The sequence below is a fragment of the Janthinobacterium sp. UMAB-56 genome (genome assembly GCF_900095265.1).
Classification (GTDB): Bacteria; Pseudomonadota; Gammaproteobacteria; order Burkholderiales; family Burkholderiaceae_D; genus Janthinobacterium.
The window spans coordinates 133,664-189,470 of sequence record NZ_LT607656.1; the positions used below are offsets into that span (position 1 = coordinate 133,664).

The window sequence follows — 55,807 nt, forward strand, 5'->3', positions numbered from 1 at the left end:
TGAACGCGCCAGCTTGGCGTGAGTAGCCAGATCGGACATCCCAACCCCCCATAAATGTACAACGGTCAGCAGTGCCCCAGGCCATTGCCTGGGCAACCGCTACAGAGAGAAAGAATCCGCAAAGACCTGAATTCAAATTTTGTTGAAACGGTATTTCGGACAGAACCGGCGATTATAGCGCGTATCGGCCTCGGCATTGCCAAACCCTCCGGCAAATAGCTTACTTTAATGAGAAACATTGTCATTTGCCGTTTCATTTCCGACCGATGGGAGCGATTGCGCTAAAATCCACTGCCAAACTGGCAAGGTCTTCCCCTTTGTACACAGCGATTGCGCTTTAGTTTTCACTTAATAGTGAGGTTTGTTCTAAAATAACGCTTCTATGCTGGCCGGGAGTCCCCGGCGTCTCCCTACATACCCCTCGTGCCACGAAGAGATCTGAGTCTATGTCGAAGAAATTAACTGCCGCTGCCGCAGCGCCGGCCTCGTTTGAAGAGGCAATGGCGGAACTGGCGCAGCTGGTAACGCAAATGGAAGCGGGCCAGTTGCCGCTGGAAGCATCGGTCGCGGCGTATCAGCGCGGCTCGGAACTGGTCAAATATTGCGCAAGCCAGCTCGACAGCGTCGAAGCGCAGGTGAAAGTACTCGAAGGCGACATGTTGAAACCGTTCGTGGATGCCGGCGAGGCTGTGCAATGATGGTCAGTGCGCAACAGGACGGCGTGACCTTCGGCGACTGGATGCAAGCCACCCAGTCCGGCGTGGAAGGCCGGCTCGACCAGTTTTTACCTGCGGCAGATACGGTGCCGCACAAGCTGCACGCGGCCATGCGCTATGCGCTGCTGGGCGGCGGCAAGCGCGTGCGCCCGCTGCTGGCGATGGCGGCCGGTGAACTGTTTGATGCCGATCAAGATACCCTGGCGCGCGCCGCTTGCGCGCTGGAAATGATTCACGTGTATTCGCTGGTGCATGACGACATGCCTTGCATGGATGACGATGCCTTGCGCCGTGGCAAGCCTACCGTGCACATCGCCTACGATGAAGCGACGGCGCTGCTGGTGGGCGACGCGTTGCAATCGCAGGCGTTCATGCTGCTGGCCGATGGCGCGGCGATTCCGCCGGCGCGGCAGATGACCATGCTCAGGTTGCTGGCGCACGCGTCTGGCTCGGCAGGCATGTGCGGCGGCCAGGCGATCGACCTCGACAGTGTGGGCCTGGCCTTGAGCCTGCCGCAGCTGGAACAGATGCATCAGTTGAAAACGGGGGCCTTGCTGCGCGCGGCCGTGATCCTTGGCGCGCTGGCGGGCAAGGATTTGACGCCGGACGAGATGACGGCGCTGAACGCGTATGCGCGCGCCGTCGGGCTGGCGTTCCAGGTGGTCGACGACGTGCTCGACGCGACGGCCGATTCGGCTACCCTGGGCAAGACGGCAGGCAAGGATGCGGCGGCCAACAAGCCCACTTACGTATCGATACTGGGGCTGGAGCCATCGAGAGCCCTGGCAGAACAATTGCGGTGCGACGCCCATGCGGCGCTGGCGCCATTCGGGGACAAGGCACGCCGTTTGCGCGAGCTGGCGGACCTGGTCGTGCAGCGGAAGGCATAAATGAAACTGTTAGAAACTATCAATGAACCCGCGCAAGTGCGCAAGCTGGCACGCTCGCAACTGGTGCCGCTGGCCCAGGAATTGCGCAGCTTCCTGCTCGATTCCGTTTCCAAGACGGGCGGCCATCTGTCGTCCAACCTGGGCACGGTCGAGCTGACCGTTGCGCTGCATTACGTGTTCAATACGCCGCACGACCGCATCGTCTGGGACGTGGGCCACCAGACCTATACACACAAGATACTCACAGGCCGCCGCGAGCGCATGCATACCCTGCGCCAGAAGGATGGCATTTCCGGCTTCCCCAAGCGCGACGAAAGCGAATACGACACCTTCGGCACGGCGCATTCGTCGACGTCTATTTCCGCAGCGCTGGGCATGGCGCAGGCCGCCAAGATCAAGGGCGACCCGCTGCACGCGATCGCCGTGATCGGCGACGGTTCGATGACGGCCGGCATGGCTTTCGAGGCGATGAATAATGCGGGCGTGCAGGAAGACGTCAACCTGTTGGTGATCTTGAACGACAACGACATGTCGATCTCGCCGCCCGTGGGCGCGTTGAACCGCCACCTGGCGCGCTTGATGTCGGGCCAGTTCTATGCGGCGGCAAAAAATGTCGGCAAGTCCGTCTTGCCCGGCCCCGTGCTGGAATTGGCGAAACGCTTTGAAGAGCACGCCAAGGGCATGGTCGTGCCCGCCACCATGTTCGAGGAATTCGGTTTCAATTACATTGGCCCGATCGACGGTCACGACCTCGATTCGCTGATCCCGACCCTGCAAAATATCAAGCAGTTGAAGGGCCCGCAATTCCTGCACGTGGTCACCAAGAAGGGACAAGGCTACAAGCTGGCCGAAGCGGAACCGATTTTGTACCACGGCACGGGCAAGTTCAATCCGGCCGAGGGCATCAAGCCGGCCACGGCGCCGGCCAAGATGACGTACACGGAAGTGTTCGGCACCTGGCTGTGCGACATGGCGGCGCAGGACAAGCGCCTGGTGGGCATCACGCCGGCCATGCGCGAAGGCTCGGGCATGGTCAAGTTCGAACAGCAATTCCCCAACCGCTACTTTGACGTCGGCATTGCCGAGCAGCATTCGGTCACCTTCGCCGCTGGCCTGGCTTGCGAAGGCTTGAAACCCGTCGTGGCCATCTATTCCACCTTTTTGCAACGCGCCTACGACCAGTTGATCCACGACGTAGCCCTGCAAAACCTGGATGTGACGTTCGCGCTGGACCGCGCCGGTCTGGTGGGCGCCGACGGCGCCACGCATGCGGGCAACTACGACATGGCGTTCTTGCGCTGCATTCCTAACATGGTCATCATGGCCGCGTCCGACGAAAACGAATGCCGGCAAATGCTGACGACCGGTTACCACTATCCGGGGCCGGCGGCCATCCGCTATCCGCGCGGCGCCGGCGCCGGTGTGGCCATCGTGCCGGAACTGACCAGCATTGAAATTGGCAAGGGCGAGCTCAAGCGCCAAGGCAAGCGCATCGCCATTATGGCCTTCGGTTCCATGGTGGCGCCGAGTGTCGCGGCAGGCGAGAAGCTCGATGCGACGGTGGCGAACATGCGTTTCGTCAAGCCACTCGACGTGGCGCTGGTGAAACAGCTTGCCGCTGAGCATGATTACCTGGTGGCGGTGGAAGAGGGCTGCATCATGGGCGGCGCCGGTTCGGCCGTGGCCGAAGCCCTGGCGGCTGAGGGCATCGTCAAGCCGATTTTGATGCTGGGCTTGCCAGACGTCTTCATCGACCATGGCGACCCCGTGCAATTGCTGAAAAGCGTGGGCCTGGACGCCACCGGCATCGCCGCCTCGATCGAGCAGCGCTTCCCGGCGGCCGGTCCGCGCCTGGCGATGGTCAGCTAAGGCGCTCAAGCAAGATAAAAGCGGCACTGCGGTGCCGCTTCGCCTGTACTCCTCTTACGCTGCACTGCAACATTTTTTCACTGGGGAATGCTACGATGACGCTTTGATACCCTCTCAAAGTCCATCTTGCATTTCAGGAAACTTCACCGCCGTACACGTGCACTGGCCGGTCGCTGGCTGACGGGCATGCACGCCTATACCGACACCCTGTCGCAGCGCCGTCCCCTGTGGATGGTCAGCCTGGCCATCGACGAGACGAATCTGTCCGAGGGCCTGCGAGCCGCCTGCGCCTCGAGCGCCATGCTGCTCTTGGGATTGCTGTTCGACCACCCCGATTTTTCCTGGGCCGCCATCGGTGCCTTCTGGACTTGCCTGGCCGATGCGGCCGGCACGCGGCGCATGCGCTTCGTCTCGATGCTGGGCTTCGGCTTGCTGTCCACCGTGGCCGGTGGCCTGACGGCGCTGGCGGCCGGGCATGGGGTGGTGGCGGCCGCCATCGCCGTGCTGCTCTTTTCCTGGGCCGGCGCGCTGGCGCGCATCTGGGGCGCGGCCACGGCGCAAGTGGCCATCCTGGCGGCCACGGCCTGCGTGGTGATGGTCACGCATCCGCTGGCATCGATGACGCAGACGGCGCCTTTCCTGGGCCTGTACATGTTTGGCTGCCTGTTTGCTACCGTGCTCAGTTTTACTGTCTGGCGCATCCACCCGTTCGGCCCCAGCAGGCGCGCCATCCGCGCCGCGTATTCGCGCCTGGCCGGCATCGCGCGCGACAATGCGCGCTTCCTGGCGCAGGACCCGATGCTGCCGGAGGCGGCCGCGCATGGCGCCAGCTACCGTTCGCAGGCGCGCGCCGCACTGGAGGCGGCGCGCGTGGCGCTGGCCGCCGTGCCGCCCGCGCGTGCGGGTCGCAGCGCCCTGTACGACAACCTGCTGCTGGCGCTCAGCGACGCCGAGCGCATCTTCGCCTATCTGATCGCCGTCACGCATAGCTGCGAGCGCGAGCAGCAGCGTTTGCGCCAGGACCCGCGCGCACGGCGCAGCCTGGAAGTGATGGCCGTGCTGCTGCGCCGCCTGGGGCAAGCCGTGCAGCGCCGGCCGGAAACGCCGCCCCTGGAATTGCAGCGCCGCCTGGCTGCCTGCGGACGGCGCCTGGAAGCGGCGCTGGGCGCCCTGCTGCCGCTGCGCCTGAACGTGGACTTCATGGAACTGGGCTTGCCGCGCGCGGCGCAGCTGCCGTGGCGCGAGGCGGCTTTCCTGGCGCTGGGGCAGGCGTGGCAAACGGCAAAAGTCAACGCCACGCCGCAGTCGCTGAGCTGGCGCCATGCGGCGCGCGTGTCGCTGGCGACGACGGCCGGCTTCCTGCTGGTCGAGGCCTTGCATATTCCATTCGGCTACTGGGCCACCATGGCCACCTTGTTGATACTGCAGCCATCCGTGTCGACCACCTGGCCACGCGGCATCGAACGGGTCGCGGGCAGCGTGCTGGGTGCCATGCTGGCCGTGCTGATCGGCCTGGCCGTGCACACCCCCCTGGCGATCTCGCTGGTAGTGTTTCCGCTGATTGTCGCCACCATGGCCTTGCGCCGTGTCAGCTACAGCCTGCACGTGCTGTTCATGACGCCGGCCTTCGTGCTGGTGGCCGATTATGCGGCGCCGGCCAGCGAGATGGTGTATGCGATGAGCCGCCTGGGCAACAATGTGCTCGGTTGCGTGCTGGCCTTGCTGGCCACGTTTTTCCTGTGGCCCGACCGCGAGGCGGACGACCTGGACCAGCGCCTGGCCAGGGCCGTGTCGGCCAACCTGAAATACCTGCTGGCCGTGCTGGCGGCAGGCGGGAAGTGGGATAGCGCCATCGCGCGCCTGCGCCGCGAGGCGGGTTTGGCCAGCAATAACGCGGAACAGGTGCTGCAACGCTTGCGCATCGAGCGCCGCCTGGACCGCAGTAGCGGCGTGGGCCTGGCGGCGCTGCGTACCTTGCCGCTGCTGCGCCGCGTGGCGGGCAGCACGGCGCGCATCAGTTTAAGTCCCCAGGCCGAGCCGGCGGCGCCCGAATTGCAACGCTGGATTGCCGCCGTCAGCGGGGAAATCGATGCCTTGCTGCGCGGAGAGGCCGATGTCTGCGCGCCTGGTCCCTGCGTTGCCGACCGCCTGACGCCGCTGCAAGCCGATGCCGTGGCCCAGGTGCAACTGCTGCGCGGCTTGCTGCGCGAGCATGTGCTGGCGATGCAGAGCGGCACGCGCTAACTTCCTCGCGCTGTCGCGTTTTTTTTCGGTGTGTCAGCCATTCGCTCTGCTTGCGGCGCCAATATTGTATAGACGTTTGGCGTCTCCCAATCTCTCCAAAGTCCACATTTAAAGGGCTTTCCCACGATATTTTCCATACTGGAAAATTATTGAAAGGAAATGTTGACTCTAAAATAAGTGCGGTCTATATTGGGTTTTGTAGCAAGCAATGACGAACCCTATATGGATTTTTTTACGACTGATCTGACGCGATTGCCTGGCTTGCCGGGGGCAATAGCTGACATGGAGAGTCGTGAATGAAAAAGATTGCACTTTTCCTGTTCGCCGTCGGTGTCAGCGCGCCTATTCTGCAGGAGCTGCTGGAAAGCGCAAGCTACGTCGGCCGACTTCGATCCTCCACGCCTCTGATACTACCTATGATGCAGAAAAAAATGAAGACTATCGCCATGTATGGCTTGATCCTGGTCGCTGGACTGGGCAGCGGTTATGGCCTGTCCTTGCTGCCTGGTTTATTCAAATCGACTTACACGGAAGGAAATTACGCCGCGTATTTCCCGAATGCCCAGGCGAAGGTGGTGTTGTACGGCACGGACTGGTGCGGTTATTGCGCCAAGACGCGCGCGTACTTCAAGGAAAACAAGATCGAATTCGTCGATCTCGATATCGAGAAATCCCCGGCAGCAAAAAAAGCCCATGAGGAACTCGGCGGTGGCGGCGTGCCCGTGGTGCTGATCGGCAACCGCAAGATCCAGGGGTTCAATACGGGCGCGCTGGAAGCGGCGCTGAAGAAAATCTGATTACCGGATGGCGCGTAAGAGACGGCGCGCCATGGATGTTGCCCATCGTCTGTCAATTCAACAGGAGTGCTTATGTTTAAAAAACTGGGTTTCTTTTTGTTTGCCATGGGTGTCAGCGCCTCGTATGCGATCGCTGGCGGCGGGTCGGAATGCTATTCGCAATGCGATGACAATCTGGAACAGTGCATGATTAAACACCCGACCGCGCCAGGCGCCTGCACCAAGATTCATCAGATGTGCTACGACCGCTGCGCTCAAGACTAGCATTCAATAAAGTTTGCCGGCTGGCCAGGACTCCGGCCAGGCCGGCATAGGCGGCTTATCCCCGCGTGCGGTCATGCCGCCACAGCACGTCGCTGCCGCCGGCAAAGCGGTTGAGCACGCGCGACAGCACGAACAGCAGGTCCGACAGGCGGTTCACGTATTGGCGCGGATGCTCGTGCAGGGTTTCCGCATTGGCCAGCGTGACGATGCTGCGCTCGGCGCGGCGGCACACGGTGCGGCACACATGCGCCAGCGAGGCGGCGCGCGAGCCGGCCGGCAGGATGAATTCAGAGAGGGCGGGCAAGTCCGCATTGTATTTCGCCAGCAGCGCATCGAGGCGCAGCACGTGCTCTTCCTTGATCAGCTGGTAGCCGGGAATGCAGATTTCTCCTCCCAGGTCGAACAGGTCGTGCTGGATGGTCACCAGTTCCTCGCGCAAGGCGTCGGGCATGGCTTCGCACAGCAGCAAGCCGAGATTGGAATTGAGTTCGTCCACGTCGCCCATGGCGTGGATGCGCGCGCTGTCCTTGCTGGTGCGGCTGCCGTCGCCCAGGCCGGTGCTGCCATTGTCGCCCGTGCGCGTGGCGATTTTCGAAAGTCGGTTACCCATGATGCTGATCCTGTCAAAGAAGAATGGGGGCAGCATACGACACTGCGCGCTGCCTGGCCGCAGATTTGCCTGTAAAACGGACAAAAAATGCGGCGTGCGCCACTTTTGTGCTTACAATCGTTGCACGCCCATGCACTTTTGTCTCCCATCTTATGCTCAATGCTGCCCCTGAACCTGGCTTGACCGCCGCGCGCCAGCAAGCCGTCGTCGCGGCCCTGCTGGCCGTGCTGCCGCCCCGCTGCGTGTTGTCCGACGCGGAAGATACGCGCCCGTATGAATGCGATGGCCTGGCCGCCTACCGCCAGCTGCCGATGGTGGTGACGCTGCCGGACACCGAAGAACAGGTCATCGCCATCCTCGGCGTTTGCCGCGAACTGGGCGTGCCTATCGTGCCGCGCGGCGCCGGCACGGGCCTGTCGGGCGGCGCCTTGCCGATCGCCGATGGCGTGGTGCTGTCGACGGCGCGCCTGAACCGCATCGTGCGCCTCGATGCGTATGCGCGCACGGCCGTGGTGCAGCCGGGCGTGCGCAACCTGGCCATTTCCGAAGCGGCGGCGCCCTACGCGTTGTATTACGCGCCCGACCCCTCGTCGCAGATCGCCTGCAGCATCGGCGGCAACGTGGCGGAAAACTCGGGCGGCGTGCATTGCCTGAAATACGGACTGACCGTGCACAATGTGCTGCGCGTGCGTGTCGTTACGATTGACGGCGAGGTGCTGGAACTGGGCGGCGAATGCCTGGACTCTCCGGGCCTCGACCTGCTGGCCGTCTTCATCGGTTCCGAAGGCATGCTGGGCATCGTCACCGAAGTGACGGTCAAGCTGATACCGAAACCTGCCACGGCGCGTGTCATCATGGCGTCGTTCGGCGACGTCGTCACGGGCGGCAATGCCGTGGCCAACGTGATCGCCGCCGGCATCATCCCGGCCGGGCTGGAAATGATGGACCAGACGTCTTCGCGCATGGTCGAACCGTTCGTCAAGGCTGGCTACGACATCGACGCGGCCGCCATTTTGCTGTGCGAGGCGGACGGCACGCACGAGGAAGTGGAAGAGGAAATCGCCCGCATGACGGCCGTGCTGGAAGGGGCGGGCGCCAGCGCCATCGCCGTCTCGCAGTCGGAAGCGGAGCGCATGAAATTCTGGTCCGGCCGCAAGAATGCCTTTCCTGCCGCCGGGCGCATCTCGCCCGATTACTACTGCATGGACGGCACCATCCCGAGAAAAAAACTGGCGCAAGTGCTGACAGGTATCGCTGGCATGGAAACGACGCATGGCTTGCGCTGCGCCAACGTGTTCCACGCGGGCGATGGCAATCTGCATCCCCTGATCCTGTTTGACGCCAACAAGCCCGGCGAATTCGAGCGCGCCGAAGCGTTTGGCGCGGACATCCTGGCCCTGTGCGTGGCCGTGGGCGGCACCATCACGGGCGAGCATGGCGTGGGCATGGAAAAGATCAATTCCATGTGCGTGCAATTTACGCGCGCCGAACTCGATGCCTTCTTTGCCGTCAAGCGCGCCTTCGACCCGCACGCCTTGCTCAATCCGGACAAGGCGATACCCACCTTGAACCGCTGCGCCGAATTCGGCAAGATGCATGTAACGGCGGGGCGCCTGCCGTTCGCCAACCTGCCCCGTTTTTAACCGCCGGAGACTCCTTTGCAAGCGATAGTGGAACAATTCAAGCAGCAGATATTGGCGGCCAGCGCGGCGGGCAAGCCCTTGCGCCTGCGCGGTGGCGGCACGAAAGACTGGTATGGCCAGCAGTTTGATGGCGAGGTGCTCGATACGCGCGCGTATGCCGGCATCATCGACTATGAACCGACGGAGCTGGTGATCACGGCGCGCTGCGGCACGCCGCTGGCGCAGATCGAGGCGGCGCTGGCCGCGCGCAATCAGATGCTGGCCTTTGAGCCGCCGCACTTCGGCGCTGGCGCCACGCTGGGCGGTGTCGTCGCCAGCGCCCTGTCCGGCCCGCGCCGGGCCAGCGCGGGTGCGCTGCGTGATTTCGTGCTGGGCGCCGTGCTGCTGGATGGTCACGGCGAACGCCTGGCCTTCGGCGGGCAAGTGATGAAAAACGTGGCAGGCTACGATGTCTCGCGCTTGCTGGCTGGCTCGCTCGGTACTTTGGGCCTGATCCTGGAAGTGTCGCTGAAGGTGTTGCCCTTGCCGCTGCGCGAAGCGACGTTTCGCCTGGCGTGCGCGGAAGTCGCCGCCTTGCGCATGCTCAATGAGTGGGCCGGAAAACCGCTGCCGATATCGGCCAGCTGCTGGCACGATGGCGTGTTGACGGTGCGCCTGTCCGGCGCCGAAGCGGCCGTGTCTGCGGCGCTGCACACGCTGGGCGGCGAGCTGCTGGCCGCCGACGATGCGGCCGCCTTCTGGCTGTCCGTGCGCGAGCAGACGCACGCTTTCTTTGCCGGTGCGGGCGGCCTGTGGCGCTTGTCGCTGCCGCCGCATGCCAGCGCCGTGATTTTAAAGGGGCGTCAGTTGATCGAGTGGGGCGGCGCGCAGCGCTGGCTGAAGCTCGACGCCGATGCCGACGCCGATAGCGCCCGGCACATCCGCCAGGCCGTGGCCGCGCTTGGGGGCCACGCCACCCTGTTCCGTGGCGGCGACAAGGCGGTGGGCGTGTTCCACCCGCTGGCGCCGGCCGTGGCCACCATCCACCAGCGCCTGCGGCAGGCTTTCGACCCTGCCGGCATCTTCAACCCGCACAGAATGTATTGAGCGCGCATGCAAACCAATCTCGCCGATTTCATCAAGAATACGCCGGCAGGCGACGAAGCCGAAGCCATCCTGCGCGCCTGCGTGCATTGCGGCTTTTGCACGGCCACCTGTCCCACCTACCAGCTGCTGGGCGATGAACTCGATGGCCCGCGCGGACGCATTTATCTGATCAAGCAAGTGCTCGAAGGCGCGCCCGTCACCGCCAAGACGCAGGCGCACCTGGACCGCTGCCTGACCTGTCGCAACTGCGAGTCGACCTGTCCCTCGGGCGTGCAGTACGGGCGCCTGGTCGATATCGGCCGCCATGTTGTCGAGCAGCGCGTGCAGCGCCCCTTGCGCGAACGCGCCTTGCGCTTCGCCCTGAAGGAAGCCTTGCCGCGCCGCTGGCTGTTTACGCCCGTGTACAAGGCGGGGCAGGCGCTGCGCCCCTTGCTCTCAAAAAGTTTGCAGGACAAGCTGCGCCCGGGCGCCGCCGCCGGCGCATGGCCGACGCGCCAGCACGCGCGCACCATGCTGCTGCTGGACGGCTGCGTGCAGCCCGCCATGTCGCCGAACATCAACGCGGCCACGGCGCGCGTGCTCGATGCCCTGGGCGTGCAATTGATCGTCGCGCCCAAGGCGGGCTGCTGCGGCGCGCTGCGCCATCACCTGAACGACCAGGAAGCGGCGCTGGACGACATGCGCCGCAATATCGACGCCTGGTGGCCTTATGTAGACAGCGTCGACAGCGCCGAAGCCATCGTCATGACGGCGTCAGGTTGCGGCGTCACGGTGAAGGAATATGGCCAGTTACTGGCACACGATGCACGGTATGCGGAGAAGGCGCGGCGCATCGCCGCACTGACGCGCGATCTGTCCGAGATCATGCCGGCCTTCGAGGCGGAACTGGTGGCGCAGTTGAAGGGGCGCATCGGCAAAAAAGTCGCGTACCACCCGCCGTGCACCCTGCAGCATGGTCAGCAGGTGCGCGGCAAGGTCGAGCAGGTGTTGCGCGCCGTCGGCGTCGACGTGCGCCTGTGCGCCGACAGCCATCTGTGTTGCGGTTCGGCGGGCACGTATTCGATCCTGCAGCCGGCCCTGTCGCAGCAACTGCGCGACAACAAGGTGGCGAACCTGGAAGCGTGCCAGCCGGAGATGATCGTGTCGGCCAATATCGGCTGCCTGAGTCACCTGCAGTCGGGCACGCAGACGCCCGTGCGGCACTGGGTCGAGCTGATCGACTCGGCCCTGTCCCCAGTCAAATAGGCGCTTCGCTGTACTGCGCTGTGCGCCATTGCGGCGCGGGGATGAAATTATTCGCCCACTCCAGCACGGCGTCGGCCGGCATGGGGCGGGCGATGCCGTAGCCTTGCGCCAGGTCGCAGCCCAGCTGGATCAGGCGCGCGCCATGCTCGACGCTTTCCACGCCTTCGGCGATCACCGTCAGGCTGAAGGAACGGGCCAGGCCGATGACGGCGCGCACCAGGTGCAGGTCGTCGCGGTCGTTGAGCATATTGCGCACGAAGCTCTGGTCGATCTTGACGATGTTCGCCGGCAGGCGTTTCAGGTATGACATCGACGAGTAGCCGGTGCCGAAATCGTCGAGCGCGAAGGTGATGCCCAGCGCCTGGCAGGCGCGGATGATGCGGCGCACGTCTTCGATGTCGTGCAGCGCCGACGATTCGAGGATTTCCAGTTCCAGCATGCTGGCGCGTACGCCGGGAAACTCGCCGAGGATGGTTTCCAGGCGCGAGACGAAGTCCGGTTGCTGGAAGTGGCGCGCCGCGATATTCACGCTGACCACCCAGTGCTTGCCGCAAGCGACCCAGCGCTGCATCTGCCACAGGGCCTGGCGCAGCACCCATTCGCCGATGTCGATGATCAGGTCCGTCTGTTCCACCAGCGGCAGGAATTGCGCGGGCGCCAGCACGCCGCGGCGCGCATGCTGCCAGCGCAGCAGCGCTTCCATGCCCACCACCGTGCCGGCGCGCATGTTCACCTTGGGCTGGTAATACAGCCGCAGTTCGCCATTGATCAGGGCCTGGCGCACTTCCGTGCGCTGGTTGTGGTGCGTGCGCACTTCTTCATCGAGGTTGGTGTCGAAGAAGTGATACTGGTTGCGCCCCGTCAGTTTTGCCTGGTAGACGGCATGGTCGGCATGGCGCAGCAGGCTTTCCGTATTCAAGTCTTTGCCCGCATACACGGCGATGCCGGCGCTGGCCGTCATGTGCAGTGCCTGCTGGTCGCACTGATAGGGGCGGCTCAGTTCCTGCATCAATTGCGTGATGTTCTGTTCGATGCAGGCGATGCTGGCCTGGCCGCACAGCAGCATGACGAATTCATCGCCGCCCAGGCGCGCCGCGTAGTGCACCTGGCCCGTAAAGCTGTGCAGGCGGACCGCCACCTGCTTGAGTATTTCATCGCCCGCCTCGGCGCCGTAGCGGTCGTTGATGGCCTGGAAATGGTCGAGGTCGAACAGGCAGACGGCCAGCAGGCGCTGGCGTTCGCGCGCGAGAAACAGTTCCTGTTCGAAACGGGCGGCCAGCGCGGCCCGGTTGGGCAAGCCCGTCAACACATCATTGTAGTTTTGCCACGACAGTTTTTGCAGCGCCTGCTGCATGTGCACGGTCTCGTTCAACTGTTCGCCCAGCTGGCGCTGGCTGGTCTTGAGCGAGGAAAACAGCTCTTCGACATCGCCGGCCATGCCATTGAACGACTGCGACACGGCTTGCGCCTCGGGCGTGGCGCCGGCCGCCAGGCGCACGGCGAAGTTGCCTTCGCGAAAACGGTCGGTCGCTTGCACGAGCCGCGCCAGCAGCCTGCGGTGCGACGCAAGGATCAAGCCCAGCAAGACAAACACCAGCACGATATTGATGGTGCTGAGGACGGCCTGCTCGCGCACCCTGTGCCAGACCTGCGCCAGGGGCAGGCCGGGCGTGTAATGCAGGTCGAGGGTGCCGTCGCCGCCGTCAGGCAGCGCCACCAGCAGGCGGCTGCGGATGGCCGTGATGCCGGCCAGGTGCGCGAACCAGGCTGGCACGCCGTCGGCCAGTGTGTCGGCAAGCTTGCTGTCGGCCAGCACCTCGACATGCCCGCCAGCCGTGTCCCAGCGCGCCGAGGCGAGGCTGCGGTTCAGCGGCAGGGCGCTGCGCAGCACCTGGCGTACGTTGTCGTGCATCGCCTGACTATCCGCGTGCACGGCCAGCGGCAGCACGCTATTGGCCAGGAACAGGTCGAGTTGCCGGGCATCGCTTTGATAGCGCGTATTCGCCAGCGCAGTTTCCGTACTGAGCAGGGCGTGATAGCGGACGGTGGAAACAGCGAGTATGAGGAAAAAAATAGGAATGAAGAGGCGGGAATATATGCCCAACCGCATCCATGTAGATAATATTTTCCCCAAGACTGGCATCGTTTTTTTGATCGATATCTGCGAATAATTATGTCAACATTATCACCGAAATTTGCTATTGGAAACACAATATTAATATCAAGCATGAAATAAATATGGAGCAATTGATTTCAATGTAGGTTGTCTTAAATCAAAGCGTCGCGTGCTATTCCTGCAGCAATTGTCGAATGTCGGCCGCCAGGCTGGCCGGCTTGCTGGCCGTCGCGTAGCGGCGAAACACGCTGCCATCCTTGCGCACCAAAAACTTGGTGAAATTCCATTTGATCGATTGCGTGCCCAATATGCCGGGCGCCGCCTGTTTTAACTGCGCAAACAGGGGATGCGTATGCGGGCCATTCACATCGACCTTGGCAAACAGGGGAAAAGTGACGCCAAAGTTTTTTTCGCAAAAGGTGCCGATTTCCGCATTCGAGCCCGGTTCCTGCTGGCGAAATTGATTGCAGGGAAAGCCCAGCACGACCAGGCCCTGGGCGTGAAATTCGCGGTACAGCGTTTCGAGCCCCTGGTATTGTGGCGTGAAGCCGCAGGCGCTGGCCGTGTTGACGATCAGCAGTACCTTGCCCTTGTAGCGCGCCAGGTCGAGCGGCGTGCCGTCCAGTGCCTCGGCCTGGAAATCGTGAATGCTGCTCATGTCAGAGGAGTCCCAGTGTGGTGGCGCCCGTTTGCGGGGCCGCTTCCTGCGCCGTTGCGCCCTTGAGTTTGATCATCAGCCGCAGGTCGTTGACGGAGTCCGCATTGCGCAGCGCGTCTTCGTAGCTGATGGCACCCGCTTGGTGCAGGTCGAACAGGGACTGGTCGAAGGTCTGCATGCCATGCTCGCGCGATTTTTTCATCAATTCCTTGATCTCGTGCACCTGGCCCTTGAAGATCAGCTCGCTCATCAGCGGTGAGTTGAGCAGGATTTCCAGCGCCGCCTTGCGCCCGGCGCCTTCCTTGTTGGGGATCAAACGCTGTGAAATCATGCCCTTCAAATTGAGCGACAGATCCATCAACAACTGCTGGCGCCGTTCTTCGGGGAAGAAATTGATGATGCGGTCCAGTGCCTGGTTGGCGTTGTTCGCGTGCAGGGTCGCCAGGCACAGATGGCCCGTCTCGGCAAACGCGATGGCGTGGTCCATGGTGTCGCGGTCGCGGATCTCGCCGATCTGGATCACGTCGGGTGCCTGGCGCAGGGTGTTTTTCAGGGCCGTGGCCCAGTCGTCCGTGTCGACGCCCACTTCGCGCTGGGTGACGATGCAGTTGCCGTGCGGATGGATGAATTCCACGGGGTCTTCGATGGTGATGATGTGGCCATGGCTGTGCGCGTTGCGGTGGCCCACCATGGCCGCCAGCGTGGTCGACTTGCCGCAGCCCGTGGCGCCCACCATGATGACGAGGCCGCGCTTGCTCATCACCACGTCTTGCAGGATGGCGGGCAAGCCCAGCCCATCCAGGGTGGGGATGGCGGTATTGATCAATCGCAAGACCATGCCCGCCTGGCCCATCTGCACGAAGGCGGACACGCGGAAACGCCCGAGTCCTTCCGGGCTGATGGCGAAATTGGCTTCGCGGCTGGACTCGAACTCGGCCGCCTGGCGCGCATTCATGACGGCGCGCACGTAGCCGGCCGCCTGCTGCGCGGCGAGTGCACCGCCCGCCAGCGGCGTCAGCTTGCCGTCGAGCTTGATGGCCGCGGGAAAGCCGGCCGTGATGAACAGGTCGGAGCCGCCCCGTGCGCGCAACTGCGCCAGCAGCGCGTGCATGGCGCCATAGTGTTCGTGCGTCGTCTGCATGGTTTATCCGGGGAAGTTTTCAGGGGCCTTGGCGGCCGAGCGGGCCGTCTCCGCCGAGATCGTGCCGCGCCGCACCAGGTCGGAGAGGCACTGGTCCAGCGTCTGCATGCCCACATTGCTGCCCGTCTGGATGGCCGAATACATTTGCGCCACTTTCGCTTCGCGGATCAGGTTGCGCACGGCCGGCGTGGCCAGCATGATTTCATGCGCTGCCACGCGGCCCGCGCCATCCTTGGTTTTCAGCAAGTTCTGCGAAATCACGGCTTGCAGCGATTCGGACAGCATGGCGCGCACCATTTCCTTTTCCTCGGCGGGGAAGACGTCGATGATGCGGTCGATCGATTTCGCCGCCGACGAGGTGTGCAGGGTGCCGAACACCAGGTGGCCCGTCTCGGCCGCCGTCAGCGCCAGGCGGATGGTTTCCAGGTCGCGCAATTCGCCCACTAGAATCACGTCCGGGTCTTCGCGCAGGGCCGAGCGCAGCGCATTGCTGAACGAATGCGTGTGCGAACCCACCTCGCGCTGGTTGATCAGGCATTTCTTCGGCTCGTGCACGAATTCGATCGGGTCTTCGATGGTGAGAATATGGTGGTTCAGGCGCTCGTTGACGTGGTTCACCATGGCCGCCAGCGTGGTCGACTTGCCGGAACCCGTCGGCCCTGTCACCAGCACGAGGCCGCGTGGGCGCATGGCCAGTTCACCGAAGATGCGCGGCGCATTGAGTTCTTCCAGGGTCAGCACCTTCGAGGGAATCGTGCGCAACACGGCCGAAGCGCCCCGTTCCTGGTTGTAGGCATTCACGCGGAAGCGGGCCAGGCCGGGAATCTCGAACGAGAAATCGCATTCCAGCGTTTCTTCATAGGCCTTGCGCTGGCTGTCGTTCATGATGTCGTAGATCATGCTGTGCACTTCCTTGTGCTCGAGCGGGGCCACGTTCAGGCGGCGCACGTCGCCATGGACGCGTATCATCGGCGGCAGGCCGGAAGACAGATGCAAGTCGGAAGCCTTGTTGCTGACGGAGAAAGCGAGTAGTTCGGAGATGTCCATTTATAATCCCTGTGCCTGCATTGATGGGCTGGCGCACGGTGCCGCCGCCCCTATACACTAGAAAATGATTATGTCCACAATCGAACAGAACTTGCAAGCCGTGCGCGAGAGTATTGCGCATGCCGCCCTGGAGGCGCAGCGCGCGCCGGCCGACGTGACCCTGCTGGCCGTCTCGAAGACCTTCGGCGCAGACGCCGTGCTGGCAGCCATGCGCGCGGGCCAGACGGCGTTTGGCGAAAATTATCTGCAGGAAGCGCTCGACAAGATTGCCGCCATCAAGCTTGCGCTGCCGCAAGGCGCACCCGTCTGGCACTTCATCGGCCCCATCCAGAGCAACAAGACGCGCCCCATCGCCGAGCATTTCGACTGGGTGCATACGGTGGAACGGGAAAAGATCGCCGCGCGCCTGTCCGAGCAGCGCCCGGCCGGCTTGCCGGACCTGAATATCTGCCTGCAAGTCAATATCAGCGGCGAGGCCAGCAAGAGCGGCGTGACACCTGCCGAGCTGCCGGCGCTGGCGCGCGCCGTGGCACAGCTGCCCCGCTTGCGCTTGCGCGGCCTGATGGCGATTCCCGAGCCGGAAACGGAGATCAAGCTTCAGCGTCGTGCCTTTGCGCAACTGCGCGCGCTGTACGAGCAATTGAAGGCTGAGGGCCTGGCGCTCGACACCCTGTCGATGGGCATGTCGGCCGACTTGCGCGCCGCCGTGCTGGAAGGCGCCAGCATCGTGCGCGTGGGCAGTGCCATCTTCGGTTCCCGCATTTATTCCTAACTGATTGATAGAAAGCATCACCATGACGACAGAATTGAATATCGCCTTTATCGGCGGCGGCAATATGGCGGCGGCCCTGATCGCCGGCCTGGCGGGCAAGCTGACCCTGGGCGGCAATATCCACGTGATCGACCCGCACGCGCCCGCGCTGGAAAAACTGCAGGCGCAATTCGGCGTCACGACGGCGCTGCTTGCGGACGACGCGCTGCGCGGCGTGGACGTGATCGTGTTGGCCGTGAAGCCGCAAAGCATGCGCGAAGTGGCGGCGCAGCTGCTGCCCTTCCTGGGCGGGGAACGGGCGCCATTGATCCTGTCGATCGCCGCCGGCATCCGCGCGCAAGACCTGTCGCGCTGGCTAGGCGATTACCGCGCCATCGTGCGCTGCATGCCGAACACGCCGGCCCTGATCGGCATGGGTATCACGGGCATGGTGGCCAGCAGCGGCGTCAGCGACGAGCAAAAGAAAACGGCGGACGCTATCCTGCGCGCCGTCGGCCAGACGGTCTGGCTCGCTGACGAAGCCAAGATCGACCCTGTGACGGCCGTCTCCGGCAGCGGTCCCGCCTACGTGTTTTACTTTATCGAAGCGATGCAGCAGGCGGCCACCGAGCTGGGCTTGACGCCGGAACAGGGTACGCAGCTGGCGATTGCCACCTTCACGGGCGCGGCGCAGCTGGCGGCGAACTCCAGCGAAGCCGTGTCGCTGCTGCGCGAGCGCGTCACGTCGAAAGGCGGCACCACGTATGCGGCGCTCACCAGCATGGAAGAGAGTGGCGTCAAGGCGGCCATCGTCAAGGGCATCAAGGCGGCCGCGCAGCGCGGGCGCGAGATGGGCGACGAGCTTGCCAAGTAACTAAATGACTTTGACGGCGCGGCCGATGTAAAGCACGGGTCCTGTCGGCCTGCCCGTAGGCGAGCCCGTGGCCGGCTCCAGGGTGATTTCAAACAGCTGCTCCGGCTGTAGCGGCGGCAGCTTGTCCAAGGTCAACTTGAGGCTCTGGCCCGGCTTGACCAGGCCCAGCGAGACTGGCGCGCCCCAGTCCTTGCCCTTGGTCCAGAATTGCAGGGCTTTTTGCTGCGGCACATTTGTTGGCCCAAGCGGGATCAGGTTCAGGTCGCGGTTCTTGCCGCCGCGTCCACCCGCCTGCACGATCCAGCCCGGCGATTTATCCTGTGGTGCCACCAGGACGACAAGGTAGCCGGGTCCGCCAGGTGCTTGCAATTGCACACTGACGAGCACGGCCAGCGCGGCCGTGGCAGCCAAGCCGCCGCCGGCCAGCACTCTCCAGAAGGCCAGGCTGTTCCACCACGCCTGCCAGCCGCCCGCTTGCCGCACGGTTTTCGGCGTGAACAGGCTGGCGCTGATGCGCGGCCACAGTTGCGCGGAGGGCGTTTCCGGCGCTGCCAGGGTGGTCAAAGGCTGCAAACGCCGTTCCCAGGCATCGACAGCCTCGCGCAAGGCTGGCTCACGCGGCAAGCGTTGTTCCACTGCCGCGCGTTCGTCCAGTTCCAGGGTGCCCAGCACATATTCGCTGGCCAGCCTTTGCAATTGTTCGTCGTTGCTGATCATCCCATGCACTCCCGCAAGGCGGCCAGGCCCCGCTTGACCCAGGCTTTGACGCTACCCAGCGGCGCTTGCAGGCGCTGCGCGATTTCGCTATGGGAACAGCCATCGACGTAGGCGTACAGGATGCTATTGCGCTTGGCTTCGTCCAGGTGGCCGAGGCAATCGTGCAACTTGCCCATGTTCGCCTGAAGGGCGTAGGCATCAGTGGCGTCGTCGCCGTGGCGTTGCTGCAGCAGGGTTTCCACGGTATCCTCGTCGGCCGATACTTCATGGGCGCGGGCGCGCGCCACGTTCAGCGCCTGGTGCCGCACCACGACATAGATCCAGCCCTTGCCGCTGCCGCGCGTGGCATCGAAGCTGCCGGCGCGGCGCCAGATATTCAGGAAGGCGTCGTGCAGCACGTCTTCGGCCAAGGCCCGCTGGCGCACGATGCGCAGGGCCACGCCCAGCAGATAGCGGCTTTCCTGCTGGTACAGGCCATGCAAAGCCTGCTGCTCGCCCCTGGCGCAGGCGCGCAGGGCGGCATCGTAATCGTAAGGGGCGGCTAGCGTTGGCAAGGTTGGCGCAATCGTCAGGGGTAAGGGTTGGCAAGTTTTCAAGGCCGAGTATAGGCCAGAAACCGGCTTGCCAACCGTCACGCTGCCGTATTTATGCTGCTTTCCAGAAGATGTAGTCGGCCTGGTAGGGCACCCATTGCTTGACGCCAACGGTGTCCATGCCGCACGGCGCTGCCGGCGCCACGCCGCCGCTGGTGGCCACGCGCTGGATGTAGCTGACGCCCTGCATGGCGCCACTGCCCGTGGCTGGGTTGGCTTTCACCAGCTGATACGGGATATTGCCGGCACCGGCCGGCGCCACGGCCACTTGCGTGGCTGTCACTTTCGAACCGTCGAGGTTGGCCCAGGTGGCAGGCGGACCGACATAGGTGCCCACTTGCATGCCGCTGCGGTCGTTCAGGGCCGCGTCCGGGCCCACGAAGACCCATTCATGGCCCATCATGTCTTTTTTCGTCTTGCATTCGTAGGCGATCTTGCCCACGCCCACCGTCTGCATGGCCACCTGGTGGCCATCGGGCACTTTGACGGCATTCGGCAATTGTTCTTGCGAATAGCGCGCGCTCATGGGAGCGCAGGCGGCCAACAGCAGGGCGGCGCACAAGACGGTGAGCGAAGGGGCGGAATGGCGTGGGGCGGTGGTGGCAAGCATGGCGAACTCCTGGTAGTTGGCTCAACCGGTTGGTTGATACCATTACTACGCATGGGCCTGCCATTTGGATGCAGCTAGGTAAAAATATTTTAAGGCGGCGTTTCTTTCTTGCTGAAACGCTGTGCCAGTGCCAGCACGACAGGTATGGCGGTCGTCGCATGCTTGAGCAGCGCGCCGCTGGCCCGCAGCAGGGGCAGGAAGCGGCGTGGGCGTACGAGTAGCAGGCCCAGCACGGCGCCGCCCAGCATCAGCGGAACTTTAAAACGCGTGGCCAGGGTGTGGCGCAGATTGCCGCCCGTCAACGGTTCCAGCAACTGGCGCGTTTGCACGCCCAGGGCCAGGCGCTGCAGCGCGCATTCGGCCAGCAGTGCGTCGCGCCGCTGCGCCAGGCTGGCGGCATTGTGCACATGCGACAGTTTGGTGGGATGCGTGGTCATGGCCGCTCCGATTCCCGGCGCGCCAGCAGTTGCAGCTCGTCCAGGTCTTTGTTCAGTTCGGAAAGCGTGAAGGACAGCAGTTTCGGCTTGCTGCGGAAACTGGCGCGCACGCCAAGTAAGGTGCCCAGCGCGGCGACGATGAAGACGGCGGCCGTGATGGCGATGGCGGCGATGCGGTGCGTGTCCCAAAATAAGACGATGACGAGGAACACCAGCAGCACCAGGCCGACAAATAGGCACAGCAGTGCCAGCATGGCCAGCGCCAGATAGGACAGGAAGCGCAGCGACTCTTCTTCCACTTCCACGGCCGCCAGGGCCAGACGGGTCTGGACGATGGCGCCGAGGGTCGCTGCGACTTGGGCGACATGGTGCATGATAGCCATATGTTGCCTTTCGCGTCAGGAGACGGCCTGAGCCGTCGGTACCAGCTAGCGGCGTGACGAGGAGAGCAGCAGGCCGAACAGCACGCCCACGACGGCGCCCGCACCCACGGCTTTCCAGGGATTGTCCTGCACGTATTCGTCGGTGGCCTTGGCCGCCTTCTTGGTACGTTCGAGCAAGTCTTCTTCCAGCTTGATCAAGTCTTTCTTGGCCGTTTCCAGGGTGGCGATGAACTTGTCCTTGACGGCTTTGACATTCTCGCCCGTCTGATCCTTGGCGCCATCGAGCCAGCCTTCCGCTTCATTGATGACGGTTTTCAAGTCGCCGACCAGTTTATCGCGGGCCTTGTCGGCGTCGGCGAGGATGCTGTCGTTGCTGGATTTTCCGGTATGTATCGAGCTCATGTATTACCTCATGGAAGTGAAACTGCACAGTGAAATACCAGTGTAGGCAGCTGCGGCCAGGCTAGTCTTGCGCGGCCTCAATGGTTGCTGCGGCGCAAGGACCATTGATTAACGGAAAGCAAAGTCCAGCACCACTCCCGCAAACACCGCCGCTCCTAGCCAGTTATTATGCCGGAATGCCGCAAAACACGGCATACGCTCGCGTGCGCGGATCAGAAAGTAGTGGTAAACGGCGCAGCCGGCCGCCACCAGCAAGCCCGCCACATACCAGTAGCGCAAGCCCAGGTGCCAGCCGCAGGCTAGCCACAGCAGCAGGAATGCGGCGTAGCAGAACATGATGATGAGCACGTCGTAGCGGCCGAAGGTGATGGCCGACGTCTTGATGCCGATCTTTAAATCGTCGTCGCGGTCGACCATCGCGTATTCCGTGTCGTAGGCTACGGCCCAGAAGACATTGCCCAGCAGCAGCAGCCAGGCGACGACAGGCACGGCATCGGTGATGGCGGCAAAGCCCATGGGAATGCCGAAGCCGAAGGCGATGCCCAGGTATGCTTGCGGGATGGCAAAGAAGCGCTTGAAATAGGGATAGGTGCCGGCGATGATGACGGCGGCCACCGACAGTTGCTTGGTCAGCGCATTCAAGGGCAGGATCAGGCAAAAGGCCAGCAGCGTCAGCACGCCGGCCACGGCCAGTGCTTCCTTGCCGCTGATGCGTCCGCTGGTGATGGGGCGGTCGACCGTGCGTTTGACGAATTTGTCGATATCCTGGTCCGCGTAGTCGTTGATGGCGCAGCCGGCAGAGCGCATCAGGAAAGTGCCAAGCGTAAAAATAAGCAGCAGCCGCCAGTCCGGTACGCCCTGCTGTGCCAGCCATAGCGCACACAGGGTAGGCCACAGCAGCAATACGGTACCGATAGGCTTGTCCAGCCGTATCAGGCGGAAATACAGCGCCAGCTTGTTCATGGAAGACTCGATCTTGTTGAAGAGAAAGGTCGATTATCGCAAATAGTATGGTGATGTACTATTTTGACGCCTGGCCGCTAGGCTGCGTCTTCGCACAAGGGGGTGATGCCGGGCAGGTCGCAGCTGGCGATGGCCGCGCACAGGGCATCGATGGCGGCCTTGCGCGTAAAACTCTTGCGCCAAAGCATCACCACTCTACGCGATGGCACGGGTTCGGCAAATGGCCGGTATTCGAGCATGCCCTCGGTGGCATGCATATTGGCGACCGAGGCGCGCGGCAAGACCGTCAGGCCGATGCCGCTGGCCACCATGTGGCGGATGGTTTCCAGTGAAGAACCCTCAAACGTGCGCTGCATGCCGTTGCCGGGCGAGGAAAAACGCGCCATTTCGGGGCACACTTCCAGTACCTGGTCGCGGAAGCAGTGGCCATTGCCCAGCAGCAGCATGGTTTCCGATTTCAGGTCCTGTGCGGCGATTTTTTCGCGCACCGTCCACGGATGCTGGCGCGGCATGGCGACGACGAACGGTTCGTCATACAGTTCCTGCATGGCCATGCCGTGTTCGGGCAGGGGCAGGGCCATGATGGCCACGTCGAGTTCGCCCTGGCGCAGCAATTCGAGCAGGCGAACCGTGAAGTTTTCCTGCAAGATCAAAGGCATCTGCGGTACCTGGTCTATCATGGCTTTGACCAGGGGCGGCAGCAGGTAGGGGCCGATCGTGTAGATCACGCCCAGGCGCAGGGGGCCGGCCAGCGGGTCCTTGTTTTGCTTGGCGAGTTCCTTGATGGCGGCCGTCTGTTCCAGCACGCGCTCGGCTTGCGCAATGATTTGTGCGCCCAGGGGCGTGACGGAGATTTCCGCGCCGCCCCGTTCGAACAGGACCACGCCCAATTCGTCTTCGAGTTTCTTGATGGCCACTGACAGGGTGGGCTGGGCAACGAAGCAAGCTTCGGCGGCATGCCCGAAGTGCTTCGCTCGCGCGACTGCAACGATATATTTCAGTTCAGTCAGTGTCATAGTTTGATTGAAACACAGGAAGTGCGTACTTGCAATGAATGAAAGGTGGCGTAAACGTAAAACTGTGGCGCCAATGGCGTATTGTAGCGGATCGCCCCCTATAATGCGGGACCGGGCAGAGAAGGGAGAAGGCGATGAATTGCACTGTCGCCGCCCGTCAGCCGCCTGGACCTGATCAATGCCTGGCGCCACGCTGGCGGCGGCATCCAAGACGATAGTCACGCCGGACCGTGCGCGTATTTAACCCAACAAGAGATATCCATGCCTGATTTTGAAAACAAACTGTGCGGCCGCGAAGAACTGCGCGCGCGCGCGCAAGCCTTGCCGAAACCTGTGGTGGTGACGAACGGCGTGTTCGACATTTTGCACCGCGGCCACGTGACATATCTGGCGCAGGCGCGCGCGCTGGGCGCTTCGCTGATCGTTGCCGTGAATACTGATGCTTCAGTGAAACGCCTGGGCAAGGGCGACGACCGTCCCCTGAACAACTGTGAGGACCGCATGGCCGTGCTGGCCGCGCTGGAAGCGGTGAGCCTGGTGGTGCCGTTCTCGGAAGACAGTGCCCTGGAAGTGGTGCAGGATATCGCGCCGGAAATCTATGCCAAGGGCGGCGACTACGACATGGCGGCCATCCCCGAAGGGCGCGCCGTGCTGGCATATGGCGGCCAGGCCGTGGCCATCGATTTCGAGCATGACCGCTCGACCACCAAGCTGCTGACGAAAGTGCGGACGCAGCAAGGCTGAGGAAGCTCGTCAATGTTTCCATACAGATAAAAAGACGTTACTATGAGAACTGCCAGGGCTGCGACTTCGTTTCGTCAGCCCCAGCACGTGTTACACCGTCTGAATGCATTGCTAGTCATAGAAAATAAATGGACCATAAAACTTCTGGGGATTGGCCACTGCCTTCCGGCGCCTGGCACGTGGATGACGAGGGCGCGTGGACCATGCAGCGCAGCGCGGACGGCCAGAACGTCTCGCCCTTGCTGAGCCATGCCGACATTGGCAAGCTGATGCTTGCGCGGCGCCTGCCCGCAGCCGCCGGTGCGCCCGTGCGCCAGTTTCCGCCCGAATTCTCGTTCGACCCCGCCTCGGGCGTGGCCTTGCAAGTACCGCCCGACACGGCCGCCACGCCGTCCAGGGTGCTGCCTTGGGTTCCGCCTTTCGGCGCGCATCCCGTCAGCGACGTGCCGCCGGCCGGCCCGGCCGGCTTGCGCCAGGCCAGCGCGCCCCTGAAACTGGCCGACCAGCGCGTGCGCGAAGAGCATGCGCAGGCCGATGCCTCGCTGCCCATGCCGCCGCCGGGCGAATACGAATTCTTTTCCGCCCAGTTCGGCACCAGCGCTGCCGCGCTGCTGGCGCTCGACCCACGCAAGGCCGTCTTGCACGCCTGGCTGCCCGCCTCGAAACGCTGGCTGGCGCTGGACCCCGACCATGGCAGCCTGCTGGCCGAATCGGACCTGGCCCACGGCGCCTGGCGCGCCGAGCTGGTGCCGGAATTCAACAGCGTGCTGGTCTTGCCGACCAGTCATGGCCTGGCGTGCATCCGTCCCGACCTGCCTTCGCTGAGCTACGTGGTCGAGCATGTGGGCGGCGCGCCGTGCGCGGCCGCGCCCGTCTGGTTTCAGAACCGCCTGTGGGCGCCGCTGCGCGACGACGATGGCCGCATCCGTTTCGTCAACCTTGATGCGGCGCAAAATCCGGGCAGCGACGTGCTGCTCGACGGCGTGGTCGAGCTGGGCGCCGTGAGCGCGCCCGTGGCCTATAACCGCATGGCCGTGTGGCCTTGCGCCTATGGCCAGTTGCGCCTGCAATTGCAGCCGGACGGCAACGTGGCCGCCTCGTTTACGCCATGGCCCGAAGGACTGGTGCCGCATTTCGAATTCGGCAGCCCCTACGTGTCGCGCGATGGCGGCTTGTGGCAGCTGTGCTTTGAGCGTAGCCGGGGCACTTATGTCTACGTGAAACTGGGCGCACAGTCCGAACGGGCCGATGCGCTGGCGCCGCGTCTGTGTTCGGGCAGCTTCAATTACCGCTTCGCCACGAAGTTGAAAACGGCGCCGTGGGAGGAGCCGGAACACGGCGACGATGGCGGCAAGAACCAGGCCGTCATGCCCTTGCTGGAGTCTGGCGCCGATTCGGCCACCAGCGGCAGCGTGTTTGGCGTCAAGTTTGCCACCAGCGCCGGCCTGTCGAGCGTGCTGCGCTCGAACGAGCGCCTGGCGGCGCAACTGGTGCAGGATGATGCATTGCGCGAAACCGTGTTTCATACCTTTGCCGTCAGCGAGCCATGGCGCGTGCGCCTGTTTGTCCATGAAGGCACGCTGTGGGCTTACCACCCGCTGCTGTCGCGCATCGATGGCTGGGCCTTGCAGGCATGAAAGCGCGCGTCCTGATCGCGGCCTGCGCCGCTTTTCTCGCCACGGCCGCAGTGCAGGCTGCCGGCATCCAGCAAGCCTTTCTCGTGCAAAACTCGGGCTGGATGGAGCCGTTCTATACGGATGAACATTCGCAACTGAAGGCCCTGGTGGGTGCCGTGGCGCAGGCCGCCACAAGCCCGTCCGACAAGGTCTACACCCTGGCTTTCAGCCAGAGCAGCGGCAGCAATCGGTCGCCATCGCTGCTGGGACAGGGGCAGGGCGGCGCTGGCGTGGCGGGCCAGTTGGCCAGCCTGGGCCTGGCGCGCAAGGGTGCCGGTGGCGCGCTGGCCGACACGGACTTCCAGGAAGCCGTCACCAAGACCATCACGGGACCGTTCCAGTCCGCTTCCGGCATCGTGTGGATCTTTACCAATAATAAGAACAGCCCGAACAACGACAGTCAGACGGCCGAGCGCAACCGCGACTTTTACCGCCTGCTGCACCTGGAGCCGTCGATCACCAAGACGGTGGTGTTTCCGCTGCGCATGCCCGTGCAGGGCAAGCTGTACAGCGCCAAGGGTTTGATGGTGTATGCGCTCGCCTATGGCCAGCCTGCTTCTGACGCATTGAACCGCATCCTGTCCGAAGGACGGCTGTCGCAAGTGCTGACGCGCCCGCCCGCGCGCTTGAAGCCGGTGGACCAGGATGCCGTGCGCATCGTGCCCCAGTCCGTCAAGAACAGTCCCAACGTGCACGCCAGCCTGGGCCGCGACGGGCGCACCATCGTGCTCGACGTCGATGCGGCGAAACTGGTGCCGCAAGTGCTGCTGCAGGCGTCCCTGCAAAACATGTTTTTCCCGTATGTGATCGACAGCGCCAAAGTACATGCCAGCCTGGCCGGCCAGAACGCGCCCCTGCACGTCGCGCCGGATCAGATCCGCCAGTTGCAGCCTGGCGCCAGCCAGTCCGTGCAAGTTCAGTTCGCGCTGCCGATGGCGCAGATTGCCTCGCCATGGTCGGCGCAGGCCATCGCCGCCATGGGCAAGCAGGTGCTGCTGCCGATGCAGGCGCAAGTTGGCCTGTCGGAACAGCGCCTGGCGCTGGCGGCCAGTTTTGGCAAGGATTTGCAGGACCTGTTCCCTGGCGACCCGATTTCCAGCATGTTTGCGCCGCCCGACAGCGTGCGCGCCTCGCAGGCGACGATACCGCTGCTGGTGCGCATCCAGTATCCGCTGTTGCCCGTGCTGGTGATGCTGGGCGGCGTGCTGGCGCTGGTGCTGGGTTTGCTGGCGCTGGGCCTGCTTGGCACGCGCGCCACGCGCTACAAGGTGATGGCCGACGGCGTGCAGCGGCAAGTGTTATTGCATCCATTCAAAAGCGTGCAGATCCGTGATGATGACGGCCGCGACATCGGCGAACTCAAACGTGGACTGGGCAAGCCGGCCATCGTGCGCGTGGCCGAAGGCCATACCCTGACCCTGGCCTGAACCAGCATTCCTTAAAAAATCCTTCCATTCAACAGAGGCATACCATGGCGCAAGACACTCCCAAAGACAACACTGGTTTTATTTTGCCGGCTCCGGCGTCCGCGCCACCGGCGGCAGATGCCCCTGCTGCCAGCGCTGCCACCAGCACCGCAACGACCGAAGCTGCGCCCGCGTTTGATACTGCCGGCACGACCGATACCTCGTCGCGCGACACCCTGGTCGGCGGCATGGTGCTGTTGCTGCTGTTTATCGCCTTTTTCTTTGCCAAGAATGCTTATGCGAATGGCCTGGTGGCCAAGCGCGTGCCGCCGAACAAGGCCAATGCTTCGGGCTGGTGGCTGTTCATCTTCCTGGCCAGCCTGGCCACGGGCGTCGTGCTGGCCGCCGTGAACGCGCATAAATTCCTCGCGCCACTGTTCATGGGACCGCTGGTGCTGGTGGGCCTGGTAGCGTTACTGTTGACATTTACTTCCAGCCGCCGCTAAGAACACGCCGTTGCACGCATCATCGAAGGAATCACCATGGCAGAGAACCTGAACCAAACCATCACCGGCGGCGCCAGCGAGCGCAAGCAGGACAAGATCATCGAACTGCGCCCGACCCTGTTCATCGGCATCGGCGGCACGGGCATGCAGGTACTGATGCGCGTGCGCCGGCGCATCCTCAATACCCTGTGGGGTGGCGCGGGCAACCGCACGCGCATCGAGGGGCTGAGCGACTTTCCCATCGCGCAATTCATCCATTTCGACCTGGACAATGGCGCCGTGATCGAAAGCGGCGAGTCACAGGCGAAGGACTTGCAGTTCGACCAGGTGAAGTTCACGGACGATGACAAAGTGGTCGAATCGTTCGACATGGACAAGTACAGCCGTGATGAAGATTCTCTGGAGAAATATCCGCACATCAAGGAATGGCTGCCGCTGACGCCGCAGCGCATCCGCGAGCTGCGGTTCGACATGAGCAGCGGCGCCGGCCAGATCCGCGCCGTCTCGCGCCTGTATTTCTTCGATAAATATGCCAAGATCCGCGACAAGATCCGTTTGAAGCTGAAGGCCCTGAAGGCGGGCCTGTCGCACGAGCGCCAGCTGGCCGAACTGGGTTTGCGCATGGAAACGAACCGTTTCCGCATCGTCATCGTCGGCTCCGTGGCGGGCGGTACGGGTTCCGGTTCCTTCCTGGACATGGGCTTGCTGGCGCGCTGGCTGGCGCGCAGCGAAGTGGGGGCGGCCGATGTCGAGCTGATGTTGTTCTTGCCGACCGGCTACACCAAGGCCAATAAGGACCGGGTCGAGGCCAACGGCTATGCGGCGCTGATGGAACTGGAATCGGCGATGATGGGCAACAAGGGTTACGTGGGCCGCTGGGATGCGTATGACCGCCCGGAACTGACGCGCGAGCCGTACAGCGAGGTTTACCTGATCGATTCCGGTAATCTGGCCCAGCAGCACACCAAGGATGTCAGCGACGTGTACCACATGGTAGCCGACTCGCTGTTCGAGGATTTCGCCTCGGCCGACTTCGCGCGCGCCAAGCGCTCGATCGCCGTCAACCAGGCGCAGCACAAGAATTCGCTGTACAACGCACCCGTGCCGCAAGACCGCTTCGGCGACATGCGCCTGTATTTCTCGAAGCGCTTTTCCTCGTTCGGCATGGCCGTGCTCGATACGCGCCAGGAAGCGGCGCGCGATGAACGGGCCCACCGCTGGGCCGGTGCCATGCTGCAAGCCTTCTTTGGCGTAGGCGGCACGGATGCGGGCGCCAACCGCGCCACGGATACGCAGCGCGATAATTTCCTCGCCGCCAATATGTTCCTGAAGGGCACGCCGTTCAGCGACTTCCCCGAGTTTTCCGACAAGAGCATCGAACTGAAGCGTTCCAGCGGTGACTTCATCGATTTCCGCGTCGTCGACGAATTGCTGGAAGACCGCCACGGCCATTTGCTGGCCGGCGTGGAAAACCGCGTCAATACGCGCATCAACGATATTCGCACGGGCTTTGAGCGCAGCGAATGGCCAGCGCAGGTGCGCGACGCCATGAAACATTTGGAACGCGACGCCGTGCGCGATCAGGATTCCACGGCCGACACGACGGAAGACCGCATCAGCAAGCGCCGGCGCGAAGTGCTCGACGATGTCAAGAAAGTCGTGCGCGACCAGCTGTATGGCTATCTCGATAATAAAGAATTCGGCGGCCTGGAATACGTGCTGTCGCTGGTGGAACAGATCAAGGACCGCATCGAAGCGCCGGGCAGCGGCTTGACGGCGCAGATCGGCGCGAATGCCGAGCGCTACCGCGAAATCAAGGAAGCCGTGCGTTCGCGTGAATACGAGCGCCTGTTGAACAACCTGGAGCAGACGCGCAGCACCTTCGGTTTCCTCAGCAATGGCGAAAAGCAGGCCGGCGTGGTGATGGATCATTTGCGCACGGAAATGGCGAATGCCCTGAAATTCCATTTGCGCGCCAAGGCGGCGGACGAGTCCGTCATCCTGCTGGGCGAACTGTCGCGCTGGCTGGGCAACCGCGTGGGCGTCGATGCGCAAGGCCGGGCGCAGTGGAATGGCCTGGTCGGCGAGTTGCAAACGGGCCGCGAAGGCGTGCTGGCCATGCTGACGGAATTGAAAACGGCCAATACCATCCTGCAAAAGGACCTGGACAAGGAACACGCGACCCTGATCGTTATTCCCGTCACGGAAAAAGACATTGCGCTGCCATCGGCGGCCACCTTGCGCCAGTGGGCCGATGAAGCGTTCAAGGACATGGGCGGCTCGAAAGCGCTGTTCCCCATGCTGGGCGAACCGGCACAACGCGGCTTGATCCTGGCCAAGGTCACGCGCATGGCGGAGAACATGATCGCCACGGCCGGGCTAGTGGAAGGGGCGACGAGCACGCCCGACCCCCTGTTCGAAGCGCTGGAGCAGATGGATGTGTCCGAACGCCTGGACCGCTTCCGCAAGCTGCTGGCCTGCTCCATGCCATGGATCGACGCCAATATGGCGGGCGACTTCACGGTCGTGTCGGACCAGTTCAAGTGCGTGATCGGCGTGGCCAACGCGGCCGCCTTCAAGGCGAAGTTCGGCGCCGAGCTCGAATCGTGCGTGCCGACCCAGGTGGGCATCACGGTGAGCCAGCTGGAAATCGTCGAGACGGGCATCCGCGGGCGCGCCGTCTGCTATTGCGAACTGGCCGGCGTGCCGATGACGGTGCTGCGCGGCCTGGAAGGCTGGCGCACCAGCTACCGCAAGGAAGGCGACAATGACAAGGCGCCGACCCATACGCATATCGATCCGACGCAATTCACGCACCCGATCGCGCCCAATACGGACGAGATGAAGCGCCTGGCGGAAGACTTTGGCGAGTTCCTGCAAGCCATCATGCTGGGCGTGCTGACGCGCCATACGGGCCGCGTCGTGCCGCCGGGCCAGTACCAGTTTGCCGTCGAGCCGGGCGACTTGCGCCGTATCGGCAACGAACGGGCCATCCGCCAGAACGGCATGCCTGCCTCTTACGAGAAAAATATTGCCCTGCGCATCGAAGAAAAATTGACGGCGCTTGATGCCGTGCAGACGGCGGCCATGGCGGCGCTGGCAAAATACTACGAACGGGGCGTGTATGCGCCCAGACTGGTGGCGCAGGCCGATGGCTCGCAGCTGCCGTATATCGGCTTTGGCAGCGCCATTTCCGCCGAGGTTGGCGCGCGCTTGCGCGAGTCGGCGCGCCGCAAGGGCATGGACAGCGATGAACTCGACCGCACCGTGCAAGCCTTGCTGGGGCGATTGAAGGAGTGGGCGAATGTCATCGGCGACTCCGACAGCGATGCCTATGACTGGGAAGTGCGCGAGCCGGAAGCGGATGGCCAGCCCCGTCTGAAATACGCGATCAAGGGGGAAATGCTGGAAGCGGGGCGCCTGGAGCAATTGCTGCGCCCGGCCGGAACGGCGGCTGCCCCCATGGCGGCCGCGTTCGGCATGGCGCCGCCACCGCTGGGTGGCATGCCGCCGCCCCTGGTGGAATATCAGTATTTCCTGGGCATCAACGGCCAGCAGCAGGGACCGTTCACGGCCCAGCAGATCGTGCAGTACGTGCAGGCGGGGCAGGTCGCACCAAGCACCACCAAGGTGTGGCGCGCCGGCTTGCCGGCCTGGGCCGACCTGGCCCAGTTCCCCGAACTGGCGCCTTTGTTCCTCAGTGCGCCGCCACCGTTGATGCCGCCGCCCCTGGGTTGAGTGCTGGAATGCTGGAATGACGTTGGAATGAAGGATTAGTTTTGGATATCTGCAACAAATGCAAGACGGGCCTGTGGACCGTTGTCAGCCATTGTCCGTACTGCGGTAACGCTGTGGCTGGCGTCGCCCGGCCAGCTGCGGCCGTGCCGCCGCCGCTGCCGCCAGTACCCGTGCCGCCGCCAGTAGCGCGCAAGCCGCCGCCGGTACCGGTGGCGCCTGCGCCTGCGCCGAAACCGCCGCCGGTGCAGGTGTCTGCGGCGGCTGCCGTGCCGCCGCCGGCGCCACCGAAGCCGGCCCAGCCGAAATCGACGCCGAAGTCCGTGCCGCCTGTTGCACCTGCGTCAAGCGAAGCGCCGCGACCCCCGCGCAAGTGGCTGCGCTGGCTGGGCGGCATCGCCGTGCTGGCGGCCGTCATCGTCTACATGAATGGCAAGCCGGGCGGCAAGAATGAGTCGGCTTGCAATGACGCCATCGATAGCGGCCTCAAATTGGTGGCGAATGGCAGCCTGGACGGCGCCCGGCAAAAGCTGGCGACGGCGAAAAATGTGTGCACGGGCAAGTCCAGCGCCAAGGCGGACGATTTGCAGGCGGCGATCGGCAAGGCGGGCGCCACGTCCAGCGCTTGCCAGCGCGGCGTGCGCGCCATCGAGCGCAGTATTGAGGGACATCAATTGCAAGGCGCGGCAAAGGGCATCGCTGCGCTCGACGTCGATTGTGCGGGCGCTGCCAGCGTGGATTCCTTGCGCAAGCAGCTGGCGCGCCAGCAGGCGGCAGCCGCGTCCGTGCTGGTGGGGGTGCGCCAGGCGCTCGATGGCAAGGATGCGGCGGCGGCAAGGAATGGTATCGCCCGGCTGGAAGCGATCGATCGCGAAGCGGTGGAATTGCCGCAATTGAAGGCTGACGTGCAAGCGCTGTCCGCCGCCCCGGCACCTGCGCCCGTTGTTGCGCCGGTAGAAACGGCACCGGTGCGCGTTGTGCCAACGGAACCTGCGCCCGCGCGCGCGGTCGAACGTTCAGCGGCGACCGAACGCCGTCCGCAAGAAGCGTCGCCCGTCGATAGCGGCGCGGCCATGCGCAACGAGATGGCGCTATCGTTCTTGCGCGATGCCGAGCGGTCGTTGCTGGAAGGTAAATTCGATGCGGCCAAGACGTATCTGGAAAGCGCGCGCCGTGTCGATCCCGGCAATGCGCGCATCGACAATCTGTCGCGCCGCATCCGCGAGCGCGAACGGCAAGTGCTGCAGACGGAAACAACGATCAATTAGACATATGGGGAGTCACCATGCTGAATCACACCACCTTGCGCGCGACCGCTGCACTGACCATTGCGACCATGCTGGCGGGCTGCGCCACTGCGCCGACGAATCCGAACGGCGTGCGCCAGGACAGTGCCTATCTGCAAAGTGGCGGCCAGGCGGGCACGGATGAGGACCCGTGCAGCGTCGGCACGACGGCAGCGGCCGGTGCGGCCGTGGGGGCGTTGCTGGGCGCGCTGGCGGGCGGCAAGAATGGTGCGCTGAAGGGCGCGGCCATCGGCGGCGGCCTGGCGGCGGCCGGTTGCCTGGCCATCAATGTCAATTCGCGCCAGACCAAGACGGCGGCGCAGGCAGACCGCGACTATATCCGCGCGCGCGGGGCGCTGCCGCGCGAGCCGCAAGTGGTGTCGTACACGCCGCAGCTGAGCGCGTCGACCGTCAAGCGCGGCCAGCCGTTCAAGGTTACTTCGGTGGTGGAACTGGTCAATGGCAGCGCGCAAAGCGTCAACGACGTGCGCGAAGAGCTGGTGGTGCTCGATCCGCAAGGACAGCCATTCAAGTCCGGCTCGAAAGCCCTGGCCAGCAGCAACAAATCGGGCGGGCGCTTTGAAAACTCGTTTGAACTGACCTTGCCGGCCGGCGTGTCGCAAGGCGTGTATGGCGTCAAGACGAATTTGTATGTCAACGGCAAGCTGGCCGCCACGCGCGACCTGCGCACGCAGCTGGTGATGCTGGACGCGGACGGTGCCGCGCCGCAGCTGGCGCTGCGTTAGTTAAGCTCCACCAGCATAGCCATGCTGTCGCCACGCTTCATACACGACGACCGCCACCGTATTGGACAGGTTCAAACTGCGGTTATCGGGGCGCATGGGCAAGCGGATGCGTTGGTCTGGCGGGAAACCGTCGCGCAGGGCCGGGGCCAGGCCTTTCGTTTCCGAGCCGAACACGAACACATCGCCCGGTAAAAAGGCCACCTCGCCGAACGGGCGCGAGCCGCGCGTGGTCATGGCGAACATGCGGGCCGGATCGGGTTGGGTGTCGGCCAGGAACGCTGCCCAGTTCTTGTGCACCTTCATCTTGGCGTAATCGTGGTAATCGAGGCCGGCGCGCTTCATCTTGGCATCGTCGAGCGGAAAGCCCAGCGGTTCGACCAGGTGCAGCTGCGCGCCCGTGTTCGCGCACAGGCGGATGACGTTGCCCGTATTGGGTGGGATCTCAGGTTCTACCAAAACAACGTGAAACAAAATACTCTCCTCATATATATAGCGAATTTAATGTGGCGGCGTGCGCGCCACGACCAGGATGCTGACCCTTGCCGCTCCCGCGCCCTTGCAGGCGGCTGCCAGCGCGTTGACGGTATGGCCACTGCTCATCACGTCGTCGACGATGCCCACATGGCATCCTTGCAATAAGGCCGCATGTTCCGGCGCGATGGCGAAGGCGTGCGCCAGGTTGGCTTGCCGTTCCTGCGGTGCCATGCCGCTTTGCGCCGGCGTTTCACGCACGCGCAGTGCCAGGCGGGGCTGCAGCTGTACGTCCAGCAGGCGCGCCAGCGGGCGGGCAATTTCCAGCGCCTGGTTGTATCCCCGCTGGGCCAACCGGGCCGGGCCCAGCGGCACGGGACACAGCAGATGTGGCGCCACCCAAGCTGCATGTTGTTGAATGGCAACATGCAGCAGTTGTGCGAACAGGGGCGCCAGCGCCAGGCGCGCGCCGAATTTCAGCTGCAGCAGCAACTGGTCGACGGGCGCCGCATAATCAAACGCCGTGACGGTGGCGTCATACGCGGGCCTTTGGTGCAGACAGCGCCCGCACAGCAGCGCCACATCGTCGAGCGGATTGGCGCACTGGCGGCAACGCGGCCGCAGCAGCCCCAGGTATTGCGCGCGGCAGGGCGGGCACAGCACCTCCGGGCAGCCGATGCCGCACAGCGCGCATTGGGCCGGCAGCACGGTGGCACCCAGCCACTGGCGCAGCGCCTGCGAGGCGGCATCAAGGCGGGGCTGGGTGGCGGTCCGCATCGCGATGGCGTCGTTCCATGTACACTGCCGACATTATCTCACCTCACCGGTTTCAACATGCCAGTTCCCACCAATCCGCCCAAAATGAGTGCGCCCATCGATGCGGTGCAAGTACGCGATTTCTTTTCCCGTCCGGCGCGCATCGCGCCATCGGATTTCCTGCGCCGCGAAGTATCGCAGCGCATGCACGAGCGCCTGGAACTGGTGAAAATCACGCCCTTGCGCGTGCTGGACGCCGGTTGCGGCCCCGGTGCGGACCTGGCGCAGTTGCACAAGGATTATCCCGCCGCGCAGATTATCGGTCTCGATGCAGCGCAAGCGATGATGCAGGCGGCGCGCGCGCCGGCGTCGAAGCTGGCCAGCCTGAACCACTTCCTCAGCAAGCTCTTGCCGGCCAAGGCGGGCGTGGATTTGCTGTGCGGCGACCTGGGCGACTTGCCGCTGGCGCAGGGCAGCATCGACCTGGTGTGGTCCAACCTGGCCCTGCACTGGCATGCCCAACCGGACCGCGTGTTTGCCGAATGGCGGCGTGCGCTACGTCTCGATGGCTTGCTGATGTTTTCCTGTTTCGGCCCCGACACCTTTCGCGAAGTGCGCGAGGCGTTTGCCGAGGCCGATTTGTATCCGCACGCCTTGCCTTTTGTCGACATGCACGACTTCGGCGACATGCTGGTCGAGACGGGCTTTTCCACGCCCGTGCTGGACATGGAGATCATCACCGTGACCTACGATACGGCGGAGAAACTGCTGGCGGATGTGCGCGCCTTTGGTGGCAACCCGCTCACCACGCGCCGGCGCGGCCTGATGGGCAAGGCGGCCTGGCAGCGCATGCTCGATGCGCTGGAAAAAACCCGCCGTCCCGACGGCAAGCTGGGCCTGAGTTTCGAGGTGATCTATGGCCACGCCTTCCGTCCGGCGCCGCGCGTGACGCGCAATGGCGAGGCGATCATCCGTTTCGATCTGCCGCGCAAGCCTCAATAAAAGCCTAAAGAAACTGACACTTGGTCGCCATCCACGCACGGATGTTGCAGCGTAGCGTTGCAAAGCGCGCGGCGGCCAGGAGAAGGGCGCGCACAAAGCCGATTATTGCTTGATGGATTCAAGTTTACTTGATTATAATCGTTGATTGTTTGTCAGCTTGTTAAGTAGAAAAAACAAGGCCTGCCAACAAAATAAAAAAAACAAAGCAAGACTTATTCGAAGTTACTGCATTAGTATAGTAACCATCTTCCACACGAGGCCATTTCGATGTGGGGAAGAAAAACAGGGTTCCAGCATGGTTGCGCGCCGCCGTTTTTTGCTGCGGCAGCCAGCATGGAATTCGCTGGTGCTTGACGCACATGGCCGCTTTCTGGCCGTGTTGCTTTCATGGAGGAGCGGCAGCGGTCCAGTACGGAGAAATCCGCAGCCGTTTAAAATATCATTATTTTTGGGTGGTTGGGGAAAACATGACACATGCAAAGCGACTTCAATCGTTGCTGCTCGGGCTGTCTTTGACAGCGTTTGGCATCGGGCGATGGGCCACGGCGGCACCGGCTGCCGGCACCTATCCCGGCACCGGCGGTCCCGTGCCGTTCGAAATGAATCTGCAACCGCCGGCGACACAGATCGCCCATGAAATCTACGATTTGCACACCCTGATGATGATCATCTGCCTGGTGATCTTCGTGGCCGTGTTCGGCGTCATGTTTTATTCCATCTTCAAGCACCGCAAGTCCCTGGGCCATAAACCGGCCACCTTCCACGAAAGCACCACCGTCGAGATCGCCTGGACCGTCGTACCTTTCCTGATCGTCATCGGCATGGCCCTGCCTGCCACGCGCACCGTGGTGGGCATGAAGGATACCTCGAACGCCGACATCACCATCAAGGCCACAGGCATGCAGTGGAAATGGGGCTATGACTACCTGAAAGGGGAGGGCGAAGGCATTTCCTTCCTCTCCAACCTGTCCACGCCGCGTTCGCAAGTGGGTGCGCCAGGCGCGCCGCCGACGGAAAAACGCGGCGAGAACTACTTGATCGAAGTCGATAACGAAGTTGTCGTTCCGGTCAACAAGAAGATCCGCATGGTGCTGACGGCCAACGACGTCATCCACGCCTGGTCCGTGCCCGCCTTTGGCGTGAAACAGGATGCGATTCCCGGCTTCGTGCGTGACACCTGGTTCAAGGCCGACCATATCGGCACTTTCCGCGGCAATTGCGCCGAGCTGTGCGGCAAGGAACACGCGTTCATGCCCATCGTCGTCAAGGTCGTATCCAACGATGACTACAAGGCCTGGGTTGATGTAAAACAAAAGGAAATGGCAGCATTGGCCGATGATCCAAGCAAGGTGTGGACCATCGACGAATTGAAGGTCAAGGGCGAGAAAGTGTATGCGGCCAACTGCGTCGTCTGCCACCAGGCGACAGGCAAGGGCGTGCCCGGTGCCTTTGCCGCGCTGGACGGCTCTGCCGTGGTGAACGGTCCGAAAGCGGAACAGATTCATGTCTTGCTGAACGGGCAAAAGAGCGGCAAGTTCCCGGCTGAAATGCCAGCGTGGAAACAGCTGTCCGACACGGAAATTGCCGCAGTGATCACTTACACGCGCAATTCCTGGTCGAACAAGGCCGAAGAGAACATCGTTCAACCAGCCGAAGTCGTGGCTGCACGCAAGTAATTAGGAGCCGCATATGAGCACGAGCACGAGCACCTTGGACCACGCCGGTCACGACCATGCCCACGACCATCCCACTGGCTACCGCCGCTGGCTGTTTGCCACCAACCACAAGGATATCGGTACCTTGTACCTGTGGTTCTCGTTCATCATGCTGCTGTCGGGCGGCGTGCTGGCCCTGATGATACGCACGGAACTGTTTCACCCAGGCTTGCAATTCTTTCACCCTGAATTCTTCAACCAGCTGACCACCATGCATGGCCTGGTGATGGTGTTTGGCGCCATCATGCCGGCCTTCGTCGGCTACGCCAACTGGATGATCCCGCTGCAAGTGGGCGCATCCGACATGGCGTTCGCCCGCATGAACAACTTCTCGTTCTGGCTGCTGCCGCCGGCCGCGCTGCTGCTGGCCACGTCTTTCCTCGTGCCGGGCGGCGCCACGGCTGCCGGCTGGACCCTGTATGCGCCGCTGTCGACGCAGATGGGCCCTGGCATGGACATGGCCATTTTCGCCATGCACCTGATGGGCGCCTCGTCCATCATGGGCTCGATCAACATCATCGTCACCATCCTCAACATGCGCGCCCCTGGCATGACCCTGATGAAAATGCCGATGTTCTGCTGGACCTGGCTGATTACCGCGTATCTCCTGATCGCCGTCATGCCCGTGCTGGCCGGCGCCATTACCATGACCCTGACGGACCGCCATTTCGGCACCTCCTTCTTCAATGCGGCAGGCGGCGGCGACCCCGTCATGTACCAGCACATCTTCTGGTTCTTCGGCCACCCCGAGGTCTACATCATGATCTTGCCGGCTTTCGGCATCGTCTCGCAGATCCTGCCGGCCTTTGCCCGCAAGCCCTTGTTCGGCTACGCTTCGATGGTGTACGCCACGGCCTCGATCGCGATTCTGTCCTTCATCGTCTGGGCGCACCACATGTTTACCACCGGCATGCCGGTGACCAGCCAGCTGTTCTTCATGTACGCGACCATGCTGATCGCCGTGCCGACGGGCGTGAAAGTGTTCAACTGGATCGCTACCATGTGGAAGGGTTCCATGACGTTCGAGACGCCGATGCTGTTCTCGGTGGGCTTCATCTTCGTCTTCACCATGGGCGGCTTCACGGGCCTGATCCTGGCGGTAACGCCGATCGACATCCAGTTGCAGGATACGTATTACGTGGTAGCGCACTTCCACTACGTGCTGGTGGCCGGTTCGCTGTTCGCCCTGTTCGCCGGCTTCTACTACTGGTCGCCGAAATGGACGGGCCATATGTACAACGAGACGCGCGGCAAGATCCACTTCTGGCTGTCGCTGATCACCTTCAACGTGACCTTCTTCCCGATGCACTTCCTGGGCCTGGCCGGCATGCCGCGCCGCTACGCCGATTATCCGGCGCAGTTCACGGACTTTAATATGATCGCCTCGATCGGCGGCTTCGGCTTTGGCCTGATGCAGGTGTACTTCCTGTTCTTCGTGGTCTTGCCGACCATCCGCGGCGGCAAGGCTGCGCCAGCGAAACCATGGGAAGGCGCGGAAGGCCTGGAATGGACCGTGCCGAGCCCGGCACCATTCCACACGTTTGAAACGCCGCCGACAGTGAAATGAGGTAGCACGGGCCGGCGTGTTGCGCGGCCCGTCTTGAGTAAAGTGCCTGTCATGACCGAACGTAAAAAACCGAACAACCTGCGTACCGGGCTGATCTTGGCCGCCCTGGCGGCCTTCTTCTTCCTGTCCGTGTTCGTCAAGCGCATGTGGCTCTGACGTGACGACGCCGATGCAACAGGAAACACGCGGCCTGAACCGCAAGATGCTGGGCAAGCTGATTGTCATTGCCATCCTGATGTTTGGCTTTGGCTATGCCCTGATTCCCGTCTACAAGCAGATTTGCGAAGTGATGGGCATCAACGTGCTGACGCAAAAAGATGGCACGGTGGCCTACGACAACAATACACAGGTCGACACGACGCGCAGCATCACCGTCGAGTTCGATGGCAATGCGCAGGGGCCATGGCGCTTCCGCCCGACGGTATCGAGCATGCAAGTGCATCCGGGCGAACTGGTGACTGTCCTGTATGAAGTGGTCAACACGCAAAACCGCGTCGTCAACGCGCAAGCCATCCCCAGCTACGCGCCGCAGAGTGCCACGCCGCACTTCAAGAAGGTCGAGTGCTTCTGCTTCAAGCAGCAGACTTTGAAAGCCCACGAAGCGCGGCAGATGCCGGTGGTGTTCTTCCTCGATCCGGCCCTGCCGAAAGAGGTGAAGACCATCACCCTGTCGTACACGTTTTTCGAGATTGCCGGTCTGAGCCAGGCTCAGACGCCGGCCGTCCAATAGGAGAGTGGCATGAGCGCATCCAAACAGCCTGAAAAAGCATCGTTCCTGTATTCGCTGCGGGCCGTCGTGTGGTCATTCACGGGGCTGCGCCGCAAGAGCGATTTCGACACGGATTCGGCCAAGCTCAATCCCGTGCACATCGTCATCGCCGGCTTCCTGGTAGTGGCTTGCCTGATCGGCATCTTGATTTCGATTGTTAAATTCGTCGTTCTATAAATTATAAAAAACCACCCTATAAGTTTTTGAGGAGATGATGATGAGTTCCAACCACGCCGCCGTACCTTATTATTTCGTGCCCGGCCCGTCGCGCTGGCCCATGCTGGGCGGCGCCAGCCTGCTGCTGACCATGATAGGCGCCTCGGCCTGGGTCAACGACGTCTCCTGGGGCCCGTACGTGAATTACCTGGGCATTGCCGGCATCCTGCTGGTGCTGTATTTCTGGTTCGGCGATGCCATCAGCGAGTCGGAGCAGGGCTTGTATAGCGAACGCATCGACCACTCCTTCCGCTGGAGCATGAGCTGGTTCATCTTTTCGGAAGTCATGTTCTTCGCCGCCTTCTTCGGCGCCCTGTTTTATGCGCGCAGCATTTCCATGCCGTGGCTGGCGGACCTCGACCACAAGGTGATCTGGCCAGATTTCGCCGCCCACTGGGGTAATACGGGCCCGGCCGGCACGGTGCAGGAATTTACCACCATGACGCCGTTCTGGATTCCGACGATCAATACAGCCTTGCTGCTGACATCGGGCGTCACCCTGACCATTTCGCACCACGCGCTGCGCGCCGGCCACCGCGCCATGACGTCCCTGTTCCTGTTCGCCACCATCGTGCTGGGCGCGATCTTCATGGGCTTCCAGGTCTACGAATACATGCACGCCTACAGCGAATTGAACTTGAAATTGACGTCCGGCATCTACGGCGCCACCTTCTTCATGCTGACGGGCTTCCACGGTTTTCACGTGACCCTGGGCGCCATCATGCTCTCCGTCATCCTGTACCGCGTGCTGAAAGGCCACTTCACGCCCGAGCACCACTTCGGTTTCGAAGGCGCAGCCTGGTACTGGCACTTTGTCGACGTCGTCTGGCTGGGCCTGTACGTGGTCGTGTATTGGTTATAATGGCGGGGCAGGGCGCGCGCCGTTGACGCGTGCGCCTGTGCCATAAAAAAAGCCGTACCGGGACATCCTGGGTACGGCTTTTTTCTTAGCGTGAAGAATTTGCCAATCCGGCAATGTCGGGCCTTAATGAATTCCCGTCGGCTGGATGTAGCCGAGCTTGTGCGCCAGCAGGATCAGCAGGAACAGGGTGATCGACAAGCCCACGCGCAGGGCCAGCGCCTGCACGGTGCGGTTGCTCTTGCCCTTGTCGCGCATGAGGAAGAACAGGGCCGAGCCCAGGCTGCCCAGGATCAGGATGAAGGCAATGGCAACGAGGATTTTCATGGATGGTAGCGCCAGGCTTGAGGAGGTTTCATTGTAATGCGTATCCGCTTCCATTTTAGATGGATTCCATTTGTTGTAATGCTGCTACTGGTAGCGCTGGGACTCTCTTTGGCGCAATGGCAGCAGCGCCGTGGCGACGAGAAAGTCGCCCGTGCCGCCCGGCTCGCGGCGGGCAACCACGCCGCGCCTTTGGCCTTGAGCGCCGCGCCCTTGCTGCCGGCCGATGCGCAAGCGATCGAATACCGCCGCGTCACAGTCACGGGCCATTTCCTGCCCGCCTGGACGGTCTACCTGGACAACCGCCCCTACAAGGGCCAAGCTGGCTTCCACGTGCTCACGCCCTTCCAGATCGACGGTTCCCGGATGCACGTGCTGGTGGCGCAGGGTTGGTTGCCGCGCAACAATGCCGAGCGCACGCGCATTCCCGACTACGGCACGCCCACGGGCACGGTGACCATCATCGGCATCGCGCGCCTGAACGCGGGTCATGTGATGGAGCTGGGCACGGCGCCGGCCCTGGCGCCGCACGCCATCGTTCAAAATGCCGATATCGGCCAGCTGGCGCAGGCCAGCGGCCTGGCCTTGCAGCCTTTTATCGTCGAGCAAACAGTTGAACCGGTGGATTTGGCAACGGCGCCAGCTGCCGGCCAGCTTCCCGTGCGCGACTGGCCGGCGCCCGACCTTGGCGCCGACAAGCACCGCGGCTATGCTTTCCAGTGGTACGCACTGGCACTGATGGCTTTTCTATTTTTTGTCTTTACAGGATTTCGACGTGCAAACAAACAACCCTGAAGCAACGCAAGACAACAGCAACAAGCAGGTGCAAAACACGGGGCGCTGGAAACTGCTGGCCGTGGTGGCCGTGTGCGCCTTCCCCATCATCGCCTCGTATTTCACGTATTACATCATCAAGCCCACGGGCCGCAACAACTATGGCGCCCTGATCGATCCCCGCTTGCACCCGATACCCGAGGCGCAATTGCAAGTGACTGAACTCGATGGCAAGGCGGCGCCGCTGGCGCAATTCAAGGGCAAGTGGGTGCTGCTGCAAACGGGGCCGTCCGATTGCCAGGAAGCGTGCAAGAAGCAATTGTTTGACATGCAACAACTGCGTCTCATGCAGGGCAAGGAACGCGAACGCCTGGAACGGGTCTGGCTGGTGACGGATGCTCAGCCGCTCGACACGCTGGTGATGCGCGAATTCGACGGCACCAGCATGCTGCGCGTGAATGGCGATGCCCTGAACGCCTGGCTGCCCGTGGAGGCGGGTGGCAAGACCAGCGACCATTTGTATTTGATCGACCCGCTGGGCAATTTGATGATGCGCTTCCCGAAAGACGCGGACCCGAACAAGATTAAGAAAGACATCGCCAAGCTGCTCAAAGCTTCGGCGATCGGTTAAGGAGTCTGCATGCCGACGATGCATCTCTCCGCGCTGGCCCAGCTGGGCTTGACGGGCCTGCTGGTGGCGCTGCTGCCTTTGACCATGGTCTGGGTATCCGCGGACGCGAATAAATACCGCAAGCTGGTGTGGATCGCCGTCTTTCTGACGGTCGACCTGATCATGTTTGGCGGCTTCACGCGCCTGTCCGATTCCGGCCTCGGCTGCCCAGATTGGCCAGGCTGTTATGGCTCGGCCAATCCTTTCCTCGCGCACGAACACATCGTGGCGGCGCAAACCCTGATGCCGACGGGCCCCGTGACGGTAGTCAAGGCGTGGATCGAAATGACGCACCGCTACCTGGCCATGGCCATTGGCGTGCTGATCGTGGCGATGATGGTGCAAGCGTGGCGCCAGTGGAAGAAAAGCCGCCGCGAAGAATTCGCCCCCGCGCTGCCGACGGCGCTGTTTTTGTTCGTCTGCCTGCAGGGGGCGTTCGGCGCCTGGACGGTGACCCTGAAGCTGCAACCGGTGATTGTCACCATTCACTTGTTGCTGGGCATGGGCTTGCTGGCCATGCTGACGTGGCTGGGCGGGCGCCAGGATCGTGCCGTCAAACCCTTGCTGCGCGCCGATGCGGATGCAGCCGTGCTGCGTCCCGTGCGGGCGCTGGCCGTCATGTCGCTCGTGCTGCTCACCGTGCAGATCGCGCTGGGCGGCTGGGTGAGCACCAACTACGCCACCCTGGCCTGCACGGATTTTCCTCTGTGTGGCGGGAAAGTCATTCCGGAGATGGATTTTGAGCATGGTTTCCATCTGTGGCGCGAACTGGGCAAGACGGCCGCCGGCCATTACTTGCCATTTTCGGCGCTGACGGCCATCCATTGGGTGCACCGCAACTTCGCCTTCGTCGTGCTGGCCGGTGTCGGCTATACGGTGTTGCGCGCGTGGAAGCTGCCGTCCCTGCGCGGCACGGCGCGCTTGCTTGCGCTGGTGCTGTCCTTGCAGGTGGTGACGGGCCTGGCGACGATTTACCTGAGCTGGCCATTGTCGATTGCTGTCCTGCATAACGGCGGCGCGGCGCTGCTCGTGTTGTTGCTGACCATGTTAAACTACAAGGCTAAATTCCAACTCGATGTTGCGCGCACTGTTAAGCGCGCTTGCGCCTCCGCGACAGTGCCCACGGCACCAGCCAGTCCTTCCCGTACCGCATAAATGACTACTCAGACCATCAGCCGTAAACCTTCCCCCCGCATCGCCCAGTACTGGGCGCTGACCAAGCCCCGCGTGACGCAACTGGCCGTGTTTTGCGCCGTCATCGGCATGTTCCTGGCCAGCGAGGAGTTGCCCGACTGGCACGCGGTGGTGTTCGGCACCCTCGGCATCTGGCTGCTGGCCGGCGCCGCGTTTGCCGTCAATTGCCTGGCCGAGCGCGAAATCGACGCGCGCATGGCCCGCACGGCGCGCCGCCCCATGGCCATGGGCGACATCACGGTGAAGCAGACGGTGGTGTTCGCACTGGTGATCGGCGGCCTGGGCATGGCGATTCTGTATCACCTCGTCAATCCGCTGACCATGTGGCTGACCTTTGTCACCTTTGTCGGCTACGCCCTGATCTACACCATGGTGCTGAAACCGGCCACGCCGCAAAACATCGTCATCGGCGGCCTGTCCGGCGCCATGCCGCCCGCGCTGGGCTGGGCCGCCGTGGCGAACGACGTGCCGATGCAGGCCTGGCTGCTGGTCTTGATCATTTTCGTCTGGACGCCGCCGCACTTCTGGGCGCTGGCCATGTACCGCCGCGACGATTACGCGCGCTCGGGCCTGCCCATGCTGCCCGTCACGCACGGCTTGAAATTCACGCAATTTCACGTCTGGCTGTATTCGATCGCGCTGGCCGCCACCACCTTGCTGCCCTTTGCCGTGCGCATGAGCGGCTTGATCTACCTGGCCTCGGCCGTGCTGCTGAATGCCGGTTTCCTGTATTACGCCTGGAAGATGTACCGCCACTACACGGATTTGATCGCGCGCAAAGCCTTCACGTATTCCATCATTTATTTGGCACTGCTGTTCGCAGCCTTGCTGGTCGACCACTACATTCCCCTCGGAACATGAAAAAATACCTGACCCTGTTGTTGGCGGCCGCCCTGGTCGCCGTCCTCTCCGGTTGCGGCAAGCCGGCCGCGCCCAAGCTGGCCTTCAAGAATACCGACGTGACGGGCCTGGGCTACGCGCGCGAGTTCGCGCTGACGGACCACACGGGCCACCCGCGCACCCTGGCCGACTACAAGGGCAAGCTGGTGCTGATGTTCTTCGGCTACACGCAATGTCCGGACGTCTGCCCCACGACCATGGCCGACATGGCCCAGGTGATGCAGGAAATGGGCCCGCAGGCGGACCAGGTGCAAGTGCTGTTCGTCACGGTCGACCCAGAGCGCGATACGCAAGCCTTGCTGGCGCAATACGTGCCTGCCTTCGACAAGCGCTTTGTAGGCCTGTATGGCGATGCGGCCGCGACGGCCAAAGTGGCGAAGGAATTCAAGGTGTATTACGCCAAGGTCGAGGGCGAAACGGACAGCAGCTACACGGTCGACCACACGGCCGGCACCTATGTCTTCGACCGCGAAGGCAAGATCCGCCTGTTCGTGCGCCACGGCGAAAAGCCTGCCGCCATCGCGCACGATCTTAAACTTCTGCTATCCTGACCCGGTCGCGCCGCTAGGCGCCATCTTCAGGATACGCAGTACATGGATAAACGTTTCGAGCCTTACGCCCGCCTGGCAGCCATCATCTTCTTGCTGATAGGCTGCTTTTTCGTCTTGCGGCCCTTCCTGGCAGCCATGCTGTTTGCCGCCTGCGTGGGCATTTCCAGCTGGCCTTTGTATCTGCTCCTGCTGGAACGCCTGAAAGGCCGGCGCAACTGGGCGGCCGCCATCATGACCCTGTCGCTGGTGCTGGTCATCGTGCTACCGCTGGCTCTCGTCACCTATAACCTGGCTGACAATGTCTCGCGCGTGTACGAGCAGATCCGCGCCGCGCTGGAGTCGGGCAGCCTGCATCCGCCGGCCTGGCTGGCCAGCATTCCCGTCGTCGGCGAAACCATCGATCGCTATGTGCGGCGCTTGCTGGAAGACCGCGAGGAATTATTGAATTTGGGTAAGACCATGCTGGAACCGGCGCGCCATTTCCTCGCTTCCGGCGGCATCTTGCTGGGCACGGGCCTGGCGCAGACCAGCCTGGCCGTGTTTGTCAGCTTCTTCCTCTACCGCGATGGCCAGCAACTGCGCCGTGCCTTGATGACGGGCGCCGCGCGCATCATCGGCGACAGCGCGCCCGGCGTGGGCCTGACCATCAGCCGCACCGTGCGCGGCGTCATGTACGGCTTGCTGGGCACGGCGCTGGCGCAGGCCCTGGTGGCCGTGGTGGGCTTTTTGATCGCCGGCGTGCCGGCCGTGGCGCTCCTGGGTGTGGCCACCTTCATCTTTTCGCTGATCCCCGTGGGGCCGCCGCTGATCTGGGGCGGCGCCGCCATCTGGCTGTTTACGGAAGGGCAGACGGGCTGGGGCATTTTCATGCTGGTGTGGGGCGCGCTGCTGATCAGCGGCGTGGATAACGTGGTCAAGCCCATGCTCATCAGCCGCGGCAGCAGCCTGCCGTTTTTGCTGGTATTGCTGGGCGTGCTGGGCGGCGTGCTGGCCTTTGGCTTCGTCGGCATTTTCATCGGCCCGACCCTGCTGGCGGTGCTGTACAGCTTGCTGCAAACGTGGACGGGGAGCGAGGCCACCGTGCCGCAGGGCAAAGATACGCTGACGCGTAAAAAAGATTAATCCCTCAGGTCTGCATCGAGGTCCCGCTCCTGCTTGGGGATCACCTTGATGAGCACGATGCGGGGCCCGTTCATCTTCTTGACGACGATGTCGAAGTCGACAAAGGCGATGCGCTGGCCCTGCTTCGGAATGTCCCCCAGCTTGACCATGATCAAGCCGCCCACCGATTCCACGTCGTCCAGCCCCAGTTCCTCGTTTTCGATATCGATGCCGAGGATGCGTTCGAGCGAGAAGATGGGCAGGCTGGCCTTGCCGATCAGGGTGCCGTCGCTTTGCTTGAGCCAGTCATTTTCATTGCGGCGGAACTCATCGCGGATTTCGCCGACCATGGCGCCGAGCAAGTTATCGAGGGTGATGAAGCCCAGCGGACGCTTGCCCTTTTCGCCGATCAGGGCGAAGTGGGGCGCGCCGTCGCGGAAGCGGCGGAACAGTTCCAGCGCGGGCGTGCGCGCCGAAATGATGTCCACGGGACGCAAAAACGGCGTGAGCGAGGTGATCGGCTTGCCCGCCTGCTGGGCAAAGAACAGGTCTTTCAAATGCACCACGCCCAGCACATCGTCTTCATTCATGTCGAAATACGGGTAGCGGCTGAAGCGGTTGCGCAGCACCGTGTCGAGATTTTCTTCCAGGGTGCTCGAGGCGTGCAGGGCGATCACTTCATTGATCGGGCGCATCAGGTCCGACACCGTCATCTGTTCAAAATCCAGCGACTGCGCCAGGATGTTGCGTTCGTCACGCGTAAATTTTTCGCCGGGCTGGCTGGTGCGCAGGATCAATTTCAGTTCTTCGGACGAGTAATGGGCATCGTGGCCACCCTTGCCGGACAGGCCTGCCAGGCGCAGCACCCAGTTGGCGCTGGCGTTGAGCAGGTAAATGGCCGGATACATGGCCCAGTAAAAGCCATACAGGGGAATCGCGCTCCACAGGCCGACGGCTTCCGGGTTGCGGATGGCCATCGATTTGGGTGCCAGTTCGCCCACGACGATATGCAGGAAGGAAATCACGCTGAAGGCGACGACGAACGAGACGCCGTGGATCAGCTCTTGCGAGGTGACCCCGATGGCGCCGAACAGCGGCTCAAGCAAGCCGGCAAACGCCGGCTCGCCGACCCAGCCCAGGCCCAGCGACGCCAGGGTGATGCCCAGCTGGCAGGCGGACAGGTAGGCGTCCAGCTGGCCATGCACCTTGGCCAGGATGCGGCCCCGTAGTCCCTGTGTCTTGGCGATGGCGCGGATGCGCGTGCGCCGCAAGGTGACGATGCCAAATTCGGCGGCAACAAAAAAACCGTTCAGCGCGACCAGGAAGAGGGCGAGCAGGACTAGCAAGACATTGTGCATGGGGGCGCGGAAGATGGGCTGTAAAAACGTCATCTTAAACGACGAAGGCCACCATAGCCTAATTTAGCCGCGCACGCCGCCTGGTAGCGGCGGGCGCGCGGCCGGTGGCCTTACTCTTGGGCGGCCGTTTGCGGCCCGCCGCGCATGGCAAAGACCATGACGGCCGAGACGATGGCGGGGATGGCGACGACGAGGAAAATCGTGCTGTTGGGCCAGTTCAGGCGGATCAGTTCGCCACCGAGCACGGGGCCGATGATGGAACCGATGCGCCCGACGCCCAGGCTCCAGCCTATGCCTGTCGAGCGCAGGGTGGTCGGGTAATAGCTGGCTGCCAGGGCATTCACGGCAGGCTGACCGCCGACCACGCAAAAGCCGGCGATGAAGATGGTGATGAACAGGAAAGCCAGCGACACATCGGGACGGCCGATCAGGGCGATCGCCACGGCGGCCACCAAAAAGCATGGCAGCAGGATGCGGCGGAAGCTGGAGCGGTCGATCAGCTGGCCCATGACGAGGGTGCCGATGGTGCCGCCCACTTGCAGGGCCGTCCCGGCCAGCACGGCATTGGCCGTGGACAGGCCCGCATCCTTGGCGATGGTCGGCAGCCAGTTCGACAGGAAATACAAATTGAGCAAGTTCATGAAGTTGATGACCCACAGCAGTATCGTCATCTTGGCGCGGCCACCCGTAAACAATTGCAGCACGGGCGCGCCCTTGTGTGCCTTTTCATGCACGAGGTATTGCGTCTCGGCCGTGATGCTTACCGTCGGATCGATGCGCTTGAGCCATTGGGCCACCTTGTCGAGCTTGCGTTGCTTGAGCACCAGGAATTGCATCGATTCCGGCAGCAGGAAGAACATCAGCACGCCGATCACCAGCGGCACCACGCCACCCACGTAAAACACGGATTGCCAGCCGAAGGCGGGAATCAGCGCGGCGGATAACAGCCCGCCCAGCACGGCGCCCAGGGTAAAGCCGCAGGAGACCAGCATCATCAGGGTGACTTTCTTGCGCAGCGGGCTGTATTCGCCGGCCAGCGCCATGGCGTTCGGCATCACGGCGCCCAGGCCCAGGCCCGTGATGAAACGGATCAGTTGCAATTGCTCGATGCTGGTCGCCAGCGGCGTGACCAGCATGCACAGCGAAAAGAAGATGGTCGAGCCGATCAGCACGGGACGGCGGCCGAACTTGTCGGCCGTGATGCTGAATACCAGGGAACCGACCAGCATGCCCAAGAGGCCCGCGCCGAACACGGGGCCCAGGTTGGCCTTGCTGACATTCCAGTCGGCAATGATGGCGGGCGCCACATAGCCCATGGCTTGCACGTCGAAGCCATCCATGATGACGCACAGCCCGCACAGGATCAGCATGCCGATCTGGAAGGAGCCGATCTTGTTGTTATTGATGAGATCGGGTATATCGATCGTCTTGTCTGCCGTGGACATGCTGCCGCTCCTGTTTTTTATGGTGATCGCACCCTTCCGGCGAGGGACAGGCGCGTGTTTGTCTCAGGCTTCATTACAATCGCTTTTGATTGATTATTCAAACGTTATTTTCGAATGGATTTATCATGTTTCCTTATGAATCTTCGGCAGGGTCTGGATGGCGGCCAGGATCACGTCGAGTGCCGGGTGCATGATCTTGCGTTCGTTCGAGATGACGTAAAACTGTTCGCGCAGCGAAGAAGCGTCGCCCACCAGCACGGCACCGAATTGCTCCTCGATATCGGCCGCCAGGCTGGCCGAGGCGAAGAACAGGCCCAGGCCCTTGCGGCCAAAGGCGTTGAGCATGGCGTTGTCTTCGAATTCGCCGACCACGTCGGGGCGCACGCCCTGCTGCACCATCCATTCGTCGATGCGCCCGCGCAGGGCGTTGTTGCGCGTAGGCAGTAAAAATGGCGCGCCGTGCAGGCTGTGCGGGAAATTGTCGCGGTATTGCGCGGCCAGCGCGGGGATGGCGAACAGCTTCATGGCGCTTTCCCCCCACAGGTGGCTGGACACGCGCAGGCTGGCGCCGGCCGGCACGGCGCGGTCCGTCAACACCAGGTCCAGCTTGTGCAGGGCCAGGTCGGCCAGCAGGGATTCGAATTCGTCTTCCAGGCACACCAGTTTGACGGGCTGGTCCAGGCTGCGCGTGGCGTCGAGCATGCGGTAAGCCATCAGTTTCGGCAGGGAATCGGAAATGCCCACCGTCAGGCGCATCTTTTCCGCGTCGGTATCGGCCAGCGCATCTTGCATCTGCTCGCCCAGCAGGAAAATCTGGTCCGCATAGCCGAGCGCCAGCCGGCCCGCTTCCGTCGGCACCAAACGCCGTCCCTGCGGCTGCAGCAAGGACTTGCCCAGTTCCTTTTCCAGCAGGGCCAGCTGGGTGCTGATGGTTTGCACGGCCAGTCCCAGACGTTCGGCCGCGCGCGTCACGCCGCCTTCCTTGGCGACCACCCAAAAGAAGTACAAATGACGGTAATTAAACCCCGTGGTTTTCATCGCTGCACCCTCTATCTTCTGTTTTTACGAAGTAATGCTTCTATTATCTTCCATTTTTAAATGTGTCATACGTCCCTATACTACCTTCCATTGAATGTGGATAAAGGGGAACTATCGATGAAACATTTCAGAGTGTCATTTTTAGTGACATTTATCTGCCTGGGCATTTCCGCCTGGTGGGGTTACACGCACGGTGGCGTGCAAACGATGCTGGCAGCGCTCGGTATCGCGGTGATCCTGGGCGTGATGGAAGTATCGCTGTCGTTCGACAACGCGGTGGTGAATGCCTCGGTGCTGAAGAACTGGGACAAGTTCTGGCAGAACCTGTTCCTCGGCGTGGGCATCATCATCGCCGTCTTCGGCATGCGCTTGCTGTTCCCGCTGGTCATCGTGGCGCAAGCGGCGGACCTGGGCTTGCTGGAAGTATGGAATCTGGCCCTGAGCAATCCGGAGCAGTATTCGATGCACCTGACGAATCACCACGCGGAAGTGGCGGCATTCGGCGGCATTTTCCTGCTGCTGGTGTTCCTGAACTTCTTGCTCGACGCGGAAAAAGAAACGCATTGGCTGGGGCGTATTGAAGAAAAACTGGGTGCGCTGGGCAAGATATCGTCGATTTCCGTGATGATTGCGCTGGGCACCCTGATGGCCAGTCTGTCGATGATCGAAGAAGGCCAGAAGCTGGTGGTCTTGACGGCCGGCCTATGGGGCATCTTGACTTACGTGGGCGTCGATGTGATCAGTGGCTTGCTGGAAGGCGATAACGGCGACGGCAACATGGGCGACATCGTCAAGCGCGGCGGTATTGGCGGCTTTCTGTACCTGGAAGTGCTGGATGCCTCGTTCAGCTTTGACGGCGTGATCGGCGCGTTTGCCATCACCAAGGATGTCGTGATCATCATGCTGGGCCTGGCTATCGGCGCGATGTTCGTGCGTTCGATGACGGTGTTCCTGGTGCGCAAGGGTACGCTGGACGAGTTCGTTTATCTGGAGCACGGCGCGCACTATGCGATCGGTATCCTGGCCGTGATCATGTTGGTCAGCATGAAGTTCCACATTCCTGAGATCTTCACGGGTCTGATTGGCGTGGCTTTCATTCTCGCCTCGCTGTGGTCGTCTATCCGCCACAAACGCAGGATGGCCATCGAGGACGGCAAGACGCAAGCGCCGCTAGCAGTCAAGGCAACAGCAGTGTAAAGAATGCGCGGCAAACGCCACACCCGTTTGCCAGCGTGATGCAGCAAGCGCTGCCGCCGGTCCGGGGAGTCGGGCCGGTGGCGGGCGCCAGGTGGACAAGTAATTTTTTATTTCACATAGGAGAAATACATCATGGCAATCAGTCTGCAAAAAGGCGGCAACGTCAACCTGAGCAAGGAAGCCCCTGGCATTTCGAAAATGATCATCGGCCTGGGCTGGGATGCCCGCGCCACCGATGGCGCCGCGTTCGACATCGACGGTTCCGTGTTCCTGCTGAAGGCCGACGGCAAGGTGCGCGCCGACCTCGACATGATTTTCTACAACAACCTGAAATCGAGCGACGGCTCGATTACCCACTCGGGCGACAACACCACGGGCGCTGGCGATGGCGACGATGAGACCGTTGTCGTCGACCTGGCCATGGTGCCAGCCGAGATCGACAAGATCGCCGTCTGCGTCACGATACATGATGCCGAGGCGCGCAAGCAAAACTTTGGTATGGTATCGAAGGCCTACGTGCGTTGCGTGAATGCCAATGGCAACACGGAAATCGCCCGCTTCGACCTGTCGGAAGACGGTTCGGCGGAAACGGCCATGGTCTTCGGTGAAATCTACCGCAATGGCGCCGATTGGAAATTCAAGGCTATCGGTCAGGGCTACAAGGGCGGCCTGGGCCCACTCGCCGCCTCCTTTGGCGTCGGTGTTTAAGTTGTAAGCAATCAGGGCGGTCCGCTGTCTGGACCGCTCCCATCATCACTGCGTTGAGGAAGGAACAGATATGCCAGTTTTCAATATTACCGGGGACGTCGATCCCTTCCTGCATGTGTCGCTGGCCAAGGGCGAGAAGATTTATTGCGAATCGAACGCGATGGTGATGATGGAAACCAATCTTGAACTGAAGGGCAAGATGACGGGCGGCATAGGCGCTGCGCTGATGCGCACCTTTGCCAACGGGGAATCGTTCTTTCAGCAGCATATCGAGGCCATGCGGGGCGACGGCGACTGCCTGCTGTCACCCACGTTGCCTGGCGCGATGCGGGTGCTCGAGGTGGGCGCCCAGCAATACATGATCAGCGACGGCGCCTTCGTGGCGGCCAGTTCTGGCGTGGAATTGAAGGTGCGCACGCAAAGCCTTGGCAATGCGCTGTTTGCCCAGAGCGGTGGTTTTTTCATTACCGAGACGGCAGGCAGCGGCCAGTTGGCGGTGTCCGGTTTTGGCGCGATGTCGATACTCGAAGTGACGCCGGGCAAGGACGTGGTGATCGATAACTCGCACGTCGTGTGCTGGGACAACCGCCTGCAATACGACATTTCCATCACGACCGGTAGCAGCGGCGGCTTTCTGGGGAACCTGATCAATAGCCAGACCAGCGGCGAGGGCATGGTATTGAAGTTTTCAGGCACGGGAAAAATCCTTGTGTGCTCGCGCAACCGCGCGGCCTTCCTCGCCTGGACGCAAAGCAAGCCGGCGTAATGATTACTTGATGCAATTAACCAAACAGGAGCAATGCGTATGTCTGTCAATTTGAGTAAAGGCCAGAAGATTTCTCTGGACAAAGAAGCTGGTGCCACCCTGACCCATATCACCATGGGCCTGGGCTGGGATGCCGTCAAGACCAAGGGTTTCCTGGGCTTCGGTTCGAAGACCGAAGCCATCGACCTGGACGCCTCGTGCGTCATGTTCGATGAAAACAAGGGTACCTCAGACATCGTCTGGTTCCGCCAGCTGAAAAGCAAGGACGGCAGCATCGTTCACACGGGCGACAACCGTACGGGTGCAGGCGATGGCGACGACGAACAGATCAATGTCGATCTGTCGAAAGTGCCGGCGCACGTGAAAAGCCTGGTCTTCACCGTCAACAGCTTTACTGGCCAGAACTTCTCGCAGGTGGAAAACGCCTATTGCCGCATCGTGAATGCCAGCAATAACCAGGAAGTCGCGCGTTTCAACCTGTCTGTGCAAGGTTCCCACACGGCACAGGTCATGGCCAAGCTGTACCGCCATAACGGCGAATGGAAGATGCACGCCATCGGAGAAAACGGCAACGGTCGCACCTTTGACGACCTGATGCCCCAAATTGCCGTGCATCTATAAATTGTAGTTGTAAGGAGCAGTACGCAGCAGGCGGGGGGCGGACCGGATACCGGCCCTTGTCCGCTGCTTTACATTTGGAGAGTATGTCGTGATGCGATTGCTGATAGCCTTGCTACTTCCGTGTCTCACGTTTTTCATGCTGGGGCGCCCGCTGGCCGGTGCCGCAGCCTTGATTTTGCAGTGCACTGTGATCGGCTGGGTGCCGGCGGCCCTGTGGGCCTTGTACACGGTGAACCAGCATAAAACGGAGCAGGAACTGGAAGGTGCATTAAGCCGCAGCTACATGCGCAGGCGTAGTCGCTTGATTTAAATCAAGCGGGCGCTTGGAATCCTTGCGCTAAAGCCCGCACGATTAATCGTGCGGGCTTTTTTGTGCGCGCTCACTTCTTGCAACGTATCGGCACATTCACCGAATTGCCATCCGAACTCAGATTGCGGTACTGCAAATCTTCGCTTTCGATGGCGAAGCGGGGCACGGCGTGCACATAGCGCTGCTTGCAGACGGTGTCGTCATTGATCAACTGGCCCGCCAGCATGTAGTCGCACAGGGCGAAGCGCGATTCCTCGTCGTCGAGGATCAGCACGCGCGCGGCGCTGTACAGGGCCGCTTGCAAGACTTCCGGGCTGCAATTTTCCGGGCCCGTCAGCTTCAGATGAGTTTTCGTTTGCGTGGCCAGGCGCTGCAGCTTGACGAGGGCGGCGCGTTCTTCCTTGCGCGCACCATCGACTTGCGCATCGCCGCTGGACAGGCGCAGCGCCAGCGAGGCGATCTGGTCGATGGAAATATGCCAGGCAAAGCCTTCCAGCCGCGTGCGGATCTGGCCCGGCAAGGGATCGGCCGCATCGACTTCGCAGCGGTACTGGCCCAGGTGGGGCCGGCACAGCACGGGAATGGCAAAGGCCGAAGTGCGTTTGCCCTTGACGAATTTCTGGCTCAGGTCGCCAAAGTTTTCATGCGTGACGGTATCGAAGCGGGCTTGCCCGAAGCCCATCTTGACGAGGTTTTCCTTGCGCTGGCGCGAAAACAGGGCGTCCACGGCATCGTAGATATTCTTGTTGAAGATGCGGTCCAGCGGCTGGCGTTCGTCCGACATCTTTTCAAACACGGCGCTGGAATTGGGCGCGTTGGCATCGATGGAAATGAGGATGAAGGGCTTGCTGTTCAGGCGCGGCGGCACGACGGCCATGTCGTTGCCATATAGTTGCGTCAGGGCCACGTCCCACAGGGTTTCCACGCCCAGGTTGTCGGCTGCGCCGCCATCGAACAGGTGTACATACGACGGCGATTCGCGCGATTCGGAACCGAGTTCCGGCACGAAACTGTTCTTCGGACGGAAACGCTCGAAGGTGACGGAATCAAATACGCCGGGAAAGGCGGCCGAGGTGGCGACAGCCGTGGCCAGGCGGATATCCTGGATCGGCGAATGCAGGGTGCCGTAGAAATATTCGTAGGAAAATACCACGCGCTTGCCACCATCGGTGGCGTCCGTTGCGTTGGCCAGGAAGATGGGGCCGTCGTGCGGCAAGTCCTGGTAGGTTTTCTTGTCATACAGCACATCGTCCAAGACGTCCGACAGGAACGAGGTGCGCGTCTTGTTCGTCAACAACATCGTCGTCAGGTTGGCGGGTTTCAAAATGGTCTGGCCGAAGAAATCCGTTTTCAGCTTGCTGCGTAGCAAGGGCCAGTCCGTTTGCTTGCCATGCAGCGCATAGTAGCCGCCCGCGATGGCGCCGCCCGAGACGCCGGAGATGGCCGAGGCGCCGCTGACGAGGCCGAACTGCTCCAGCTGCTCCAGCGAGGCGGCCGAGAAATTGGCCGCGCGGCTGCCCCCGCCGGATAGGGCGATACCGATGAAATGGTCGTTGGGCATGGGATTCTGGATGCGTGCCTTGGGCGCGTCGATGCGCAGGCGCGGTGTTTCCTGCACGGTAAACGTGCGATTTTCGACGCCGCTGTTGGGGCGCAGGGCGAGTACCGTGCAGCCGCTCAGCAGTGCAAGGAGGAAAAAGGGGGCGAACCAGCGTGGATGCATGCGTGATCTGTGCGTAGTCATGGGTTGGGATACGGACGGAAACGTGTGCGATTCTAGCAAACTTGCCTGTGCTTGGACGCTATCCGGGCAGATGAATACTTCCTCGCCTTGGCGTCTGCCCAAAAGCGGGGCAGGGAGCGCCATTCAATGGCGCAGCATGACACCTGTGGCGATGCAGGCGACGATGGTCACGCGCATGGTCAGGCCGGATGCCGCTATCGGCAGCGGCCAGCGGCAGATGGTAGCGATTTTTCCGCTCGGATTGACCTGCCACATGGCTCTGGGCAGGTAAATGCGGCCAGCAGGCGCCGCTCGCCGTCCGGTGCGATGCGCAGGGCTCGGCTGTCGAGTTCGCGCTCGGCCCAGCGCTGGCGCAGAGCCAGCTGCAGGAGGGCGGCCCCCAGCGCGCCGCCCAGGTGGGCGCGCCGTTCGCTCCAGTCCAGGCAGGCGCAGGCGAAGCGGCGGCGCTGCCGCTGCAGTTGCGCCACGTCGATGCCCAGGGCCGCCATGCCGGCCGCACCCGCTTCCGACAATCGATATTCTCCGCCATCGTCCAGCAGCCAGCCTTGCGCGTGCAACTGGTCGTGCACGGTGACGGCGA

General features: G+C 62.5%; 58 protein-coding genes (2 of these 58 cut by a window edge). 36 read left to right on the forward strand and 22 right to left on the reverse strand.

Features of this window, described 5'->3' with window-relative positions; translation table 11 throughout:
- On the reverse strand, nt 1-39 hold the 5' end (the start) of the coding sequence (locus K0F85_RS13450; protein ID WP_219116514.1) for an aromatic ring-hydroxylating dioxygenase subunit alpha. The gene continues 1,062 nt to the left of window position 1, outside the view; the window shows 39 of its 1,101 coding nt (coding positions 1-39); the start codon lies at nt 37-39; its stop codon lies off the left edge, out of view.
- Between the two features lie 407 nt (nt 40-446).
- Here K0F85_RS13450 and K0F85_RS13455 point away from each other — a divergent pair, with 407 nt between their 5' ends.
- The 6 genes from K0F85_RS13455 to K0F85_RS13480 all read left to right on the forward strand — a co-directional run bounded on the left by K0F85_RS13455 (nt 447) and on the right by K0F85_RS13480 (nt 6,780).
- Entirely contained in the window at nt 447-698 is a 252-nt protein-coding gene (locus K0F85_RS13455; RefSeq protein ID WP_219116515.1) for an exodeoxyribonuclease VII small subunit, read from the forward strand.
- Nucleotides 695-1,606 (forward strand): polyprenyl synthetase family protein, encoded by a 912-nt coding sequence (locus K0F85_RS13460; protein WP_257572753.1) that lies wholly within the window; start codon nt 695-697, stop codon nt 1,604-1,606. The genes K0F85_RS13455 and K0F85_RS13460 overlap by 4 nt, the downstream gene beginning before the upstream one ends.
- Nucleotides 1,607-3,475, forward strand: coding sequence for a 1-deoxy-D-xylulose-5-phosphate synthase (gene dxs / locus K0F85_RS13465; RefSeq protein ID WP_219116516.1), 1,869 nt, complete (start codon nt 1,607-1,609; stop codon nt 3,473-3,475). It begins immediately after the preceding gene.
- A 186-nt stretch (nt 3,476-3,661) separates the two neighbouring features.
- Nucleotides 3,662-5,719, forward strand: coding sequence for an FUSC family protein (locus K0F85_RS13470; protein WP_219116517.1), 2,058 nt, complete (start codon nt 3,662-3,664; stop codon nt 5,717-5,719).
- A gap of 431 nt (nt 5,720-6,150) precedes the next feature.
- Nucleotides 6,151-6,516, forward strand: a complete 366-nt coding sequence (locus tag K0F85_RS13475; protein ID WP_257572756.1) for a glutaredoxin family protein — start codon at nt 6,151-6,153, stop codon at nt 6,514-6,516.
- 72 nt (nt 6,517-6,588) lie between these two features.
- Nucleotides 6,589-6,780, forward strand: coding sequence for a hypothetical protein (locus tag K0F85_RS13480; protein WP_102120096.1), 192 nt, complete (start codon nt 6,589-6,591; stop codon nt 6,778-6,780).
- A gap of 55 nt (nt 6,781-6,835) precedes the next feature.
- On the opposite strand, the gene K0F85_RS13485 is transcribed toward K0F85_RS13480, so the two are convergent.
- Nucleotides 6,836-7,390, reverse strand: a complete 555-nt coding sequence (locus tag K0F85_RS13485) for a cob(I)yrinic acid a,c-diamide adenosyltransferase (protein WP_219116518.1) — start codon at nt 7,388-7,390, stop codon at nt 6,836-6,838.
- Between the two features lie 152 nt (nt 7,391-7,542).
- Between K0F85_RS13485 and K0F85_RS13490 the strand changes: the two genes are divergently transcribed.
- The 3 genes from K0F85_RS13490 to glcF are packed head-to-tail and all read left to right on the forward strand — an operon-like array spanning nt 7,543 to nt 11,364.
- Nucleotides 7,543-9,033 carry an FAD-linked oxidase C-terminal domain-containing protein gene (locus K0F85_RS13490; protein WP_219116519.1) on the forward strand — a complete coding sequence of 497 codons (1,491 nt, stop codon included), beginning with the start codon at nt 7,543-7,545 and terminating at the stop codon, nt 9,031-9,033.
- A gap of 15 nt (nt 9,034-9,048) precedes the next feature.
- Entirely contained in the window at nt 9,049-10,119 is a 1,071-nt protein-coding gene (glcE, locus tag K0F85_RS13495; protein WP_219116520.1) for a glycolate oxidase subunit GlcE, read from the forward strand.
- A 6-nt stretch (nt 10,120-10,125) separates the two neighbouring features.
- Nucleotides 10,126-11,364: a glycolate oxidase subunit GlcF gene (gene glcF, locus K0F85_RS13500; RefSeq protein WP_219116521.1), complete on the forward strand. Its 1,239-nt coding sequence runs from the start codon at nt 10,126-10,128 to the stop codon at nt 11,362-11,364.
- Here the strand turns inward: glcF and K0F85_RS13505 are convergent.
- From K0F85_RS13505 to K0F85_RS13520, 4 genes are all read right to left on the reverse strand, one after another.
- Nucleotides 11,357-13,468: a bifunctional diguanylate cyclase/phosphodiesterase gene (locus tag K0F85_RS13505; protein WP_219116522.1), complete on the reverse strand. Its 2,112-nt coding sequence runs from the start codon at nt 13,466-13,468 to the stop codon at nt 11,357-11,359. The genes glcF and K0F85_RS13505 overlap by 8 nt on opposite strands.
- A 184-nt stretch (nt 13,469-13,652) precedes the next feature.
- On the reverse strand, nt 13,653-14,138 hold the full coding sequence (locus tag K0F85_RS13510) for a glutathione peroxidase (RefSeq protein WP_219116523.1): 486 nt from the start codon (nt 14,136-14,138) through the stop codon (nt 13,653-13,655).
- A 1-nt stretch (nt 14,139) separates the two neighbouring features.
- A complete protein-coding gene (locus K0F85_RS13515) occupies nt 14,140-15,279 on the reverse strand; it encodes a PilT/PilU family type 4a pilus ATPase (protein ID WP_219116524.1) in 1,140 nt (379 codons plus the stop codon).
- Between the two features lie 3 nt (nt 15,280-15,282).
- Complete coding sequence (locus K0F85_RS13520) at nt 15,283-16,326, reverse strand: type IV pilus twitching motility protein PilT (protein WP_219116525.1); 1,044 nt, start codon at nt 16,324-16,326, stop codon at nt 15,283-15,285.
- Nucleotides 16,327-16,396: 70 nt separating this feature from the next.
- Here K0F85_RS13520 and K0F85_RS13525 point away from each other — a divergent pair, with 70 nt between their 5' ends.
- Nucleotides 16,397-17,098 (forward strand): YggS family pyridoxal phosphate-dependent enzyme, encoded by a 702-nt coding sequence (locus tag K0F85_RS13525; RefSeq protein WP_219116526.1) that lies wholly within the window; start codon nt 16,397-16,399, stop codon nt 17,096-17,098.
- Between the two features lie 22 nt (nt 17,099-17,120).
- Nucleotides 17,121-17,951, forward strand: coding sequence for a pyrroline-5-carboxylate reductase (gene proC, locus K0F85_RS13530; RefSeq protein ID WP_219116527.1), 831 nt, complete (start codon nt 17,121-17,123; stop codon nt 17,949-17,951).
- Here proC and K0F85_RS13535 read toward each other — a convergent pair whose 3' ends face one another.
- The 8 genes from K0F85_RS13535 to K0F85_RS13570 form a co-directional block, all read right to left on the reverse strand.
- Nucleotides 17,952-18,668 carry an anti-sigma factor domain-containing protein gene (locus K0F85_RS13535; RefSeq protein ID WP_219116528.1) on the reverse strand — a complete coding sequence of 239 codons (717 nt, stop codon included), beginning with the start codon at nt 18,666-18,668 and terminating at the stop codon, nt 17,952-17,954.
- Entirely contained in the window at nt 18,665-19,264 is a 600-nt protein-coding gene (locus tag K0F85_RS13540; RefSeq protein WP_374198695.1) for a sigma-70 family RNA polymerase sigma factor, read from the reverse strand. Before K0F85_RS13540 ends, K0F85_RS13535 begins: the two co-directional genes overlap by 4 nt.
- A gap of 49 nt (nt 19,265-19,313) precedes the next feature.
- Nucleotides 19,314-19,871 carry a DUF3455 domain-containing protein gene (locus K0F85_RS13545; RefSeq protein ID WP_219116529.1) on the reverse strand — a complete coding sequence of 186 codons (558 nt, stop codon included), beginning with the start codon at nt 19,869-19,871 and terminating at the stop codon, nt 19,314-19,316.
- A gap of 89 nt (nt 19,872-19,960) precedes the next feature.
- Complete coding sequence (locus tag K0F85_RS13550) at nt 19,961-20,308, reverse strand: hypothetical protein (RefSeq protein ID WP_219116530.1); 348 nt, start codon at nt 20,306-20,308, stop codon at nt 19,961-19,963.
- Nucleotides 20,305-20,691 carry a phage holin family protein gene (locus tag K0F85_RS13555; RefSeq protein ID WP_257572758.1) on the reverse strand — a complete coding sequence of 129 codons (387 nt, stop codon included), beginning with the start codon at nt 20,689-20,691 and terminating at the stop codon, nt 20,305-20,307. Before K0F85_RS13555 ends, K0F85_RS13550 begins: the two co-directional genes overlap by 4 nt.
- A gap of 45 nt (nt 20,692-20,736) precedes the next feature.
- Nucleotides 20,737-21,093 carry a DUF883 domain-containing protein gene (locus K0F85_RS13560; RefSeq protein WP_219116531.1) on the reverse strand — a complete coding sequence of 119 codons (357 nt, stop codon included), beginning with the start codon at nt 21,091-21,093 and terminating at the stop codon, nt 20,737-20,739.
- Nucleotides 21,094-21,201: 108 nt separating this feature from the next.
- Nucleotides 21,202-22,056, reverse strand: coding sequence for a 4-hydroxybenzoate octaprenyltransferase (ubiA, locus tag K0F85_RS13565; RefSeq protein WP_219116532.1), 855 nt, complete (start codon nt 22,054-22,056; stop codon nt 21,202-21,204).
- Between the two features lie 77 nt (nt 22,057-22,133).
- Nucleotides 22,134-23,072 carry a hydrogen peroxide-inducible genes activator gene (locus K0F85_RS13570; RefSeq protein WP_219116533.1) on the reverse strand — a complete coding sequence of 313 codons (939 nt, stop codon included), beginning with the start codon at nt 23,070-23,072 and terminating at the stop codon, nt 22,134-22,136.
- Between the two features lie 261 nt (nt 23,073-23,333).
- Between K0F85_RS13570 and rfaE2 the strand changes: the two genes are divergently transcribed.
- From rfaE2 to K0F85_RS13605, 7 genes are all read left to right on the forward strand, one after another.
- Nucleotides 23,334-23,816 carry a D-glycero-beta-D-manno-heptose 1-phosphate adenylyltransferase gene (gene rfaE2, locus K0F85_RS13575; RefSeq protein ID WP_219116534.1) on the forward strand — a complete coding sequence of 161 codons (483 nt, stop codon included), beginning with the start codon at nt 23,334-23,336 and terminating at the stop codon, nt 23,814-23,816.
- 128 nt (nt 23,817-23,944) lie between these two features.
- Nucleotides 23,945-25,453 carry a hypothetical protein gene (locus tag K0F85_RS13580; RefSeq protein ID WP_219116535.1) on the forward strand — a complete coding sequence of 503 codons (1,509 nt, stop codon included), beginning with the start codon at nt 23,945-23,947 and terminating at the stop codon, nt 25,451-25,453.
- Entirely contained in the window at nt 25,450-26,919 is a 1,470-nt protein-coding gene (locus K0F85_RS13585; protein WP_219116536.1) for a hypothetical protein, read from the forward strand. The genes K0F85_RS13580 and K0F85_RS13585 overlap by 4 nt, the downstream gene beginning before the upstream one ends.
- A gap of 44 nt (nt 26,920-26,963) precedes the next feature.
- On the forward strand, nt 26,964-27,404 hold the full coding sequence (locus K0F85_RS13590; protein ID WP_219116537.1) for a hypothetical protein: 441 nt from the start codon (nt 26,964-26,966) through the stop codon (nt 27,402-27,404).
- A 36-nt stretch (nt 27,405-27,440) separates the two neighbouring features.
- Nucleotides 27,441-31,142, forward strand: a complete 3,702-nt coding sequence (locus K0F85_RS13595) for a tubulin-like doman-containing protein (RefSeq protein WP_219116538.1) — start codon at nt 27,441-27,443, stop codon at nt 31,140-31,142.
- A 41-nt stretch (nt 31,143-31,183) separates the two neighbouring features.
- The gene (locus K0F85_RS13600) at nt 31,184-32,407 is read left to right on the forward strand and encodes a hypothetical protein (protein WP_219116539.1); all 1,224 of its coding nucleotides are present in this window, start codon (nt 31,184-31,186) and stop codon (nt 32,405-32,407) included.
- Between the two features lie 17 nt (nt 32,408-32,424).
- On the forward strand, nt 32,425-33,171 hold the full coding sequence (locus K0F85_RS13605; RefSeq protein ID WP_219116540.1) for a hypothetical protein: 747 nt from the start codon (nt 32,425-32,427) through the stop codon (nt 33,169-33,171).
- On the opposite strand, the gene trmL is transcribed toward K0F85_RS13605, so the two are convergent.
- Together trmL and K0F85_RS13615 are read right to left on the reverse strand one after the other, a co-directional pair.
- Nucleotides 33,172-33,642 (reverse strand): tRNA (uridine(34)/cytosine(34)/5-carboxymethylaminomethyluridine(34)-2'-O)-methyltransferase TrmL, encoded by a 471-nt coding sequence (gene trmL / locus K0F85_RS13610; RefSeq protein WP_219116541.1) that lies wholly within the window; start codon nt 33,640-33,642, stop codon nt 33,172-33,174.
- A gap of 27 nt (nt 33,643-33,669) precedes the next feature.
- Complete coding sequence (locus K0F85_RS13615; RefSeq protein ID WP_219116542.1) at nt 33,670-34,419, reverse strand: ComF family protein; 750 nt, start codon at nt 34,417-34,419, stop codon at nt 33,670-33,672.
- Between the two features lie 57 nt (nt 34,420-34,476).
- Between K0F85_RS13615 and K0F85_RS13620 the strand changes: the two genes are divergently transcribed.
- From K0F85_RS13620 to K0F85_RS13650, 7 genes are all read left to right on the forward strand, one after another.
- Nucleotides 34,477-35,400 (forward strand): methyltransferase domain-containing protein, encoded by a 924-nt coding sequence (locus K0F85_RS13620; protein ID WP_257572759.1) that lies wholly within the window; start codon nt 34,477-34,479, stop codon nt 35,398-35,400.
- Nucleotides 35,401-35,867: 467 nt separating this feature from the next.
- Nucleotides 35,868-37,076 carry a cytochrome c oxidase subunit II gene (coxB, locus tag K0F85_RS13625; protein WP_219116543.1) on the forward strand — a complete coding sequence of 403 codons (1,209 nt, stop codon included), beginning with the start codon at nt 35,868-35,870 and terminating at the stop codon, nt 37,074-37,076.
- A 13-nt stretch (nt 37,077-37,089) separates the two neighbouring features.
- Entirely contained in the window at nt 37,090-38,682 is a 1,593-nt protein-coding gene (ctaD, locus tag K0F85_RS13630; protein WP_071079424.1) for a cytochrome c oxidase subunit I, read from the forward strand.
- A gap of 51 nt (nt 38,683-38,733) precedes the next feature.
- The gene (locus K0F85_RS13635; RefSeq protein WP_219116544.1) at nt 38,734-38,838 is read left to right on the forward strand and encodes a cytochrome oxidase small assembly protein; all 105 of its coding nucleotides are present in this window, start codon (nt 38,734-38,736) and stop codon (nt 38,836-38,838) included.
- Nucleotides 38,839-38,851: 13 nt separating this feature from the next.
- Entirely contained in the window at nt 38,852-39,412 is a 561-nt protein-coding gene (locus K0F85_RS13640; RefSeq protein WP_219116545.1) for a cytochrome c oxidase assembly protein, read from the forward strand.
- 9 nt (nt 39,413-39,421) lie between these two features.
- Complete coding sequence (locus K0F85_RS13645; protein WP_219116546.1) at nt 39,422-39,628, forward strand: DUF2970 domain-containing protein; 207 nt, start codon at nt 39,422-39,424, stop codon at nt 39,626-39,628.
- Between the two features lie 40 nt (nt 39,629-39,668).
- Nucleotides 39,669-40,529 carry a cytochrome c oxidase subunit 3 gene (locus K0F85_RS13650; protein ID WP_219116547.1) on the forward strand — a complete coding sequence of 287 codons (861 nt, stop codon included), beginning with the start codon at nt 39,669-39,671 and terminating at the stop codon, nt 40,527-40,529.
- Between the two features lie 123 nt (nt 40,530-40,652).
- Here K0F85_RS13650 and K0F85_RS13655 read toward each other — a convergent pair whose 3' ends face one another.
- Nucleotides 40,653-40,853 carry a twin transmembrane helix small protein gene (locus K0F85_RS13655; protein WP_034748996.1) on the reverse strand — a complete coding sequence of 67 codons (201 nt, stop codon included), beginning with the start codon at nt 40,851-40,853 and terminating at the stop codon, nt 40,653-40,655.
- Nucleotides 40,854-40,889: 36 nt separating this feature from the next.
- Here K0F85_RS13655 and K0F85_RS13660 point away from each other — a divergent pair, with 36 nt between their 5' ends.
- Genes K0F85_RS13660 through K0F85_RS13685 form a run of 6 tightly spaced genes read left to right on the forward strand, consistent with a single transcriptional unit; the run spans nt 40,890 to nt 46,061 of the window.
- Nucleotides 40,890-41,645, forward strand: coding sequence for an SURF1 family protein (locus K0F85_RS13660; protein ID WP_219116548.1), 756 nt, complete (start codon nt 40,890-40,892; stop codon nt 41,643-41,645).
- A complete protein-coding gene (locus K0F85_RS13665; RefSeq protein WP_219116549.1) occupies nt 41,626-42,255 on the forward strand; it encodes a cytochrome C oxidase subunit I in 630 nt (209 codons plus the stop codon). Before K0F85_RS13660 ends, K0F85_RS13665 begins: the two co-directional genes overlap by 20 nt.
- An 18-nt stretch (nt 42,256-42,273) precedes the next feature.
- Nucleotides 42,274-43,449, forward strand: coding sequence for a heme A synthase (locus tag K0F85_RS13670; protein ID WP_219116625.1), 1,176 nt, complete (start codon nt 42,274-42,276; stop codon nt 43,447-43,449).
- On the forward strand, nt 43,450-44,349 hold the full coding sequence (gene cyoE / locus K0F85_RS13675; protein WP_219116550.1) for a heme o synthase: 900 nt from the start codon (nt 43,450-43,452) through the stop codon (nt 44,347-44,349).
- Nucleotides 44,346-44,939 carry an SCO family protein gene (locus K0F85_RS13680; protein WP_219116551.1) on the forward strand — a complete coding sequence of 198 codons (594 nt, stop codon included), beginning with the start codon at nt 44,346-44,348 and terminating at the stop codon, nt 44,937-44,939. The genes cyoE and K0F85_RS13680 overlap by 4 nt, the downstream gene beginning before the upstream one ends.
- A gap of 42 nt (nt 44,940-44,981) precedes the next feature.
- A complete protein-coding gene (locus K0F85_RS13685; RefSeq protein ID WP_219116552.1) occupies nt 44,982-46,061 on the forward strand; it encodes an AI-2E family transporter in 1,080 nt (359 codons plus the stop codon).
- Here the strand turns inward: K0F85_RS13685 and K0F85_RS13690 are convergent.
- From K0F85_RS13690 to nhaR, 3 genes are all read right to left on the reverse strand, one after another.
- A complete protein-coding gene (locus K0F85_RS13690) occupies nt 46,058-47,398 on the reverse strand; it encodes a hemolysin family protein (RefSeq protein ID WP_219116626.1) in 1,341 nt (446 codons plus the stop codon). The two genes, K0F85_RS13685 and K0F85_RS13690, sit on opposite strands and share 4 nt — an antisense overlap.
- Before the next feature lie 110 nt (nt 47,399-47,508).
- Nucleotides 47,509-48,843, reverse strand: a complete 1,335-nt coding sequence (locus K0F85_RS13695) for an MFS transporter (protein ID WP_219116553.1) — start codon at nt 48,841-48,843, stop codon at nt 47,509-47,511.
- A 123-nt stretch (nt 48,844-48,966) separates the two neighbouring features.
- Nucleotides 48,967-49,881: a transcriptional activator NhaR gene (gene nhaR, locus K0F85_RS13700; RefSeq protein ID WP_219116554.1), complete on the reverse strand. Its 915-nt coding sequence runs from the start codon at nt 49,879-49,881 to the stop codon at nt 48,967-48,969.
- 117 nt (nt 49,882-49,998) lie between these two features.
- On the opposite strand from nhaR, the gene K0F85_RS13705 reads away from it, so the two are divergent.
- The 5 genes from K0F85_RS13705 (at nt 49,999) to K0F85_RS13725 (ending at nt 53,483) form a co-directional block, all read left to right on the forward strand.
- Nucleotides 49,999-51,078, forward strand: a complete 1,080-nt coding sequence (locus tag K0F85_RS13705; RefSeq protein WP_219116555.1) for a DUF475 domain-containing protein — start codon at nt 49,999-50,001, stop codon at nt 51,076-51,078.
- A 132-nt stretch (nt 51,079-51,210) separates the two neighbouring features.
- Nucleotides 51,211-51,786, forward strand: a complete 576-nt coding sequence (locus K0F85_RS13710; RefSeq protein WP_219116556.1) for a TerD family protein — start codon at nt 51,211-51,213, stop codon at nt 51,784-51,786.
- Nucleotides 51,787-51,856: 70 nt separating this feature from the next.
- Entirely contained in the window at nt 51,857-52,552 is a 696-nt protein-coding gene (locus K0F85_RS13715) for a TIGR00266 family protein (protein WP_219116557.1), read from the forward strand.
- A gap of 39 nt (nt 52,553-52,591) precedes the next feature.
- Entirely contained in the window at nt 52,592-53,173 is a 582-nt protein-coding gene (locus K0F85_RS13720; RefSeq protein ID WP_219116558.1) for a TerD family protein, read from the forward strand.
- Between the two features lie 91 nt (nt 53,174-53,264).
- Complete coding sequence (locus tag K0F85_RS13725) at nt 53,265-53,483, forward strand: hypothetical protein (RefSeq protein WP_010394888.1); 219 nt, start codon at nt 53,265-53,267, stop codon at nt 53,481-53,483.
- 70 nt (nt 53,484-53,553) lie between these two features.
- Here the strand turns inward: K0F85_RS13725 and K0F85_RS13730 are convergent, their stop codons facing one another.
- Nucleotides 53,554-55,206, reverse strand: a complete 1,653-nt coding sequence (locus K0F85_RS13730; RefSeq protein WP_219116559.1) for a patatin-like phospholipase family protein — start codon at nt 55,204-55,206, stop codon at nt 53,554-53,556.
- Nucleotides 55,207-55,421: 215 nt separating this feature from the next.
- Nucleotides 55,422-55,807 carry the 3' portion of a helix-turn-helix transcriptional regulator gene (locus tag K0F85_RS13735; RefSeq protein WP_219116560.1) on the reverse strand. 376 nt of this gene lie beyond the right edge of the window, so the window shows 386 of its 762 coding nt (coding positions 377-762); its start codon lies beyond the right edge, outside the window; it ends in the stop codon at nt 55,422-55,424.

Coding starts and splice junctions, on each gene's coding strand:
- K0F85_RS13475 (WP_257572756.1), top strand. CDS start 6,151: ATGAAGACTATCGCCATGTATGGCTTGATCCTGGTCGCTGGACTGGGC.
- K0F85_RS13680 (WP_219116551.1), top strand. CDS start 44,346: ATGAAAAAATACCTGACCCTGTTGTTGGCGGCCGCCCTGGTCGCCGTC.
- dxs (WP_219116516.1), top strand. CDS start 1,607: ATGAAACTGTTAGAAACTATCAATGAACCCGCGCAAGTGCGCAAGCTG.
- K0F85_RS13615 (WP_219116542.1), bottom strand. CDS start 34,419: ATGCGGACCGCCACCCAGCCCCGCCTTGATGCCGCCTCGCAGGCGCTG.
- K0F85_RS13620 (WP_257572759.1), top strand. CDS start 34,477: ATGCCAGTTCCCACCAATCCGCCCAAAATGAGTGCGCCCATCGATGCG.
- K0F85_RS13520 (WP_219116525.1), bottom strand. CDS start 16,326: ATGGACATCTCCGAACTACTCGCTTTCTCCGTCAGCAACAAGGCTTCC.
- K0F85_RS13705 (WP_219116555.1), top strand. CDS start 49,999: ATGAAACATTTCAGAGTGTCATTTTTAGTGACATTTATCTGCCTGGGC.
- K0F85_RS13515 (WP_219116524.1), bottom strand. CDS start 15,279: ATGCAGACGACGCACGAACACTATGGCGCCATGCACGCGCTGCTGGCG.
- K0F85_RS13595 (WP_219116538.1), top strand. CDS start 27,441: ATGGCAGAGAACCTGAACCAAACCATCACCGGCGGCGCCAGCGAGCGC.
- cyoE (WP_219116550.1), top strand. CDS start 43,450: ATGACTACTCAGACCATCAGCCGTAAACCTTCCCCCCGCATCGCCCAG.
- K0F85_RS13485 (WP_219116518.1), bottom strand. CDS start 7,390: ATGGGTAACCGACTTTCGAAAATCGCCACGCGCACGGGCGACAATGGC.
- K0F85_RS13655 (WP_034748996.1), bottom strand. CDS start 40,853: ATGAAAATCCTCGTTGCCATTGCCTTCATCCTGATCCTGGGCAGCCTG.
- K0F85_RS13635 (WP_219116544.1), top strand. CDS start 38,734: ATGACCGAACGTAAAAAACCGAACAACCTGCGTACCGGGCTGATCTTG.
- K0F85_RS13535 (WP_219116528.1), bottom strand. CDS start 18,668: ATGATCAGCAACGACGAACAATTGCAAAGGCTGGCCAGCGAATATGTG.
- K0F85_RS13690 (WP_219116626.1), bottom strand. CDS start 47,398: ATGCACAATGTCTTGCTAGTCCTGCTCGCCCTCTTCCTGGTCGCGCTG.
- K0F85_RS13590 (WP_219116537.1), top strand. CDS start 26,964: ATGGCGCAAGACACTCCCAAAGACAACACTGGTTTTATTTTGCCGGCT.
- K0F85_RS13560 (WP_219116531.1), bottom strand. CDS start 21,093: ATGAGCTCGATACATACCGGAAAATCCAGCAACGACAGCATCCTCGCC.
- K0F85_RS13570 (WP_219116533.1), bottom strand. CDS start 23,072: ATGACACTGACTGAACTGAAATATATCGTTGCAGTCGCGCGAGCGAAG.
- K0F85_RS13455 (WP_219116515.1), top strand. CDS start 447: ATGTCGAAGAAATTAACTGCCGCTGCCGCAGCGCCGGCCTCGTTTGAA.
- K0F85_RS13670 (WP_219116625.1), top strand. CDS start 42,274: ATGCATCTCTCCGCGCTGGCCCAGCTGGGCTTGACGGGCCTGCTGGTG.
- proC (WP_219116527.1), top strand. CDS start 17,121: ATGACGACAGAATTGAATATCGCCTTTATCGGCGGCGGCAATATGGCG.
- K0F85_RS13660 (WP_219116548.1), top strand. CDS start 40,890: ATGCGTATCCGCTTCCATTTTAGATGGATTCCATTTGTTGTAATGCTG.
- K0F85_RS13460 (WP_257572753.1), top strand. CDS start 695: ATGATGGTCAGTGCGCAACAGGACGGCGTGACCTTCGGCGACTGGATG.
- K0F85_RS13605 (WP_219116540.1), top strand. CDS start 32,425: ATGCTGAATCACACCACCTTGCGCGCGACCGCTGCACTGACCATTGCG.
- K0F85_RS13715 (WP_219116557.1), top strand. CDS start 51,857: ATGCCAGTTTTCAATATTACCGGGGACGTCGATCCCTTCCTGCATGTG.
- glcF (WP_219116521.1), top strand. CDS start 10,126: ATGCAAACCAATCTCGCCGATTTCATCAAGAATACGCCGGCAGGCGAC.
- K0F85_RS13480 (WP_102120096.1), top strand. CDS start 6,589: ATGTTTAAAAAACTGGGTTTCTTTTTGTTTGCCATGGGTGTCAGCGCC.
- rfaE2 (WP_219116534.1), top strand. CDS start 23,334: ATGCCTGATTTTGAAAACAAACTGTGCGGCCGCGAAGAACTGCGCGCG.
- K0F85_RS13640 (WP_219116545.1), top strand. CDS start 38,852: ATGCAACAGGAAACACGCGGCCTGAACCGCAAGATGCTGGGCAAGCTG.
- coxB (WP_219116543.1), top strand. CDS start 35,868: ATGACACATGCAAAGCGACTTCAATCGTTGCTGCTCGGGCTGTCTTTG.
- K0F85_RS13510 (WP_219116523.1), bottom strand. CDS start 14,138: ATGAGCAGCATTCACGATTTCCAGGCCGAGGCACTGGACGGCACGCCG.
- K0F85_RS13550 (WP_219116530.1), bottom strand. CDS start 20,308: ATGACCACGCATCCCACCAAACTGTCGCATGTGCACAATGCCGCCAGC.
- K0F85_RS13725 (WP_010394888.1), top strand. CDS start 53,265: ATGCGATTGCTGATAGCCTTGCTACTTCCGTGTCTCACGTTTTTCATG.
- K0F85_RS13685 (WP_219116552.1), top strand. CDS start 44,982: ATGGATAAACGTTTCGAGCCTTACGCCCGCCTGGCAGCCATCATCTTC.
- K0F85_RS13710 (WP_219116556.1), top strand. CDS start 51,211: ATGGCAATCAGTCTGCAAAAAGGCGGCAACGTCAACCTGAGCAAGGAA.
- K0F85_RS13470 (WP_219116517.1), top strand. CDS start 3,662: ATGCACGCCTATACCGACACCCTGTCGCAGCGCCGTCCCCTGTGGATG.
- K0F85_RS13695 (WP_219116553.1), bottom strand. CDS start 48,843: ATGTCCACGGCAGACAAGACGATCGATATACCCGATCTCATCAATAAC.
- ubiA (WP_219116532.1), bottom strand. CDS start 22,056: ATGAACAAGCTGGCGCTGTATTTCCGCCTGATACGGCTGGACAAGCCT.
- K0F85_RS13720 (WP_219116558.1), top strand. CDS start 52,592: ATGTCTGTCAATTTGAGTAAAGGCCAGAAGATTTCTCTGGACAAAGAA.
- nhaR (WP_219116554.1), bottom strand. CDS start 49,881: ATGAAAACCACGGGGTTTAATTACCGTCATTTGTACTTCTTTTGGGTG.
- K0F85_RS13545 (WP_219116529.1), bottom strand. CDS start 19,871: ATGCTTGCCACCACCGCCCCACGCCATTCCGCCCCTTCGCTCACCGTC.
- K0F85_RS13730 (WP_219116559.1), bottom strand. CDS start 55,206: ATGCATCCACGCTGGTTCGCCCCCTTTTTCCTCCTTGCACTGCTGAGC.
- ctaD (WP_071079424.1), top strand. CDS start 37,090: ATGAGCACGAGCACGAGCACCTTGGACCACGCCGGTCACGACCATGCC.
- K0F85_RS13585 (WP_219116536.1), top strand. CDS start 25,450: ATGAAAGCGCGCGTCCTGATCGCGGCCTGCGCCGCTTTTCTCGCCACG.
- K0F85_RS13580 (WP_219116535.1), top strand. CDS start 23,945: ATGGACCATAAAACTTCTGGGGATTGGCCACTGCCTTCCGGCGCCTGG.
- K0F85_RS13490 (WP_219116519.1), top strand. CDS start 7,543: ATGCTCAATGCTGCCCCTGAACCTGGCTTGACCGCCGCGCGCCAGCAA.
- K0F85_RS13645 (WP_219116546.1), top strand. CDS start 39,422: ATGAGCGCATCCAAACAGCCTGAAAAAGCATCGTTCCTGTATTCGCTG.
- K0F85_RS13555 (WP_257572758.1), bottom strand. CDS start 20,691: ATGGCTATCATGCACCATGTCGCCCAAGTCGCAGCGACCCTCGGCGCC.
- K0F85_RS13650 (WP_219116547.1), top strand. CDS start 39,669: ATGAGTTCCAACCACGCCGCCGTACCTTATTATTTCGTGCCCGGCCCG.
- K0F85_RS13525 (WP_219116526.1), top strand. CDS start 16,397: ATGTCCACAATCGAACAGAACTTGCAAGCCGTGCGCGAGAGTATTGCG.